This is a genomic window from Acinetobacter bereziniae LMG 1003 = CIP 70.12, assembly GCF_000368925.1.
GTDB classification, from domain to species: Bacteria; Pseudomonadota; Gammaproteobacteria; order Pseudomonadales; family Moraxellaceae; genus Acinetobacter; species Acinetobacter bereziniae.
Window position 1 is genome coordinate 633,429 of the sequence record NZ_KB849756.1, and the last position, 57,671, is coordinate 691,099.

A 57,671-nucleotide genomic window follows, 5' to 3' on the forward strand; every position below is an offset into this window, starting at 1 on the left:
CTGAGGGGATTAGACCAATTAATTGCATGGCGAGGTAAGCCAAAGCGTATCCGTAGTGATAATGGACCCGAGTATGTTAGTGATTTAATGCAAGCGTGGTGTACTCAACATGGAATTGAGCATGTGTTTACTCAACCAGGTCATCCACAACAGAATGCTTATGTTGAACGCTTCAACAGGACGGTTAGATATGAATGTTTGAATCAATATTTATTTCGAGAGCTTGAAGAAGTTGAAGACTATACAACGATATGGCAACACTTTTATAATCATGAACGACCACATATGTCAGTTGATGGTAAACCACCTAAATTTAAACAATGATAAGGACTTTGCCTTTCTACTTATAAAATCAATTAAAAATGGGAGTATTACCATATATTTTGTCCTTTTGAATCATTGATGGTCTTGCTATCGTGAGGCGACATGAATGTCGCCATGTTGAGCGGAGCTATATGAGCAAAAAACAAAGCATTGCTTTGTTTGCAGCACAAGACCCCTGTTAAACGGAAGATTTTTGTTACTTTTCATCTCTGAAAAGCAAAGTATCGCCTGCGCAAAACGGTTTAAACTTTGGAGGTAAAGCTTGGCAGTGCATGCTTTAGGTTATCAAACAATATCTCAATAGCATTCATTTTAGTGATCAAGAGAAATGATATTTTACTGTCTGAATTTTTCATCAAGTTGACCATATCTGTTAAATGCTTAGGAGAGAACAAGCTTTATTATGAGTTATTTACCTTTAAGTATGATAATCAGCATTAATATTTAACATCTTAGCACTGATAAGCATATTGTCTTGATGGTGTATTACCCTGCTTTAAAATAATTTTAATCTGCTCATTTTTAGTGACAACAATAAAATCTTGAGTGATATAGCCTTCTTTTGCCGCACATAAATGCCAATCGTAAAACTGCACACCATGAATCATTAGACTTTCAACTTTCCATTGCGCTTGCTTTTCAAAGTTTACGACGCCTATTTGGTTGCTATACTTTTCATCATATTGGTCATCTATTTTTGCTGGACGTACACTGGTCACTAAGACGACTTTTACTTTAGGAATAGCGACTCCCCGTTCATTTACAACATTTACAGTCAGTTGCGGCTTTTGTGTTTTATAAACAGGAAAACATCCTGTTAAAAAGATGAAAAAGGGAATTAAAAAAATATTTTTGTCCATACATTCATCTTCCTTAAAATCGAAATATCTATTAAAAGACTGTTTCTTTATTGACAATTACCTTTCTACTCGACGTATATGAGTTGGACACTTTTGATTTACTTCAAAGTCTTGCAATTTTTCTAAATGGATCTCAAGATTACTTTGGTCCTTAATCGTATGTGTTTGCAGTTTATAACCCTCTTTAGAGATACAAATCGACCAAAAATACTGTCTATTTGTTCCCATATTTAATGTCAACGATTTTCTAATATCAAAATATGCCATCCCATTTTCAGTATATTGGGACTTATATGTTTGAGTCATCTTTCCATCTTTTAATATTGTTGCTAAAACGACATGGGCTTGATCGACTAATCTCCCATCTGAATCTTTTACAATCAGATTAATTTTAGGCTCTGTCATCACTATATATGGAAAACAGCCAGTTAAAGCAATTATAAAAGTAATTAAAAATATAGCTCTATTCATGATTTAACTTGTATAACCACAACTTAATTTTGAATTTCCTTGAGGTGTTTCATCTATAGCATTTTCGATATTCCATTCATCACCTACAACCTTACGTAAATGATAAAGTACTGTGGTTGGCTCCCCTCGAAATACAAAATAATAGCCCTTGGATTGCGTATTTGCCAATTGATGTTTTTGTAATGCAATTTTGATTAGTCGAACCCCAAAAACATCAGTATCAACCGCAAAATCATCCTGTTCAGTATGTGCTGTTTTATAATACTGATGACCTTGTATTCCCACATAAGTATGCCCTCCAATCGTCATCATTTGTTTTGATTTATTTAATTTGACCTGCTTTGGTCCATTTGCGCTAAAGTCACGCAATAATACTGCAATTTTGCTTTCAGGCTTTTGAAAAATCATGTCGCAATTCAAAGCTTTGATGTCAATTAATGATCCAATTTGAACTTCTTGAGCATGCGTAAATTGCAATCCAAAAAGTATTGAAATCGCAAAGATTATTCTTGTCATATCGAAATCCTATTTTATTTACTCTCATTATTTCTTCAGCGCGATAAGCTTGTCTGATATTTAAAATAATATTATTTGTGAAAGTATAGCGTTAAATATTTTTTGAAATAAGATTAACTTTATAAATCATCATTTTTTTTATCATTTGCATATACTTAGCATCATTTATAAAAATTATATGCAAAAACCACAATCAAGTGGCTTTTGCGATTAAATGTGAATAAAAGCATTGTTTAAGCAATAAAATATGCGCTCAAAATAATCACTATTTGTAGCAGTAAAACTGCACCAAACCATTTCCATCCTTTTTGGCGAAGGATGACCTTTTCTGCTGTTGAATAATTTACTGTTCTTATCATTTTATCACCTCATTCTTGCTACATGTTGGAACACCTTTGGGGCAAAACATTGGTCTTTTAATAGACAATTTATAACAAGCAAGAAATAAACCAACTCAAAAAATGTAACAATTTATCAATGCAGGCATAAATTTTTTCGATACTTAGCAGTAAAGGTCTTATTGCTCGATGGATACCTCCCTAGCAATATTCCTTATTGAATCCATTTAATATGAAATCAACGATATCTATTCGAATTCAAAAAATCATCAATTAAAAAAGCCCCTTACGGGGCTTTTACAATTCGTTGGTATAGATCTAATTAACCAATAAACTTACGTGCATTACGGAACATACGTAACCATGCACCATCTTCAGTCCATTCTTCAGGTTTCCAAGAGTGTTGAACTGCACGGAAATTCCGTTCAGGGTGTGGCATCATAATGCTGGCACGACCATCTTTTGAGGTTACACCAGAAATTCCTTCAGGCGAGCCATTCGGGTTCAATGGATACTGTTGAGTTGCATTACCCAAGCTATCGACATAACGTAAAATAACTTGATTACCCGCATTGAGTGAAGCAAAGTTTTCCGCAGAAGTTTCTGCACGACCTTCACCATGTGCAACAGCAATTGGTAAAATAGAACCTTCCATACCTTCTAAAAGAATAGAAGGCGTTTTTTCAACTTTTACATTGACTACACGTGCTTCAAATACTTCTGAAGTATTACGACGGAAACGTGGCCAGTTGTCTGCACCTGGAATCAGTGGTGCAAGCTGTGCCAACATTTGGCAACCATTACAAATACCTACGGAGAAAGTATTGTCACGATTAAAGAATTTTTCAAATTGATCACGCAACTTCGTATTGAACAATACAGATTTAGCCCAACCACCACCTGCACCTAAAACGTCACCATAAGAGAAGCCACCGCAAGCAACCAAACCTTCAAAATCATCTAAATCAACACGACCTGAAAGTAAATCACTCATGTGGACATCAACAGTATTGAAGCCGACTTTATCAAATGCAGCAGCCATTTCCACATGACCGTTAACGCCCTGTTCACGTAGAATCATCATGTTTGGACGACGTTCGTTGATATATGGCGCTTCAACAGGTTCATTTAAATCAAATGTTGGTAATGCGATTAAGCCTTTATGCTCACGGTCGCCAATCAATGCAAACTCAGAGTCAGCAGTTTCTACATTATCACGCAAACGCTGGATTTGATGAGAAACTTCAGTCCAAGCTTGTTGTAATTCAGCACGCTCTAGCACTAGACCATTGACAGTAAGCTGATCAGAATCGTTGACTGTACCGACTACAGCAATCGCATCTCTTAAGCTTGAGACTGCAACCTCATCAGCCAAAGTTGCCCAATCTGCTTGAGAAATTTGCAATACTGCACCGATTTCTTCAGCAAATAAGCTTTCATTCGTTTGGTTTTCAAGTGACACACCTAAGCGTGAAGCAAACATCATTTCAGCAACAGTTGCCAATAGACCACCATCACCAATGTCATGATAAGCCTTGATTAAACCACGGTTATTCCAGTCTTGTACTAAAGCAAAGAATGCTTTGAAATCGTCAAAACTGTCAACATCTGGCGTTACAGAACCAATTGCTTTATATACCTGAGCAAGAATCGAACCGCCTAAACGGAACTGACCTTTAGATAAATCAATACGGACTAAAACGGAGTCTTCATTTTTCAATTCAGGGGTTAAAGTTTTACGTACATCTAATACAGGTGCAAATGCAGTGATGACACCTGACATTGGTGAAGTGACTGCTTTATCTTCACCTTGATCATTCCAAGTGGTACGCATAGACAGTGAGTCTTTACCAACAGGGATCGCAATACCCAAGGCAGGACACATTTCCATACCAATGGCTTTTACACCTTCAAATAATGCTTGATCTTCACCTTTTTGACCTGCTGCCGCCATCCAGTTTGCTGATAATTTAATATCGCTGATCTGTTCAATATTGGCACACATGATATTGCTGATTGCTTCGGCAACTGCTAAACGTGCAGAAGCGGCAGGATTTAACAATGCGACTGGTGGACGTTCTCCCATTGCCATTGCTTCACCGGTATAACCTTGCAAACTGGTTGTGGTTACTGCGGCATCGGCAACAGGAACTTGCCAGCGACCCACCATTTGATCACGTGCAACCATACCTGTGATCGAACGGTCACCGATGGTAATTAGAAAAGATTTAGACGCAACAGTTGGATTTTTCAATACACGGAAAATTGCATCTTTCAAGTCAACTTTAGAAGCATCGAATGCATTGCCTTTACGTTCAATTGTTTCATATGAACGGCTCATACGTGGTGTACCACCAAGCATGACTTGCATTGGCATATCCACTGCTTTGTTATCAAACAATGGATCATTCACAGTAAGTTGACGTGCTTCTGTTGCTTCCCCTAATACTGCAAATGGGCAACGTTCACGTGCACAGATTGATTCAAACAACTCTAATGATTCAGGTTTGATTGCCAACACATAGCGTTCTTGTGCTTCGTTTGACCAGATTTCCATTGGCGACATGCCTGGTTCTAATGATGGAATTTTACGAAGATCGAGAATTGCACCTAATTCATGGTCGTTGACCAATTCAGGCATTGCATTGGAAATACCGCCAGCACCAACATCATGCACAGATACGATCGGGTTAAAATCTTCCATTCTCCAACATGCATCGATCACTTCTTGACAACGACGTTCCATTTCTGGGTTTTCACGTTGAACCGAGGCAAAATCTAAATTTTCACCTAATTTACCACTGTCTACAGAAGATGCTGCACCACCGCCTAAGCCGATCAGCATTGCAGGACCGCCTAAGACGATCAGTAAATCACCAGGTTGAATCGCATCTTTTTCGACATGATCAGGGCGAATGTTACCATAACCGCCTGCAATCATGATCGGTTTATGGAAACCTTTTACTTCACCATTTACGTTTTGTTCAAAAGTACGGAAGTAACCATTAAGTGCGGGACGACCAAATTCATTATTGAATGCAGCACCACCCAATGGACCATCAATCATGATTTGAAGTGGTGAAGCCATACGTGATGGTTTACCGTAATTCTCTTCCCAAGGTTGTTCAAAACCCGGAATATTCAGGTTAGACACCGTAAAGCCTGTTAAACCAGCTTTTGGTTTACCACCACGACCAGTTGCACCTTCATCACGAATTTCACCACCTGAACCTGTTGCCGCGCCAGCAAATGGTGCGATTGCAGTTGGATGGTTATGGGTTTCCACTTTCATTAAGATGTGTGCAGCTTGGCTCTTATATTTATAAACATAGTGCCCAGTTGCTTCATCTTTTTTAGGATAAAAACGTTGCGTATCAAAACCAACAATCACCGATGCATTATCTTTATAGGCTGATAATACGTCTGTCGGAGATTCTTTATAGGTATTTTTAATCATTTGGAACAATGACAATGGTTGTTTTTCACCATCAATTGTCCATTCAGAACCAAAAATTTTGTGACGACAGTGTTCTGAGTTTGCTTGAGCAAACATCATCAACTCGATGTCGTGTGGGTTACGACCTAATTTATTAAATGCTGCTGTTAAATAATCAATTTCTTCATCTGATAATGCAAAACCGAATTCAGAGTTCGCTTTAACCAATGCATCTTTACCTTGACCTAAGATATCAATTGAGTTTAACGGCTTAGGTGCAGTTTCTGAGAACAATGCGGATGCATCATCAATTTTATTGAAAACGCTTTCTGTCATACGGTCATGTAAAACTTGTTTCACTTCTTCAGATACTTCAGAAATACCCTTTAAAGTAAACAAAACACCGCGTTCTAAGCGGTGTACAGGCGTATTACAATTGGCAAAAATATCGGTTGCCTTAGACGACCACGGCGAAATTGTACCGACACGTGGCGTGACTAAAATCTGTACTTCATCACTGGTTGCCTGATGTAGTTCAAACGATGCACCATCGTTTAAAAGCTGTAAAGCAGATTGCTGTTGTTGCTCGTTGAGCGCTTGGTCGAAAAGGTAAACCCATTGGCTTTCTATTGATTGAACAGAACTGATTGACGCAAGGCGTGTTAATAGTTGTGTTTGCTTAAAAGAAGAGTGTGCAGGTGCACCGGCAACGATAAACATGCTGTTTTTGGCTCCACGGGCAGGCTTTGGCAACCTACCTCAATGTGACTTGAAGAGAGCGCATATTCTACTGTGAAAGCAAGATTTCAGCTAGTCATATCCAACTTAAAAAATGCTGAAATCTTGCTTTTAAACATTCGATTTACTTTGACTTTCGTCTTTAAACATGATTCGTAACAATTGAATTATTGAGCACGATAACTAGACTCGCCTGTTTTCGGATCTTCTTTTGCGATGATTCCACTTTTTTGATAAAAAACTTTTCCACATGAAATATCTGGTTCAATTTCCCCATCAATTGCATAGGACAATTCAACATTTACATGTCTTAAATCGGGATTTTTGGGTACAGAATCTATAAAAAATACATCTAAACTTTCCATGTTATAGCAAACATAAATTTTTTCAGGATGTGCGTTTTTATTCAGATCAATTGTATAAAGGTGGTCTGCTGTTTCTGTCATCCTGTCTAATTTGAGGGCAACCGTATTCACTAGATCACCATCATGATCTATCGCATAAGCATATTTTGCTGTTTCATTTTGATAACCTTCATTGCAGTTTTTTATTGGTTGTCCAATTTTTACTTTGCTTGGCGTAATATCCTCTGCAGTAAATTTAGATTTTCCATTCAACATACTGCTCGGTATGACGCTCCAATACACTTTTCCTTGTGCATCTGGATCATCTGTCCAGATACAATTACTGGTCAGATGACCATCTGAGGTTTTCTGAAAAGCAAAAGTTGCTAAAGCTTGATCTGCTGGTTCAGGCTTCACAGGAATGCTTTCTTCGATTTCAAATTTACTCTCTTCGGTTTTTTTCTGAGTTTCGATTTGCTTATTTTGGCTGCTTAAGTTTTTATCAGTTTGATTACATCCTGACAAAAAAATTATGAATAGCAATATAAATTTATTATTCACTGAATACCCTTCATTATTATTTTGCGTTATTTTGACAACATACGTTGCATAGTCGGTGAATCATAGCTATAAATCCCTAAGGTTGGATCAAATTCTACTCTATTTATCTGATTTTTATCTTCCAGTTTATAGTTAGAAAAAATAAATTTATTACCTTTATATTGGATCTTTATTGGATAATATGATTGGCCTTTTACAGGAATAAAAGAAAGTTTTGAATCAAACTTGTGCGCTTTAGGTCTATAAAACATTTCTGTTGTGTCCTCACTCGCATTTGAGACTAAATAGCTTCGTAGAAACTCATCCTCTTTCAGACTTAAGACGTACCAATCTGAGTACTGTGCTCCATTATTTGTTATCGCATATAATCTGAAAAAACTTCCCTTCCTATCTGCGCCAATTAACCTAATATTTGAAGCAATTTCAGGTACACTCAACTTACTTAGGGAGATTTCAAATCCTTCATAAGAATCGATGCCTTCATAATTTATTGGTGTTCGAGTAACCAATTGATATTTTCCAGTTTTTAATTGCTTAAATAGATAAAGTTCCAATTTAGGATCTGTAATGCGTATTTCTCGTCCAGTACCGTTCATTTTAAATATTTCGACTGGAAGTAAAAAACGCTTTTCCTTTTTTATATTTCTGAATTTAATAACTTTATGGGGGAAAACGACGATATTTTTCTCAATGAGTTTTTTACCCTCAACACAATTACATTTTTCATAGTATTTATATTGAACAGCAGTAAATAACTTTGTATTTGAATGTGAAAATTGTGAATCATTCATTTGTACAATCTCAAATGGATACAAAGTTTTAACTATATTCTTGAGTTCAAAACTTTCTAATTCTATTTGTTTCATCTCATCTGCATTAAATACCTGATTTTGCCCAGTTTGCTTGTGAGGATAAAATGTGTAATCAATTATTGTACGTTCTTCAAATGAGCGTAGCCCCAATGCATTTTCGGTAGTAGAAATTTCTTTTGAAGGATCAATAATAGAATAGTCTTTAGCATGGGCATAAATGATTGCTAAACATAAAATAACCACAAAACTTATGAATTGATTTATTAAAGTCATTTACTAAACCTAATTATTTATCATTTATAAATCATAATTTTAGCATTTATTTTTTAAATTACTCAATCACTGTAAAATTAAAGTCAAATTGGTAATACTCTTATTTTTAGTTAATTTAATAAATAGAAAGCCAAAGCCCCTATAATTGTTTAAATTTAGGTGGTTTACCAGACATATAGGTCATTCTGATTGCATCCTGCTATGTTTCTCATATGAAAATAAATCAACAACATGACAACTTATGTCGCCCAGCTCTAGTACATCTTCCATAAATTTGGCATCATACAATTAACGAAAAAATGATAAATGATAAATGACTCAAATGCGTTGGTTAGAACTTCTCTCAACTGTTCGTTTAGGAAGTAAGAAACAAAGTACAGAACAAGCACGAAGCCCTTTTCATAAAGACTATGACCGCATTATATTTTCACAAAGTTTTAGACAACTGAATCGTAAAACTCAAGTCCATCCACTGACTCAACACGATGGTATCCATACACGACTCACGCACTCTCTAGAAGTTTCATGTATTGGTCGTTCATTGGGTATGCTGGCAGCCGAAAAAATACAAAAAGAACTTCCAATCTGGATTTCCCCAGCCGATGTTGGCGCAATCATACAAGCAGCATGTTTAGCACATGATATTGGCAATCCACCTTTTGGGCATGCTGGTGAATATGCCATTCGTGAATGGTTTGACGATGCAGCACATACTGATTTTTTAAAAGACTTAAGTTCTGAACAACAAGCAGATGTTCGTCAGTTTGAGGGTAATGCGCAAGGATTACGTTTGCTGACCAAAATTGACTACCATCCTCATGATGGAGGAATGCGCTTAACTTACGCAACGTTAGGAGCTTACTTAAAGTATCCGTGGTTATCCCAAACCATAGAATCTCAAGGTAATACACCTGCTAGTAAACGGGCAAAATTTGGCTGTTATCAAGCTGAGAAAGAAATCCTCAAACAAATTGCAGACCAACTTGGCTTAATTCAATTAGGTGAATATCGCTGGTGTCGCCATCCTTTAACCTATTTATTAGAAGCTGCAGATGATATTTGCTATGCCTTAATTGATTTAGAAGACGGGATTATTCTCAACATGCTTTCTTATGAAGAAGTTGAACCTATTTTTCTTGATTTATTAGGAGATTTTGGTATACCTGCTGAATTAAATATGCCCTACACCACTTGGCAACAAAAGATTGCAGCATTACGTGGTCGTGTGATGAAACGTTTGGTTGAAGAAGTCACGACTGCTTTTGTAAAGCAACATTTCCAAATTATATCAGGACAACTCAAAGGCTCTTTATTGCAATACTGTTCTGAAGATATTGAACTGGGAATAGATCGTGCCAAAAACCTCGCTCGTGAAAAGATCTTTGAACATCCACAAAAGTCAGGGTTGGAAATTATTGCACATCAAAGCCTGCAACATATCTTAGATGCATTTATTCCACTGACCACACCACATAAAACTTTAAGTTTTAAAGATGGCCGCTTGATGTCCATTTTAGAACGTTTTGGCGCTCGCTTTAGTGATAACCACTATGACAATATTATGCAAGTTCTTGATATTGTCAGTAAGTTCTCAGATCACCAAGCCTATAATTTGGCGCAAGAACTTCAAGGGAATAAGGTAGGGTTTTTCTGATGACATCACGCTATATTGATGATGGAGTGTATAAATCTCAGTTTATTTTTGCCGATCAATGGGTGCATTGCCCTGACTGCGAAACCCCAGGAGTCATCCATTATCAAAAGTTAGACAAAACAACGTTCAGTTGTGAATGCACGTCGCATTTTGTATTTACATGTCGTAAATGCAACCGTCACTTAGACAGTCATTCTAAAGAATACAATAAAGAATTTAATGGTCATTACTATGTTTATGTTACCGAACGCTGTCATTTTTGTGGTGGAACTCAACTCAGTGTAAACCAGAAAATATATCATCTTAAAAATCCAGTGACACATATAAAGGCAATTTGTCCTATATGCAATAAAACTTCTCAACTCAGCGTAAAACCACGAGATATCGACTATGCCAACGCAAATCGACTTAAGCATACGCAATTTGGGCTTAAACTGTATTTGACTGCGCATACCCGACTTGGCAATCTCTACATACACAATCCTGAGCATTTACAAGTACTCAAATCCTTTATTCTCGCTGATTTACGTGAAAGAACACAAAATACAGGAAATTCCAGTTATTTTTCTCGCTTACCTGCTTGGATAAAATCTGCACGAAATCGTAAAGAAATCCTCAAAGCAATTTTGCGTTTAGAGCAAATGGCATCTACTATTCAACCATGAACAAAATTAAGTGAACCAATGCAATGATCGGATGTCTTATCGGTGAAGTCTTCGCTTTAGAAGCACCAACAGTACTTTTAAATGTTAATGGAGTGGGCTATGAAATTGACACCCCACTTTCAACATTTTGCCAACTGCAAAAAGGACAACAGGTCACCTTATGGACGCATTTAGCTGTTCGTGAAGATGCTCAATTGTTATATGGCTTTTCAAACGCGCAAGAAAAAACCATTTTTCGTACCCTACTCAAAGTAAACGGTGTGGGTCCTAAAATGGCTTTGGGTATTCTTTCTACCTTAAGTGTAGAAATGTTAGTGCATACTGTTGAAAATGGTGACGTCAAAACTTTGGTTAAAGTTCCAGGTGTCGGTACCAAAACAGCGGAACGCTTAATGATTGAACTTCGTGATCGTTTTAAGGCATTTTCGACAGGCAGCACTTCAAATAACTCGACTACAGCTCAAATACAATTTACAGGTAATTCTGCTGTTGCTGAAGCTGAAGCAGCATTACAATCGTTAGGTTATAAACCTTTAGAAGCACAAAAACTGATTAATGCCGTGAAAGCAGACTATACTGAAGCAAGCGACATCATCCGTGCTGCACTCAAATCCATGAATAAATAAGACAGATCAAAATACTCATGCAAGACCGTTTAATTAGTGGGACTGAAAAACCTGAAGATCATTTTGATCGTGCCATACGCCCAACATCATTGGATGACTACATCGGTCAGCCTGTAGTCCGTGAGCAAATGGAAATCTTTATTGGCGCTGCACGTGGTCGTGGTGAAGCACTTGATCATACTTTGATATTTGGTCCACCGGGTTTAGGTAAAACCACTTTAGCCAATATCATCGCACGTGAAATGGGAGGTAATCTAAAATCAACCTCTGGTCCTGTTTTGGAGCGCGCAGGTGATTTGGCAGCCATGCTGACCAATCTTGAAGAAGGCGATGTGCTCTTTATTGATGAAATTCATCGCCTTTCGCCTGTAATTGAAGAAATCCTTTATCCTGCCATGGAAGATTATCAGCTTGATATTATGATCGGTGAAGGTCCAGCCGCACGTTCAATTAAGCTAGATTTGCCACCATTTACCTTGGTTGCCGCAACAACTCGTGCAGGTCTACTCACTTCTCCATTACGTGATCGTTTTGGGATTGTGCAACGTCTTGAGTTCTATTCCGTTGAAGATTTAACCCACATTGTGGCTCGTTCAGCACATTTAATGGATGTGCCTACTACACCTGATGGTGCAAAAGAGATCGCTCGAAGAGCACGTGGAACACCTCGTATTGCCAACCGTTTATTACGTCGTGTGCGAGACTATGCACAAGTCAAAGGAACAGGTGAAGTCACTCAAGAAATGGCGCAACGTGCCTTAGATATGCTGAATGTTGATAAAGATGGGTTAGATACACTCGATCGTCGTTATTTGTCGATGTTATTAGAACGCTTTGATGGTGGTCCAGCAGGTGTTGAAGCTTTAGCCGCTGCGATGGCTGAAGATTCTGGTACTTTAGAAGATGTGATTGAACCTTATTTGATTCAGCAAGGCTATGCGATGCGTACAGCACGCGGACGTATTGCGACTAATCAAGCTTATTTGCAATTTGGTATGACGCCCCCCGAATCCAAGTAAGTTAGATCGGGAATATTAAATATTCCCGATCCCTATTGATGGTTTTGTATCCATCAAGATAAAAATTCTTTGGATTAATTTTAAATACAAAAAATCAATGCTTTAATTTATAAAATATCGAAACTCTATCAGGATAAAGTTTCGATATAAGCTCATGCTAGAATTTAAAGGTAGTACTCAATTGAACTCGACGACCTTCTTGCGTGTTGCTGTACTGATTATAATAAAGTGAACCTACTTTTTGATAATCAATAAAGTTTTTATCAAATACATTGTATAAGCCTACTCCGATATCCAACTTCTCATTTACATTAAAGTTTGATCCTACGTGCATTAAAGCATAGGCTTTAAAATCACCGAGGGCATCATATACCCCCTTTTCGGTTGCTGTTAAATTATTATAGCTAGACGTATAACGCGCACGTTCACTTCGGTATTCACCCCTCGCCCATAATTGAATTTTATCATCGGCTTGCCATTTCATTGATGCATTCACAATATGTTTAGGCGTATCGTTTAAAGGTGGATTTCCCAGTGCTTTATCCTGAATTTCCGTTTCAGTCCATGTATAGTTCAATCCCAATTTCCAAGTCGGCACGAACTCCCAATTTAAACCAGTTTCAATACCATAAATATCAGCTTTTTGCGCATTGATTGGACGTCTAACGCTCCAAGTACGTGAACCTGTATCACCAGATTGCATTAACCATGATGTACCAATGCTTGCCATATATTTTTCACAATCAGCTTTTATTATAGCGTCCTTGGCATCACAGGTTCTCTCTGTAGGACCAGTAACAATCTTATCTTTTACCTGACTGTAAAATGCAGTGATATTGGCATCAAAATTGGATTGATTATTAAAATAAGTACCGAACTCAAGATTACGACTTGTTTCTGGTTTTAGATTAGGGTTACCAAAAAGTGGCGTTCGCCCTTGTCCACCAACATTATAAATCCCATTGGTCAAACGTTCTAAGCGAGGTGCTTTATATCCCTCACTATAACCACCTTTAAGGGTCCAATTATCATTTGCATTCCATACCAAATAGGTTCTAGGTGTCCAAAAGGAGCCAAAGGTATCATGATTATCAAAACGCAAACCCGTTGTGAGAGCCAAACTTGGAGTAAGTGCCCATGTATCTTCTGCAAAAACACCAATCTGTTTAAAAGAAACGTCTTTATTTACCCTTAATCCATCTTTAATACTGGCATCCCACCATTGTCCACCGAGGGTAATGTTGTGTGCATCAAAATATTGCGTCGCTAATTTAGTATCAAAAATCGTATCTTTACTCTCTAAAAGTCGAGGGTTAATTGCGTTTGAACCTGCTTGTGCACGGGATGGAATAAGTCGACCTATTGTTTCGGTCTGGGTATTACTAATACTCGAATCTAAAGTCCCTATCTTATTACGCCATGTATGCGCAAGTACGGTTCGATTTCGGTTAAATTCTTTTGCTTTGTCGTAGCCACCATTTGCACCAAGCGTACCCAGTTGCCCCTTACTGTTATCGTACCATTGATCTGTTTTTTCATACTCTAAAGAAAGATCATGCTGCTTGGTTGGTGTTAGTGTTAAACGAGCACCAATCGTATCAATATCCGATTTAGTCGGATTATTCCCCATTCCTAGCTCTACAACGTTATCATTCTGATCGAGATAGCCTACATTGGACTGGCTCCGTTCAGCTTTACGGGTGCGAAGTTGTATACCTAGTAAGTCTTTAATAATTGGACCAGTAATAAAAGAATCTACAGCACGTTGATTACCAAAGCTTGAACTATTTGGCAGTAAGGTTGCTTCTATGGTTGAACTACCTGTCCATTCATTGGATACTTTTTTAGTAATGATATTGACAACACCCCCCATTGCATCTGATCCATAAAGTGTTGAAGCAGGTCCTCGAATCACCTCAATCCGTTCAATTGCTGAAATCGGTGGGATAAAACTATTGTTGGATTCACCGAATCCATTGGGAGTAATATCTCCTGTACTGTTTTGACGGCGACCATCGATTAGCACCAAAGAATATTCAGCATCCATTCCTCGAATTCGAATATTCAGTCCCCCTGTTTTTCCAGCTTGAGGGCTAATATCAACACCTTCAATATCGACTAACGCGTCTGCAATAGAGTTTATACGTTTATCTTTTAAATCTTTTTCGGTAATCACCGTAATACTGGCTGGTGCATCTTTTAACTTTTGCTCGTAGCCTGCAGCTGAAACAACAATAGTGGCAAGTTGTTGAGCAGAATTCACTTCTGCATTGTTATTTGCATAGACTGTGCTTGTTGTAATACCTAAAAGCGCTATCGAAACAGGACGAAGATTAAACTTTCTCATACATAAAATTCCATGGGATGGACGAGATCAGATTTGAAAAATATGCAAACATAAATAATAAGTATTCTCATTTGCATCAAAAGCCGTACAAAACTTATCAGAAATAGTGAAGAATTAATACATTTAAAATTAAATATTACTTAAATGTAATTTTCAGAATCATAAATAGACTGCAATCAATGCTTATCTTTCTTATTATCTACAACAAATCATATTCCAAGTTATGACAGCTTGATGAGCAATAGCCTCATCACGCTTATAACAGCGATTTAATAATCAATGCCGCTTGATGAATTGCCAGACTTGCTCCATGGGATTCAATTCTGGGGAATAGGGAGTTAATTTTAATCAGATAACATTGTCTTAATTGAGTGAAGGTTGATGCTTGATGATCCACCAAAAAAATTTTTAACAGTCCATATTTAGGCTGGATATACTGTTAAATTTATGTTGTGCTTAAGTGTTAGGCTCGCTGTATTTTTTATGGAGATACCATAAAAAATCATTGCAGAAACTGAGCTATTATGCTCTTCTTCAATAATCATTAAGATTTTTTTTTCATTATTCACTTTTTCAAAACAGTGAAAAGCCTATCTATGCCCTAATTCAGGTTGCTCACGTTCAATCCATTTCTGATAGCTAATACTGATATTAAAAAAATTCATACCGACCGCAAGCCCTATAGATAACAAACTAATTGATATTGCTTTTGTGTTTCTGAGCAATAGTGATAATGCAAATAAAACAACCGATGAGCCTACAAAAAACATATCTATAGATATGGCATAGTGATTATTTCTTGTCATAAATGAAAGTATATAAACTAAAAATATACCAAACAGATTTAAAGTAGAAAGCCAAAATAATATTTTTAATTTCATGAAATTACTTCTTTTTCTCAACAATTAAGGCAGGGATTTTTTCAGCACCAAAGAAGTATTAAAACTTATACTTTTTCTTTAATAAAATTTCTATGATTAAAACTATGGGAGTCGTTATATAAAGCTTTAAAATTACAATTAAATATCCCATTACTAACGCATAATCAATAGGTCTTAACTCCATCTCAGGTTTATTAAATTTAAGAACAATCAAGGTAATAAAAAAACTAGAAATAAAAATTGATAAGAATGCTTTAACTGAGAAATATTTAATGAAATTACCCATAAAAAATAATATGTTTGAACAAATAAAAACAAGAAGTATATATATAAAAAAATTTTCTTTAATTAACGCCCTATCTATAAAATTGTATGAAAAAATAAAACCTATAAGTAGTTGAGTATTTAAAACAATATAACTTACATATTTATTCATAAGCAGACCCTAATTTCCTGTTATGATTTTTAAAGGTTTTGAAATTTTATCCATTTCCTTTTTTAAATTAGAAGGAAGAAAAATACCAGATGGTATATTCTTAAAAATACCAACTCCAGATATTGCACCAGAGGTACATTGAGTACAATTTAAAACTGGTCCACAGCCAACTTGATTTAGAATATTTTCTTCAATTTGATAGAACTCTTTTCTAGATACATAAAATGAATACAAATAAACTCTCTCACCATTAATTAACTGATATTCAAGATATTTTTTAAAAACGTCATGCTGTTTACCTAAGTCATCAACAGGGAATAATCCTAAAGATCCTCCCGAAATACCAGGATAATGAAAGCTACCATTAGGGTCATAAATTTCAAATGTATTTGGTCCTATCAATAACATCCCAGCATGTGTGCCAAGGATAACTGTATTGTCATTGACCATAATGGTTATTCTATAGTTTGTTTTAATCCCTATTTTAACTGGGGCTTTAGCTTCTGTTCCTGACATTGTAAGTGTTTTATTAAAAATGTTCATCTAAAAAATCATCTAAGTTAAAGAAATTATTAACAATCTCTATTTTAAGTTTTTCAGCACGATTAGTATTTTGTAGTGATGATATTAAACCATTCTCATCAGTAACCCCCTCTTCTATACGTCCGTTCTCTCTATGTATCTTGTAGGGCATATTTGCAATAATGCTACTTGTTTCCACATCAATCAGCATAAATTCATCAGAAAAAAGCTGTTCATTCATCAATTGTATTATTTTCATTATTGAACTATTTTGCAGACCTCTACAACGAACAGCCAAATCAGATATTTTTATGTATTTAGCCCCACAAGTTGAAGTATCACCAGCCACAATAAGATTGCGACCATTAACTTGTATAAATCCTCTTTGTGTTGCAATAGCCTTAGATAAAACTTTACATTTTGGGCAATAATGTGTCATCCCTTCAAGATGAACACCCTTGCCTTCAACGATCCAAGAATCATCACCTTCGAGAATTCGCCCACCATGGTCAGTAAAGCAATCTTTTGTTATAAATGCTTGCATCTTTGATTACCTCAAAATAAATAATTGAAATTACTAAATTTAAAACTTATTTTCTTTTTATAAAAATACCTAAAAGCGCAATTGTATTTGGTCAAAGATTAAAATTTGTCATACATAAAATTCCATGAGATTGACGAGATCAGATTTGAGAAATATGCAAAAAAAAATAATAAGAATTCTCGTTTGCATCAAAACCATACAAAAATTATCAGAGATAGTGAAGAATTAATACATTTAAAATTTAATATTACTTAAATGTAATTTAAGTAATGAACAAAAACTTCTTATTTATTTGAGAAATCAATCGACTTTACATAAATGATCTTTATTTATGGAACTTCAAGGATCAGATGGATATATGAACAGCTCCTATTGTTAATTTAAAGTATCTCAAATATAGTTCACGATATAATCAAGGCAGAATAATTAACATTTTATAAAGGGCTTAACATGAAATATTTATGTGTTTTATTAATAGTTATAGCTTCAAGTGCAATTGCAGCTAATTTTAAAAATGATATGTCCTATTTGGTCGGTAAGCACCCTTATATAGCCATTCAAAACAAACTTGCTTTACAAGCTCTTCCAAATAACATTCCCAAAAAAGACTTCCAAAAGCTTAAAGACAGACTGTCTGTAGGTGCAAAAGTTACAACAGCTGGTCAATATGTCGTATTACAAGGTTGTAAAGCACACCTATGTGATACTGATGCTGCAATTGTGGTTTTTGACAACTTAAATAAATATTCTTATGCCGCATACATAGAAAACATTGATGGAACATTGGGCACCCCAAATGTCCAAATTTATCAAAATACAAGATCAGACCCAAATACAATAGCACCCATTTATCAATTTATGACTGATCATAAAGTTTCAATGACTACAGAATTTGAAAAATAATAAAGAAATATTTATATTTCCACCTGACAAAAACTAACCCACTAGTAAGTGGGTTCAAGTTTAAAGAACTAAGAAAAATCAATATAGTGGTTTATACATTTCCATACACCCTAGATAATATTTAGATGAAAAGTTACTTAATTGTCTATTCTTATCTGCGCTTTCTGATTGAGTAAATGCATCTCTAATTATTAACTGAATCATCTCATACAAATATTGATTACTTTCAGATTCATTTGCATGATCATTTCTTTCAAGCATTTCTTTTAAAGACATTCCTTTTTGTTTTTCCTGCATAACTGTATGAGCTATCTCCATTAAATCACGACAATTTGATTCATGCTCCTTGTCACTTACAGGCTGTCGTGGTGCAGCATTGGAAAAAGATATTGAGGCAAAAAATACAAAAATTAGTGTTATTTTTTTCACTTTTATCTCAGTTATAAAAATTAGCTTTCTTACTTCATTTTTATAATTAAGAATATCTAAAGTCAACTCAATTTATAACATCTGGGGGCATTAACTTTGATTTTAACACCTCGAGATGTTGTAGCTCTATTGGCATGTACAGTGTTTTGTAAAGTTAGGTCTACTTGAGTTTGATATGTCGATCCTGATCATAATCTTTTAGCACTTTTGGTTTAGATGTCCTATTTTTCAGATATTTACTTTTTTAGGCAATTTCTAAAGTTCAATGTTGCATCAAAACCTTTAACTCATGTTCAATTCGCTAATACTCAGCCCTTTTCACTTTACTCGGAATGTAATCTTGTGCCATTTGAGAAAACATACCTTGTGCTAAAATTTGCGCCAAAGTCAGTGCTGAATTCTTGTGAAAATCTATAAGTGGACCGAATCAATTTTTTTCTGCAATATTAATTTTAAAGCCTATGTACAGATACTGTTCAAACAATCCGTCGTTGTTCATGTAGATACCTATGTCGCTCAAAAAACCACATAGCTGCTGAGGTACTATTGAGATGTTTCTTTATAGATCTTGTAAAATTCAATTCAGCTATTTGGTTCGTCATTTAAAGTTCTTCTTTTTTCCGATTAGATAATCTGAAATTGAATCAGCACAAGTAAGTACTGACAAACTATTGATAGATATGCAATAAACAACACAGGAATGCATAGCAACATGAGTAACAAATTCGAATTCCAAATCCGTGTATATATTGAAGATACAGATGCTGGCGGCATCGTCTATCACGCCAATCATATTCGCTTCATGGAACGTGCTCGTACTGAATGGCTACGTGCTTCTGGGATTGATCATTACTGGCATCAAAAAGATTACAATTTTGTCGTCCATAAAATTGCTTTGAAATACTCACGTCCTATACTGATGGACGACCTGATTACTGTTACAGCAAGTGTAGTTTCATGTAAAGCTTCGTCATTTGTGTTGCAACAAAATATATATCGTGGTGAAATCATGCTTGCTTCTGGCGAGGTAGAGTTGGCATGTTTAAGTACAGATATGAAACCTCGTAGAATTCCTGACGAAATCCGTGATTTAATTCTTCGAGAATTAGCCCACGAATAAAAAATATTTTTGGCACATGTAACTATGGCAACACAACTAGAATCTTCTCTGCACATCTCTGATTTAATCTTACAAGCGAGCCCTGTGGTTCAATTGGTCATGCTGGTCTTAGTACTTGCATCTGTTTTTAGTTGGTATCTGATTGCCAAGTTACATATGGGCTATAAGAAAGCACGCCAAGGCGACGACCATTTTCAAAAAATATTTTGGTCTGGCGCTGAACTTAATACCCTCTATAACAATGCGCAACTTAACTCTAAACGCGATGGTCTGGAAGACATCTTTTATCAGGGTTTAAGTGAATATTTGAAATTGAAAAAGCGCCAAGCTGATACTGTACCCATGATTGAAGGTACAGAACGTATTTTGCGAGTAGGCTTAAGTCGTGATCAAGGTCGTTTAGAACAAGGTTTGAGTGCCTTAGCCAGCATAGGCTCTGTCGCTCCTTATGTAGGTTTATTTGGTACTGTTTGGGGCATCATGAGTGCCTTCATCGGTTTGGCACAGGTTGAACAAGTAACTCTTGCCACTGTTGCACCAGGCATTGCCGAAGCACTGATTGCAACTGCGATTGGTTTATTTGCGGCAATTCCAGCAGTATTGGCATTTAACCATTACACTGCAAAAGGTGAAGAAATTTACTCAGATCGTGCATTATTTGCCGAAGAAATGGTGGCGCTGTTACAACGTCAGTCTGTGGGAACTACACAGGAAGCTGAATAATGGCAATCCAACGCTCAGGACGTTTTGACCGTGTCAAAAAGCCTTTAAAAAGTGATATGAACGTTGTTCCCTATATCGACGTTATGTTGGTTTTATTGGTCATTTTTATGGTTACAGCACCTATGATTACGACGGGTGTCAAAGTTGACTTGCCACAAGCCAATAACAATCCGATTCAATCTGAGGATCGACCTGCTATCGTGACGCTTAATGCGGATGGAAGCATCCAGCTCGAAGATAAAACACATAACAATGATGTGCTTACTTTAGAAGAGCTTAAAATTGTCCTTACAGAAAATCAAAAGCAAGCTCAAGCAAACAGCAAACAATTGAGTGTTTTGATTAATGGCAGTGAGTCACGCCCATATGGTGAAGTGATGAAACTTATGTCTGCATTACAAGATGCGGGTTTAAGCCAAGTTGGCTTACTGACAGAGTCTGTAAAGTAAGTTATGAAAAATACTCAAAAGCCACAATCTAAAGATAAAGCGATTGCACTTGGATTTACCCTTGGTATTCATGTGGTGGCGATTACAGGCTTACTCTTTTTAGGTCTTAGTCGACCACCAGAACCTCCGAAGCAAATTAAAACTGTTCTTATCAAACCTGAAGATTTACCTCCTCCAGAACCAAAACCATTGGTAGACAGTGATTCAACGGAAACAGCTGACTCAAAAATTTCAGAAAATATCCAACAAACTGCTGAACCAGACCAAACTGCGCCTGAAATTCCAGTCGAATCAAAGCCTGATACTAAAGCAGTGGATATAAAAAAAGCAGCTGATGAAGCTAAAGCCGCTTTAGAACAAAAAATGGCACTCGCTGCAGCGCGAGCTGATCAGGAAAAAGCCACAGAACAAGCAAAAGCGAAAGCTGAAGCCGCGGAGAAAGCGAAACAAGAAGCCGCTGAAAAAGTGAAACAGGCAAAAAATGCAGCTGAAAAAGCCAAAGCTGAAGCTGATGCAAAAATTAAAGCTGAAACGGCGGCTAAAGCGAAGCAAGAAGCCCTCCAAAAAGCTAAAGCCGATGCTGCTGAAAAAGCAAGATTAGCTCGTCTTGATGCTGAAGCTAAACGTAAAGCTGAAGCAGCAGAAAAAGTGAGAAAAGACGCTGCTGAAAAAGCTGCTCAAGCCAGAGCGGATGCAAAAGCCAAAGCTGATGCCGAAGCTAAACGCAAAGCGGAAGCTGAAGCCAAACGTAACGCCGATGCTAAAGCCAAAGCAGATGCTGAAGCTAAACGTAAAGCAGATACGAATGCAAAATCCAAGGCTGATGCCGAGGCAAAAGCAAAAGCCGAGGCAAAATCTAAGGCAGATGCTAAAGCCAAAGCTGATGCAGATGCTAAAGCCAAAGCAGATGCGAAAGCCAAGGCAGACGCAAAAGCCAAGGCTGATGCAGATGCTAAAGCCAAAGCAGATGCAAAACGCAAAGCAGATCTTGCTCGCGAATTAGAGGAAGAAAAGAACTCTGCTGCTGAGAAAGTAAAAGAAGCAGCTGCGAATAAAAAGGCAGAAGCCAGAACAATCGCCTCAAATGCAACCCGTGATTTTACAAACAAGGTAAGATCAGCATGGAATGTTCCGTCAGGAACAGCTGGAAAAAAAGTAAGTGTAAGATTTACTCTATCTGATTCAGGTCAAGTTCTCTCTGTAGTTCTCACAAATCCTAGTGGAGATGAACAATTGGATGCAAGTATTAAAGCAGCGATTAAAAATGCAGCTCCATATCCAATGCCATCTGATCCAACAGCTAGAAATCTTGCTAAATCTGTAACCTCTACATTTACAGCAAAATAAGATCTGTAATCTACCCTGCTTCAGCAGGGTTTTTATTTGATTCACGTTATGGATAAGGTATTTGTGAAATTTTTTTTATTTATATTTCTTGCATTGATCTATCAAAGCACGCTTGCAAATCAAAATAGCCAAATTACTGAAACTAATTTTGCATCAATCCATCCAATGGAATTGAATACAACTGCGTCAGCCCTTGAAAAGAAAAGTGATCTTGCCAACGAGCAAAAAGCGAAGGCTAAAAAACTGGCATTCAGCATAAAAAAAGAATTTGTCCATAAAATTCTAAGAGCTTGGCATATACCAACAGGTGCAACAGAACAAAAAGCCAACGCACGTATAAAGCTTACACAAAATGGCTCCATTGACTCAATCGTTGTCAGTTCAGCAGCTCCAGATGTCAAAACAAGTATAGAGCAAGCGATCTACGATGCAGCGCCATTCACATTGCCCACTCAACCAGAAGTTAGGAGAGATGTACAAAGTTTCTCAGTCAACTTTATTGTAGAATAGAATTTGCATTCTCTATAGTTAAAACAATATCTATTATCAACCAAGTCATATAGACACATTGGAAAAATAAAATGCAATTTAAAACATTGCTGATTAGCAGCTTTCTTATTTGTTTCTCAACATTTTCATTTGCTGAAAAAAATCAAATCAACCCGCCAATTGAGGTTAACAGGCAACAAATACCTTCTAACCCGTTTACACATGAAATGCCACCAACTGCTCCACCCCAGCAAAAAAATACACCTACACAAAATGAACAACTTAGACAAAATCAAATCACCAGTCAAATTTACAAAAGCAGAATGAATCGTATTACAAAATATTGGAAACGCCCTGCAACAGATTTAGCAGAGAAAGCCAATGTTCGGGTCTATCTAGATGAACAAGGAAATGTTGAAGATATTCTATTCGTGGGTGGACAGTTTAGTGATGAATTTGCGCTTTCAATCAAAACAGCGATTTATAAAGCTGCTCCCTTTGAAATGCCTAATGAACAATCGCTTAAAAAACAATTTCAAGAAATTCCTCTCCAATTCGCTGTCAGTGAATAATATCCTATGTTTCGTCAACGGTTATGATTTTAATCAATTTGTTTAGATAACTTATCAAGCTGTCATTCATCTGAGTCATACATTTAGATTTATTTTTTATCAACAAACAGCGAATTATCATCTTTTATTCATAATTACATGCTTTATATAGATTAAAATAATGTCTTTATGCTACAAAGCTAAGCATAGTTAAAAATTGATATTTGAGTACATGAAGTCCAATGAAAATCATGCCTAAACGTCTATTAGGATTAGCGATAATTGTTGCATTGAGCCCAGCATTGATCACCACATCGTATGCACAATTGCATTTAGAAATTGCTAAAGCTCCTGAGTCCGCACCTAAAATTGCCATTCTTCCTTTTAGCAATGATCAATCCATCTACCCGATCATCGAACAGGATTTAAATCGTTCTGGTCGCTTTACCAGTTCTTCTAAAAACTTACCTGCAACTGCCAGCGTAAATAATGTGAATGCAGAAGCTTGGAAAGCCGCTGGTGTTCCTTATGTCGTTCTAGGTGAGTCAAAAGTAAATGCTGATGGTTCATTGGCTGTACATTACCAACTGTATGATGTCGAAAAGCAAAAATTCTTGCTCAATGAATTGCTCACAGTTCCTGCTTCGCGTGTACGTACCGCAGCACATATGATCAGTGATGCTATCTATCAAGCATTAACAGGTATCCAAGGTGACTTTACTGGACGTATCGCCTATGTGCTACGCAATCCTGCAACACCTGATACACGTTATACTTTGCAAATCGCAGATACCGATGGTGAACAACCTAAAACTGTGTTGAGCTCAAGAGATCCTATTCTCTCTCCTGCTTGGACACCAGATGCTAAAAAGATCGCCTATGTATCATTTGAAACAAAACGTCCAGCCATTTATGTTCAAGATTTGGCTTCTGGCGCTCGTGAGAAATTAGCCTCATTCCGTGGTTTGAATGGTGCACCTAGTTTTTCTCCTGATGGAAAATCTATGTTGTTCACCGCATCTATGCACGGCAATCCTGAAATATATCAAATGGATTTAGACACTCGTCAAGTTAAACGAATGACCAATGACAGTGCAATTGATACAGAAGCACGCTATGCACCTGATGGGAAATCATTTATTTTTACCTCTGACCGCGGTGGTTCAGCGCAAATTTATCGCTATAGCTTTGATGACGGGTCAACAAAACGTTTAACTTTCCGTGGCGCATTCAATGCTCGTGGTACGCTCAGTGCAGATGGCAAATATGTTGCATTGGTACATCGCCCTTCTGGCAGCAATTACAAGGTCGCGATTCAAGAAATTTCTACTGGAATTACCAATATTCTCACTCCAACAAGTCTCGATGAATCACCTAGCTTCTCTCCAAACGGGCAAATGGTGGTATATGCAACGCGTGAAGGAAATCGTGGCTTATTGGCAATCATGTCAACAGATGGTCGTTTCCGTATGAATTTACCGAGTGAACAAGGTGAAGTACGTGAGCCTGCTTGGGCACCTAAATGATTTACCCATGTCGCATGACTTAATTTAAAAAGGAAGTATCGGAGATCAACATGAAAGCTATTCAATATTTAACGTTACCATTACTCGCAGCAAGCTTAGTCATGACTGGTTGTGCCAGCCGTAAACCTGCTGCAACAGTAGAGTCTGGAACAAATCCCAATAGTGCGACTACGGTAAACACGACGGGCTTAAGTGAAGATGCAGCTTTAAATGCACAAAATTTAGCAGGCGCTTCAGCCAAAGGTGTAACTGAAGCAAACAAAGCATTTTTAGCAAAGCGTGTTGTACATTTTGACTATGACAGTAGTGATCTTTCAAATGATGACTATCAGACACTTCAAGCGCATGCACAATTCCTAATCGCCAATGCAAATTCAAAAGTTGCTCTAACAGGTCACACGGATGAACGTGGTACCCGTGAATACAATATGGCTTTGGGTGAACGTCGTGCAAAAGCTGTAGAAAGCTACTTAATCACTAACGGTGTTAAGCCAAACCAATTAGAAGCGGTAAGTTATGGTAAAGAAATGCCAATCAATGCAGGACATGATGAATCTGCATGGAAAGAAAACCGTCGTGTCGAAATTAACTATGAAGCTGTTCCACCGTTATTAAAATAATTTTTAAAAACAATATAAAAATGCCCAATTCAATTGGGCATTTTTATTTTAGGCTAGCCGACCAATTGATGATTTTGACATTTATAGTCAATCTGTTGAAAAATTTATACAGAAGAATATTACTTCTCTCGATCAATAAAATGAATACAATCAATATATTGTTTGATGATCTAAAGCTTGCACTGCCACGCTTGACATCTATAGTTAAATTTTAAAAACGAGACTTTCAATTGATTAAAAATCAATACCGCCATTTTTGGAGCTTTTGATCACCGATGAGCTCAATCACCATATCTTCTACCCATTGCTCAACTTGATCAGGGGTAGCATCACCAAATAAATCCGACTGCAACAAGATTAAACAACATTTGAGATATTCATCGACATCATCAAAGATTTTTGCCAAATAAGGTCTATCATCATGATCAAAATAATAGACTTCTTTGCTTATGTCATGAAAACAAAACATATTGCCATTACCGAGATAGTCACTAAAAGTAATCAAATGCGGTAAAACCTCTAGATCTTTTGAAGTGAATTCAGGTGCATATTCTGGTGCGGCAGCCCATATATCTTTTAAATAGCCAATATCATCAAACTGTTGTAGCTCTTCACCAATATCCGCAATGCCAAATGTTTGATAGAAAATTTTTAGAGAAACTGGCAAAGTGGTTTTTAAGCGCAGTTCAAGTTGATCAATTTCATCAATATTTATTGGAGATGCAACTTCTTCATCATTTAAATCTGCAAATGATTGCAAAATGCGTTGGGTTTTTACCTCCCACTCTGGCTCTCCAATTTGATGAAATGGAAAGACGATATCTGCTTTATGATGAATTTCAATCATGATTGATGCGATAGTCTTCGAAATTTACTTGGATTATAAAATAAAAAAGCGCTTATCAAAGTGATAAACGCTTCTTATTGATTAAGCCTTTGACTCGTCTGGCTTGGGACTTTGCATGGATTCAATCATATCGTGCTTATTGAATTCTTTGAACTCAGGTTTAGCTTCGTAATTCTTCCATGCTTCTTTCACATTTTCAGCACTAATCTCTTTAAGATCAATACCTTCATTTTGAGTCGGAGTCGCTTCAAACTTTGCCGTTGTCATGTGAGTGCTCCTTTACGTTATTATCCGTATATCCAACATAACACTTTCTAAAATACTTGCAAGGGTAATTTCACGACAAATAACACAGGATAATTTTTATTTTGAGCTGAACTCATCTAAAATACCGTTATTGTTTAATGTGTCAAAATTTATCGCTTTTGGAGCACCTCTGATATGTCATATCGCACTCTATCCCAATATTTAGAACAACAACAAGGGAATTTAACACCTGAACTTGCCAATGTGATTGAAACGATTGCCAACACATGTAAAACCATTGATCAGGCGCTACAAAAAGGTGCGTTAGCAGGTGTACTGGGCAGTGCTCAACATGAAAATGTACAAGGTGAAGAACAAAAGAAACTTGATGTTATTTCAAATGATTATTTAATTGATGCACTCAAAGCTAACTCAAATGTGGGTGGCTTAGCATCAGAAGAATTAGATGAGTTTACCCCAGCGCAAGAAAACGGCAAATATCTTGTTTTATTTGACCCTTTGGATGGTTCAAGTAATATTGATATTAACATGTGTGTAGGTACAATTTTTTCGATCCTTCCTGCTCAAAATAGCATTACACAAGCTGAAGATTTCATGCAAGCAGGTTCACAACAAGCTGCTGCAGGTTATGTTCTTTATGGTCCATCAACCATGATGGCACTTACAGTTGGTGCAGGTGTTGTATTTTTTACCTTCGATCCAGAAACTCAACAATTTTTACTGACTTCTGAAAATGTTCAAGTGGCTGCGGATACTAAAGAATACGCAATCAATGCTTCAAATCAACGTCATTGGGAAGCGCCTGTAAAACGTTATATTGATGAGCTACAAGCAGGTAAAACTTCTGTACGCGAAAAAGACTTCAATATGCGTTGGGTAGCATGTATGGTGGGTGATATTCACCGTATTCTATGCCGCAGTGGTATCTTCCTATATCCATACGACACCAAAGACCCTCAAAAAGCAGGTCGCCTGCGTTTGATGTATGAAGCCAATCCAATGAGCATGTTAATGGAACAAGCCGGTGGTGCATCTACAACAGGTCGCGTGCGTATCCTAGATATTCAACCTACTGAGTTACATCAACGTGTTCCAGTCGTGATTGGCTCTAAGAATGAAGTTGAACTTGTTACAAGCTATCATCACTAATTCTTTCATTTTTACGTGCGCTTTAAGCGCGTAAAACCAGTAAAGGTCTGTTGTAAATTCATTTTGGAATGATCAACAGATCTTACTTATTTTTGGATCTACTCTCCCATGCCTACAATTTTCCTTGAATCAAAAGACAATCCTAAAATTAAACACCTAAGAGGTTTAATTGAACAAAATACTTATCGTAAGAAACAAGGACAAACTGTACTTGAAGGCACACACCTGAGTCTTGCATGGTTAGAAAAGGGACGCAAAATTAATTCGATTTTCACCACTGAGCATGCATTGGATCATGAGGATCTTGGTGAGATCATTGACCAATACCAAGGGATGGTGTTCGTGATCAGCGAAGCATTATATAAGGACCTAAGCACCTTAGGAACCACCCTTGCCTGCCTTGCAATCGTTGATTTGCCAAGCTCAACACAAGCATTGAATTTTAGCGAAGACACGTTAATTCTTGAAAATGTTCAAGACCCTGGTAATGTCGGAACGCTATTGCGTTCTGCCGCAGCTGCAGGCATTGAACAAATTGTCTGTACAAAAGGCTCTGCTTCATTATGGTCACCACGTGTTCTGCGTGCGGGTATGGGCGCACATTTCTCCTTACAAACCTATGAGAATGTTGTACTTGAGGATATTTTAAAGCAATTCAAAATTCCTGTTTATGTGACCAGCTCACATGAAGCAGAAAGTCTGTATTCCAAAAATTTACGTAAACAATGTGTGTGGATTTTGGGTAATGAAGGTCAAGGCGTTTCAGAATTTGCATTAAAACGTGCAGAAGCTGTATCTATTCCACAACCAGGCGGTCAAGAATCACTCAATGTCGCTGTTGCAGGCTCAATTTGTTTCTTTGAAATGGTTCGTCAACGACTATAAAGTTAAATTATTTTAAATATCGCCCGTTATTGAAGAAAATCATTTAAACTGAAAAAAATAATTGATTTACGTGTCAACCCAAACCATTTTTTAAACGTTATAGTGATATGAATTTAAAATAATGGTGGGTACCCAATGACGGGATTTTCCATCTCTATGGACTTAGCACCAAAGAAGTCACAGACTGAAACAGCCAGTGCTCAAACGAGTACCAGTGAACAGCGCCTGCGTTTTTTTATGCAGGATGTGACAGGTCGTGCCTTGGTCATGATGGAAAATGCAACACAAGGTCATAATGGGATTGCAATGGATTTGGTACAGGAAGCATTTATTTCCTTACATAAGTCTTATGCGGATAAGTCCACAGAAGAATGGTATCCATTGTTCTACACTATTTTAAATAACAAACTACAAGATTGGCGTCGTAAAGAAGCACGTAGAGCATCTCCTTTTTCCCTATTTCGAAAAATCGATTTAGATTCTGATGATGAAGAAGCGATGGAAATTGTTGATGAATCTACACCAAACCCGCTTCAGTTTTTAGATCAAGATGTCACTATTGAAGAAATTCAAGACGCGATTAGTGAATTACCTGTACGCCAACAACAAGCATTTATGCTACGTGCATGGGAAGGCTTTGATACACAGACAACGGCATCAATTATGAACTGTAGCGAAGGTAGTGTAAAAACCCATTACCATAGAGCAATTCAAGGATTGAGAACTGCGCTATCACATTTAAATCCGTATGGAGGTTCATCACATGAATAATGATGATTTCACCAAACAAGTGACGGCAAAACTGGATGAACTTGCACGTCATCACCGCAATAAAGCAGTGGTGATGAATAATGTGTTAGATCGTATCCAAGATCAGCCAACATCACGCTTTAGCAATTGGAAAATGACTGGCTTTGCACTTGCAGCAGCAATTACAGGCTTTGTTGTTGTACCAAATGCTTTCGATGTTTCCAATGAAGCTCATACACCGCAACAAGTGGTGATTAGCCCTAAACTTTCACCACAAATGATGGAAGATTTAGATATGTTATCTGTTTTTGGTGAGGATAAAAATTCTCATGGTAGCTAGAAAATTAGCATTGGCATTTTGTGCTTTTGGTTTTCTACAAACAAGTTTTGCTGGATTTGAACGTTTTTGGATTTTTTCCAAAGATGCGAATACGCAAGTCAATGAAACATGGGATGCGCTGTCTGAAGATGAACAAAAAGCATTAATCAAACGCTACCAAAATTTAAAAGAGCTCCCAACTGAACAAAGCGCTGCTTTACAACAACGTATGGACTGGTTTACTCAACTTCCTGAACAAGAAAAGCAAAAAATGCGTGAAGCATGGCAACAAATGAGCACATCTGAACGTAATGAAATGCGGAAAAAAATGCAAAAAGCATCTACATCAGATGAACGCAATGAAATTCGTGAAAAATATATTCAAAAATACCAACCAAGTAGTGTTGTATCGCATTAACATTATCTATCCATGTGTACTAAAGCCAGTCATGGTACTGGCTTTTTTTACTCAAATTTATTCTTTCAAAAATATAGTCAAACCTCTAAATCACTTTAAAAATTATTAAATTTCAATATTTTACAATAAAATAATGCACAACTTAGTACAAACTCTTATAGTCTTTTAGTAATTAATTTGTTTTGTACTTTTAAATCATAGATTGTCTTTCTATGTTGAGATATTGCCTTCATCAATCTATTTAAACTTTAGATGTAAAACATGACATTGATAGTTTTATATCTCAAACTACGTACTTTTAATATTCATTTTATTGATCAAAAGAAATTGTATTTTACTGTATGTATCTCTCACAGATTGACTGCGCTTTGAATCAATTACCCTTCCATCAATACCAAGCAATCAGTAAAATTAAAATATTGGAACTCAAGTCAATTATAGAGATTAATTTGAATGATTAATCAATAAAAAAACCTGCACAAGGCAGGTTTTTATCGCTTAAATTCAGATCTGAATTACAAGCTATAATACATATCAAATTCAACTGGGTGAGTCGTTGTATTTAAACGACGAACATCTTCAGTTTTAAGTTCGATATAGGCATCTAACATTTCTTTGGTGAACACGCCACCTTTAAGAAGGAAGTCATGGTCCGCTTTAAGTGCTTCAAGCGCCATATCAAGACTGTGAGCAACTGTTGGGATTTTTGCTTCTTCTTCAGGAGGAAGATCATATAAGTTTTTGTCAGCAGCTTCACCTGGATGAATCTTGTTTTGAATACCATCAAGACCAGCCATCAACAATGCCGCGAAACCTAAGTACGGGTTCATCATTGGATCTGGGAAACGAGCTTCAATACGTTTGCCTTTAGGGCTAGAAACGTAAGGAATACGGATAGACGCAGAACGGTTACGTGCTGAGTAAGCAAGCATGATCGGCGCTTCAAAGTGTGGTACTAAACGCTTGTACGAGTTTGTAGAAGGGTTAGTAATCGCATTCAACGCACGAGCATGTTTGATAATACCACCGATGAAGTACAATGCCATCTCTGAAAGACCTGCATATTCATCACCAGCAAACAAGTTTTTGCCATCTTTAGAGATCGACATATGAACGTGCATACCAGAACCGTTATCACCTACCATTGGTTTAGGCATAAAGGTTGCAGTTTTTGCATATTGATGAGCAACGTTCCACACTGCATATTTGAACTGTTGAACTTCGTCTGCTTTACGAACCATCGTGTTGAAACTCACACCAATTTCTAATTGGCATGATGCAACTTCATGGTGATGTACTTCTACACGACCAGGACCCATGATGTCTTCAATACGCGCGCACATTTCAGCACGCATATCTTGATGAGAATCAACAGGAGGAACTGGGAAGTAACCACCTTTCACACGTGGACGGTGACCAGAGTTACCAGATTCGTAAGAATTACCAGTAGACCATGCAGCTTCTTCAGCGATCAAAGTATGGCGAGCGCCAGACATGTCGATGTCCCATTTAACTTCGTCAAAAACAAAGAATTCTGGTTCTGGACCAAAGAATGCAGTATCACCAATACCTGTAGATTTTAAATACTCTTCAGCACGACGAGCAATTGAACGAGGGTCACGGTCATAACCTTGACCAGTTGAAGGCTCAATAACATCACAAGTCACGACAATTGTCGCTTCAGCAAAGAACGGATCAAGGAAAGCAGTTTCAGGATCTGGACGTAAAATCATGTCAGATGCTTCAATGCCTTTCCAACCAGCGATTGAAGAACCATCAAACATTTTACCATCTTCGAAAGTATCTTCATCGATAGTATCTGAAGGGTAACTTACATGTTGCTCTTTACCCTTAGTATCAGTAAAGCGAAAATCGACCCATTTTGCGCCACTTTCTTGTATGAGTTGAAGGACCTTGTTCGCCATGCTCATTTTGCTCCAATGAATTTTTGTTGCACTTGTGAAGTGCGTGTTAGTAGTTGGTATCTATAAAGCAATTAGCATACCAACTTTTAAAATAATTGCTAATTTATTGAATTTCTTATCAGAAAATAAGCTTAGCAACCATTATTTCGCTTCTATTATACTGAGTGCAAATAGAATTGCACCATATTCAGACACACTTCTTATTTTAAAATCATTCAGCACTATTTTAACGCACTATTTTTGTGCATATTCGTTAAAATGTTTTATCTTGGTGCTTACTTTCAAATTTTTCACGGTGATGATGACATTCAATCATTTCAAGCACATTAAAAAAGTGTATCCATAAAATGGCTACACTGTGTATTCAGACAGAATACGTTCATATTGAACGTATTCTTATAAAGAGCTGATGATTTTATCAAAATTCAACTTCTGCTCGAGCAATCAATGCTTCAACCATTAACAATACATCATCTTGCTTTCTCGCATCTACAGCGAAAATGGGCATATTGACCTGATTTAAACTCATCCAATCTTTATATTGTTTTAGCAGCTGCTGTGGGTTTTCGTCGACATGCGTTACTCCAACAACAATGTTGTTTACATATTCTTTGAAGCTTTGAAAGTAAAACTTCAAATCCTCAATTGCGTCTTTTTGAGAGTGATCAATCAATACTACAGCACCTATTGCACCTTTACAGATCACTGACCAGACAAAATCAAATCGGTCTTGTCCTGGTGTCCCATATAAACCTACAACAACACCATCTTCTAAACGGATTTCGCCGTAATCAATCCCAACAGTGGTCAACGCTTTACTGTGTGATTGTTCATCAGTATTTTGTGCTTCAGTAGATAAAACTGAAATTTCAGACAAAGACTTAATCGCTTCAGTTTTACCTGCCCCCATCTTGCCACCAAATACAATTTTATACTGTTGTAAAATCACATTATCACCTTTATTCAAGTTCTTATTGCTACACATTGATTAAGTTGTAGTACTTATTTTTCAACTTAAAAAAACCATGTTTATGCAATCAATTTTCAAGTTGAACAATCAGCTACCAAATCACAGCCCTAATTTTTTCCGTAATTTACCAAAGAAACCACGTAGAACACCTGCCGACTGTTTTTCCTCAACAATTAATTTTGCTTCTTCTTCAGGTATATTTTTGAGCATATTGCTCAATAAACCAATTGAGACAAATTTATAAATCTGATCTTTACTATAACCCGTTTTTTGCACCACTTGGGCAATAGTCGCTCCTTGCTCAAAACAAGCTGCTATTTTAAAAATCATTTGTCTTTCATTTTGATGATTAGGCTGTGGCCAATCAATAAGTTGATAATAGTCCCCTTTGTGGATTGTGGTATTAATATCATTGGAATACCACAATAGATTCCACAACCAAGACTTAAGTTCGATACCTTGATTTGAACTCACTGATTGCGCCATTTGCATGGTGGCATAAGTAAAATTTAAAGAAACATCAGTGCCTTGAATTTTACGTAATGCATCCACCCATACTTGCTGAGTTCGAATATTCACTAATGCAATATTACCCTTGGCATCAAAAACTTGTACATTACCGTTTCTTTCATTAAAAAACTCTGGAACAATTTTTGTGAGATCTAAAGTTTTTGAAATTTGATTTACAATATGCACTGTTTTATGGCTAACAGGCACATGGAAATAACGATCTTTAAACCATTTTCTAATTTCATCAGTGGCAGAAAAAGGTAAATACAGTTTATCCCCTTCGATTTGCCCTGATTTTTCATTTTTATTGATTAACCTTAGATAAGGTATTTTTTTTACACCCACCAAATTTTGAATTGTAGGAGAACTAAAAAACATATCATTCACAAGAAGAATATCTAAATGCGGATCAGCAATGTTTGCCCAACTTACTTGAAGTGAGTCATCATACATCAATCGTATTTTCTGCTTTATTGCATCAAGTACATTTAAGCTCAAGCCAAATATCGCAATTTTTACTTCTTCTTTCATTTAGCCCCCACGGCCTCGTATAGAGTGTGACCAGTTTATCATTTTTATCAAAAAATAAAACAAAAAACACTATCTTTAGTGTGAAAAAATTGTAGCAAAGTTAATATACAATTTAATGTTTCAAATACAAGAATATAATAACTGAGCTTTAAATAAAATATTTTCATTAAAATATATAAAATAAATTATTTATTATAAAATACATATAATTCAATAACTTAATCATAACATCTGAATTTCATTTACCCCAACTCCACCAAAGGTACATATTAATCAATTAAAAAATTTAATGAAACTTAATATTTTATTTAAAAATTTTAATAACATTTGTATATTAAATCATTTTCATGCTGAGCTTAAGTGAGATAATCTCTCATTCTCATATACTAAAAGATTCTATAAAATCGTTGTTTCTGATTTGCTGGTACAAATCACACTGCATCCTAGGATATATTATTGAGTCACAAGGCTTTTAAATAAGACCAGATTGAATTGTTCGAATGCGACTTGTGATTGCTTATTGAGATGTGAATGGCTTTGTTGCACAAACCTAGAGCCTATAAGGTTTATTCAGTCCTATAATTTCAAAATGAATAAACCTACTCCTAAAACTTATCGTACAACCAACTGGTCTTCCTATAATCGCGCTCTCATTAATCGGGGCAACATTTCCATTTGGTTTGATCCAAACACTCAGTGGTATGCACAACCACAAAACAAGCAAGGTCGAAATCAAACTTACTCCGATACGGCTATTCAATGCTGTTTAATGATCAAATCTTTATTTAGACTCTCTTTACGCATGGTCACAGGTTTTGTTCAAAGTCTGATTAAACTTTGTGGATTAAATTGGACCGCACCAGATTACAGTACGCTTTGTCGAAGACAAAAACATATTGATATTGCGATTAGCTATCAAAAAAGTAGTGATGGGCTACATCTACTCGTCGACTCAACTGGCTTAAAGTTTCTAGGTGAAGGTGAGTGGAAACGTAAGAAACATGGACCTGAATATCGTCGCCAATGGCGTAAGCTTCATATTGGCATCGATGCTGAAACCTTGCAAATACGTGCAGTACAGCTTACTACAAATAATGTGAGCGATTCGCAAGTACTCGGTGATTTACTTGCTCAAATTCCCTTAGATGAACGAATTGATTCGGTCTATACCGATGGTGCTTATGACACGAAGCACTGCAGACAAGTCATTCTAGATCGAGATGCACATGCGCTCATTCCGCCAAGAAAAAATGCAAAACCATGGAAAGATCAGAAATTGAGATCTTTAGAGCGGAATGAGTTACTGAAAACAGTTAAACGTTTAGGAAGAACGCTTTGGAAAAAATGGTCTGGTTATCATCGTCGAAGTTTAGTTGAAACCAAGATGCATTGCATCAAACTATTAGGTGATAAATTAACAGCAAGGAGTTTTTCTAGTCAGGTGAATGAGATTCATGCACGCATAGCCGTATTGAACAAATTTACAGAATTAGGTCGTCCTCATACCCAAGTTGTCACTTGAATTCTGTTCAAATGAGCAGAGTGTTATCTTTTAAATCTTTGTGCAACAAAGCCGATGTGAATTGTTAACTATTCTTATTTTGTACTGCCAAATCTTTCATCATATATGATATTGGTATAAAGCCTCGCAAAACGAGGCTAAATTCACCAAGAGTAACAACCTGTCAGTAATCCAATGTAATCTACTTTGTTTGTTAAAATGAGCAGTATGAAGATCTAACTGTCTTTATCTACCGAATGCGGTGTCGTGGTTTGATCTTGTTTTTGCGTATCCGAATCTCTTTTTTGACACGCAGTTAAGCCCAATAATAAAACTAAACTTACAATCGAAATGATTTTCATATCTAGCCCAATCTTGCTTAAAAATTAAACAATAGCAGAAAATAATAACCAAATTGTTGAATTCATGAAACTCACAATTTTTTTACTGTGCTGAAAAAAATAATCGCCTATCAGTTCCAGAAAACAGAAAATATTTTTTCTTTTCCTATCATTTTAAGCTTTACCTTGTATCCAGCTTTCTTAAATTCTTCACTTAATTTGTCTAGTTCATGAAGAGCGAAATCTTTTGCAAGACATTCGCTCACAAACAATTCGCCTTGATCTGCTTTTAATCTGATTTGCTTCTTCAAAAATCTTTTGAGTTGCTCAATTGAAAAATATTGTGATTGATTCTGGTGCATTCTCGTTTCAGTAATTGTAGGAGTAAACATGGTAAAAATCTCATATTAATAAGCACAATCAATGATTATGAGGGATGCAACACCTAATTCAGTATAAATAATGAAATTACAACAATCTTCAAAAATACATATTAAATCATTAATTTATATCAATTAATTATAAAAAACCATCAATCTTTTCATTTACTTTGTTTAAATTAAGTTATAAAAAATGCGACATTATTTGAAGATTTTTCCATTAAAAAATAAAAGAGATTACTTTCCTGCAAACAGGATGCATTCTAAATACTTAAATTTGATAGCACTTAATCTAGTTTAAAACTAGTCCCGCTTTTGATATGAGAATAGGCAGTTTAAATAAAGCCCAGCTTGAGGAGAATGCAAGCTGGGCGGTCTAGTATGTCCTGTTTTATTCTATTTAATTCTTGCTAGAGACTATACTATTGACTCAACATAAATGCAAATGATTATCATTTAAAGTGAATAATTTAGATCGACCACCTCAATTTTATAAACATAAGACATTGAATTAAATAAATATATCTCTATTGAATTGCTTTCATCATTTGTCTTTGTCTTCTAACCAATCCAAGAGTTTCTTTTCTTTTACGGATTTCTTCCTCGGTAAAAGGTAAATGATGAACTAAACTTTCTATAGGTAATACACTATTTTCAATCAAATAGCAGTCTTGATCCGTGGTCCAATTCGATAGAGGACTTTGGAGTTTTTTCTGTAATCTTTTCATGGTTCAATTTTAATATATATGACGGCTATAGAAAAGCTCATCATTTGATAATCTTTCTTGACCATCAGCGTGATATTGATTCAAATACCCCCTCTCGATTATGGTTCTTTTCTTTATCAAAAAATTATAAATTTTCCAAGTTAATCTTTAACTCAACAATGCAAAAATATTTGAATAATTAAGAAGCCAAAGCAAGCCATAAGATAATTTCAATCAAAACAAAGGTACATGGAACATTTTAGAGTGTTATTCGATAAAGCTTGTTTAATCCAATATAGAAAGATCGTCCATCGAGATTAAAATTACACTTCTGTCCTGTTTCGAGTTGAATTTGCTTGCCTACTTCAACCCAAGAAATGCCGCCAACATTATTTTGTTTACGCTTCAGTGGAATAATTCTGACTTGAATTTGATCTCCATTGACTGCTTTAGCAATCGTCCATCCATTTATTAATTTCATTTTTTACTCATTTCATTGAGGTTTTGTAAAACAGTTCAGTCATTCACTATTTGAGAGAGATATTTTAAAATCCAATTGTGAGAGGCAATTGCGCCTAAAATTAAACTTCCAATTTTTACATCAGCATATTTATAGGGAATACATATATGAGTTGGAACATAGCCAACCCTGATTTAAATTCTAATCAATAGAAAAATATATTTTTCAATACTTTAACCAAAATAACTTATCCGATATTCTAAACTAATTACTAATAAGTACGGCATTGAATAAAAAAAACCTAGAAAGCATAGAGCTAACTAGGCTATAAACTTTAAATTTTTCATTGGTAGCGGGAGCTGGATTTGAACCAACGACCTTCGGGTTATGAGCCCGACGAGCTACCAGACTGCTCCATCCCGCAGCAATGAGTGACAGTTATACGCTGAATAGAACAGTAACACAATGTTTATTTTTTAGTTATGTTAAAAAATATAATTTCCGCCTATCGGCTTTGTTACACAAACATAAAAAAGCCAATTTTTCTTAGGTTGACCGAATTTAAGATACAATCTGGGTATGTGGTTGACCTAATTCAGTAAGTTTATTGAATACGGCAATACATCCATGAACCTCATTGACCTGACTTTCGAAGTTCCTTGCATGCAATTTATCGCCTAATAATTTGATGCAGTGCATCTTGGTCTCAACCAAACTTCTGCAATAATACCCTGCCTATTTCTTCCATATTGTTCTGCCTAGACGTTTTACTGTATCAAATAGTGCATTACGTTCAATTGAACTCGCTCGTTTATCTTTCCAAGGCTTGGTATTTTTCCTGGGTGGAATTATCGAAGCTGCATCTGAATAGGTTGGAGTGCGCCATTGTTTGCCATTTTCCTTAGCGTACTATTAGGTATTTGGATCAAACCAAATGATGAAATCACCACGACTAATTAGAGCTTGGTTGTACGATGACCAATTCTTAGTACGATAGATTTTCGGGGATAGACTTCTTTATTCAAAAATTATATTAATAAAGAAGCCTTTAAGAACAAGTTTGTGCAACAAAGCCTTTTTTTAAGTATAAGAGCGTAAACAAATTAAGTGATATTCGTTTTCAAACTCTAATTCAGCCCTTTTCATACTCTCAGGTGTACTATATCGTGTCCTTCCATATGCTAGTTTGATCATATTCTCAATTAAACTTCTGATTTGAGGTTCTGAATTTGGTAATAATGCATCAAATTGATCACTCATTGAATGACCACGTTGTCTGTTATGCATTACCGTTCTTGCCGTCAATGATGCAGATCTACAAATATCTTTCCACTCTTGTTCACTATATCGATTTGGAATCGACTCGTTTTCAGTTTGTTTACTCATATCATGATAACTTTCATTTGAAGAGTACTGTTGAGTTTCATATATGTTGGCTTCTTGTCTTTCTTTCACCGATTTTTCAAGCGCTTTTGCTTTTATTCTCGCTTCTGATTCTCGTTGAGCTTGAACTTCATCTATCTTATTCTGCATAAGTCTTGTATTTTGCTGAATTTCAGCCATCTTTAATCGCACCATGTCTTCCTTGTTGTTTTTATTGATGAAATATCCGATTGACAACACGATAATAATGAGCGCACCTGCAATATATTTCACAATCTGTGCCCTCACATGGTCATAGAAAACGTACGATTCAACAATTGGTGACCTCGTCCCAAATCGGCAAATGAAACAAAGCTCAGCACAATAGTTAATTCAAATGTGATTTTTTTCATATCATGACCACTTATTATAAAGTGCGCTCAATGTAACAAAGTGTAAAGAAAAAATGAATATTTATTCGACTAAATATGTGTAAAACTATTAACACTTTATTTAAATGAGTTTTCATCTAAAGTACATCGGAAATTAAATTTTCATTAATTTAAATCTTTTAAAATAAAAACCATTTTGATTGAGTCAGTCATGTGATACGCCCATTTTTAATTGATTTAAAAAAATGATCTTAGAAAGTGTTTAGGGCAAATTGCTAATTTTTTCTTCATTGTAAGCTAAAACGACATTTGGCATTATTGATTCCATCTTTTAACAGTGAATTTGTATGCAAATTTCTAAAATAAGACACTTTATATTGATAATGTTGTGTACAACCGCAAGTAACTTTGTTTACGGCTGTGAACCTGCAACACCTGATTGGGCAATGCTTTTTCAAGCTGCTGATAAAAACAAAAATAAACTTCTTGAAAAAAATGAGTGGGTTGCACTAAATCTATTAAAAGAGCCAATGCCATGGGTAGATCCACCATCAAAAAAAGACCCCAATCGGTTAAGTATATTCGAGAAATTAGATGATGATAAAAATGGGAAACTCAGTAAAAATGAGTTTGCTGAAGGTGTCTATAGTTACTATTTTACAAATCCATGTGCGGAATTAGAATATCGAGAGCAAATTAAACCAGATTCTACATGGCAAAAATTTATGAATATTTTATTTAAAAACTAACCACTATTGAATAGTCTTCTTACGAGAGTATAAAAACTGGACTGTGATAACTCGGCTTTAATATTTGAATTTTTAAAAGTATATAAAATTATTCATTATTATTTGGGTTTTGTTGCATACATTCTTGCTCGATGTCATTCATAAAATTCGACGTGATAACCATTTTACCCATTACACTCGAATTAATCGGCTCTTTATAAGCTTTTTGAATTAGTTTGTTAATTTCATTTTTATTGTATTTTTCGTCTACAGAAAGGAGCTTATTTTGAAGATCACTTATCTTTCTTCCATCCTGTCTGAACCCCATAATTGAAAATGCTCTATTTGCTAGTACGAAGTAATGACCACCTTCATCGTTCTGAAGAATATCTTCGAGTTCATTCGTTTAATTTTCAGCAAATGCTTTGGATGAAACCAGGGTCTGTTGACATTTAGGGTTCATAATTTAACCTACAAGGGGAGCCATAAAAATATACAAGCTAATGCAACAGAACTTTCATAGTTCCGTTTTAACTTGTCGTATCGAGTGGCTATCCCTCTAAATTGCTTTAACCTACAAAACATATTTTCTACTAAGTGCCTGATTTTATATAAATACCAATCCATATGGTCATTGTTTGATTGGCTATTGGTTTTTTTAGGTATATTCGCTTTTGTTCCAGTTGCTCTAATCTGCTGTCTTAATGGCTCTGAATCGTAGCCTTTATCTGCACATACAATCTCTGCCTCATTTAAATCGAGTTTTGAAATTAAATCAGGTGCGACCTTAACATCATGTGTCGTTCCATCAGTAATAATGAAATCAATAGGATTCCCATTTGAATCTACAACTAAATGTATTTTGGAGGAGTTTCCTCCAGCACTTTTAGAGATTGCCTGATCAGCGATACCCGCTGAATGTTGATGAGCGCGAATATGAGAACCATCGATGAACAGCCATTCCATATCTGTATTCAGCGATAATAATTTAAATATAGTGAGTAACTTACCACTGCTAGACCAACGATTAAAACGTTTAAAAATAGAGTTCGGTTGTCCAAAGCAAGTGGGTATGTCACGCCAAGGACACCCAGTTCTAATCCTATAAAGAATCGCTTCAATAAAATTTCTTAAATTTGAGTTGAGATGAATGGATAAATTACGCAAAATAGCTTTCAACTTTTGCCAGTGTTGATCTGTTAACATGGTACGAGGCATAGCGAATAGTAGAATTGGGTTTGGCGATTTAATTTTACTACTTCGCTATTTTTTAATCTAAAAGTGTCAACACGCCCCAATATAAACAACAATAAAAGCAATCTCAATTAGTGGTGGAACAGCAGTGTCAGCAGTAGCCGTATTAATCCAATTTGGGCAAAGTTTGAGTTCAGTAATTTTAAGAGGCGAGGAATAACCACCTTGCGGAGTTGTAAGCCTGAGATTTGCACAGGCAATAAAAAAACCGCCTTTCAGCGGCATTCTGTAATTTGAGATTAAATGCATTTATTTTCTGGATTGTTTATTTTTTCATTTAAATATTTTAAATTGTCTAGCCACTCATCTTTACTAGCATTAATAAAAAATGATTTCTCTTTTGCAGATTCATACTCTTTAAAGTTGTTTAAAATATGTAAATCAAAATCCCTTTCTGCTTTCCATGTTAAACAGTCTCTAGCGGCTTGAATTTTAATTTTATCTTCAACCTTGGTAACCATGTTCCCGTCAGGATACCTGTAAACATCATTACTATTAGTTTGAGCCTCAATAAACTTAGTTTGCAACCTGTAGTATTCATCTTCAAATGGCTGAGCTACCCCCGCAAAACTGTTAGTCACAAATAAAAATCCTAAAAAATAAATTATTAATTTCATTTAAGTTTTTTCCATTATTTAAAAAATTAGCAACATTATACTGAAAACCCTAAATTCTTAAATGTCTTCTCATCAATTTCTTTTAACTGCTTCAGTGTATATTTCTAGTCAGTTAATGGATTAATCAATCTCTCAATTAGATATTTGTCAGTTTTATATAATTTATATCAAGTCTTGCCAATTCACCTGCAACTGGCAAAGTATATTCACCATTTTTCTACAAAAAAGAAAAAGAATTTCCAATCTAATATTACTAAAGTTCTACCTTGTAATTGAAGCTTTTCAGCTTCTTGGCAATAATCATAAAAATAGCCCGTCTAACCCTCAGCTGTTGATTCAAGTGTGATTTTTTCATCAACACTCACAGCTTCAAAAGCACCAGTGACAATTTCACGCGCATTATCTGGATTTTTTGCACAAATTTTACCAAACTCTGAAATAGGCAGGCGTTTTAAAGTACTGCCATGAAAGAGAAATCCTTACCAAGTGAACATGAATTTAAGTTTTGCTGCTTTTGTGATGGTGAATTGATAGAAGAAAAGGAGGAAGGTTGATGGAAATTGATCGTCATGTCCGAGCTAATGTTATTATGGATTACTTAGAATAAGGTAGCAAAAAGTTCTACTCTGAAATTAACAAAGGAAATATCAAACGGTCCAATCGAATTTTGGAAAAAAATGTGTTCTGGTATGAGTCCTATGTAAAGCAAAAAGTGGAAGAATTTAAACAAGAATCTGATATTATAGCCTGCACCTAGCAGGCTTTTTTTATTTTGTGCTGTGACTAGGTACTTTTGCCAAAACGGGTAACCTAACGGGTATCCAAAATCACCAAACAAAATAAATTGATAAATTTCTATAGGTTAGTATCAATATGCTTCTAATGATCGATAATTACGATAGCTTTACGTATAACATTGTCCAGTACTTTGGCGAGTTAAACCAAGACGTAAAAGTTGTTCGCAATGATGCCGTGACTTTAGAGGATATTGAACGATGGCAACCAAAGTATCTGGTCATTGGTCCTGGTCCTTGCTCTCCAACTGAGGCAGGGATTTCTATTCCAGCAATTCAACATTTTGCTGGAAAAATTCCTACACTTGGCGTTTGTTTAGGGCACCAAGCGATTGGTCAAGCTTTTGGTGGCGATATTATTCGTGCCAAAACCGTAATGCATGGTCGCTTATCTGACATGTATCACAGCGATCAAGGGATTTTCAGCAATTTACCTTCACCTTTTTCAGCGACACGCTATCACTCCCTCGTGATTGATCAAGCCACAGTTCCTGAATGCCTTGAAGTTACCTGCTGGACCAATGAAACAGATGGCTCAATGGAAGAAATTATGGGTGTAAAACATAAGACACTACCTATAGAAGGTGTGCAGTTCCATCCTGAATCAATTCTGAGCCAGCATGGTCATCAAATCTTTAAAAACTTTTTAGAAATTTATGCGAAATGAGTGTAGTAGCAAATCATGAATATTCAACAAGCTTTAAATAATATCACCAAAAATATTGAACTCACTCAACCACAAATGGAAGAAGTGATGCGCACCATTATGCAAGGTGAAGCGACTGATGCCCAAATAGGCGCACTCATGATGGGTTTACGTTTAAAGGGTGAAAGTATTGACGAGATTACGGCTGCCGCGCGTGTCATGCGTGAGTTTGCGATTAAGCTTGAAGTCAGTGACATTCCTCATTTAGTCGATATTGTGGGTACAGGTGGTGACGGACAAAATCTATTTAATGTATCGACAGCATCCTCATTCGTCATTGCTGCTGCTGGTGCAACGATAGCAAAACATGGCAATCGAGGTGTGTCATCAAAGTCTGGTTCATCTGATCTTTTGGAACAAGCAGGCATCAATCTTGATTTGAATATGCAACAAACTGAACGTTGTATTCGAGAAATGGGGGTTGGTTTTTTATTTGCCCCTAATCATCACAAAGCAATGAAATATGCAGCGGGTCCTCGTAAAGAACTCGGTTTCCGCAGTATTTTCAACCTCCTCGGCCCGCTTACGAATCCGGCTGGGGTAAAACGCTATGTAATTGGTGTCTTTTCGACAGAACTATGCCGTCCTTTGGCTGAAGTGCTCAAGCAACTAGGTGCTGAACATGCGATGGTGGTCCATTCTAAAGATGGTCTAGATGAAATCAGTCTAGCTTCCTCAACCTATGTGGCTGAGTTGAAAGATGGTGAAGTGACAGAGTGGACAATTCAACCAGAAGAAGTCGATATTGAATCGCAAACCTTAACAGGGCTTTCAGTCGAAAGTTCAGCTGAGAGCCTTGCATTAATAAAAGATGCGCTGGGCAAGAAAAAATCAGCAAAAGGTGAAAAAGCAGCAAGTATGATTGCTTTAAATGCTGGTGCAGGCATCTACGTTTCAGGTTTAACCAATACCTATAAACAGGGCGTCGCTTTAGCACATGATATTATCTACGGTGGACAAGCTTTGGAAAAAATGAGCATTTTGTCTGAATTTACCAAAACGCTTAAAGAATATGAAGCTTAAGGATAGAAGGATTTGACCATGCTAGATATTGCCAATACGATTTTAGGTAAAATTGTTGATCGTAAACATGAAGAATTTACAACTCGTTTAAAACAACGTAGTTTAAAGGATGTTGAGGAGCTTGCTCATGCAGCAAACCCTGTTCGGCATTTTGCACAAGCGTTACATAGTAAACGCCCAGGTGTGATTGCAGAAATTAAGAAAGCTTCGCCATCAAAAGGCATTATTCGTGAAAATTTTGATCCTGCCGAAATCGCTCAACAATATGAACAAGCAGGCGCTGCATGTTTGTCCGTTTTAACAGATGTTGATTTCTTTCAGGGTGCTGATGAAAATATTCAAATTGCACGAAATCACTGTAATTTACCCGCCCTTCGTAAAGATTTTTTAATTGATCCATATGGCGTGATTGAAGCGCGTGCCCTACATGCAGATTGCATCTTGTTAATTGTGGCTTGCTTGTCTGACCAGCAACTTGAAGAAATGTCAAAAACGGCATTTGAACACAATCTTGATGTTTTAGTTGAAGTCCATGATGAAGCTGAACTTGAGCGCGCATTAAAACTTTCAGATCGTTGTATATTAGGGGTGAACAACCGTAATTTAAAAACCTTTGATGTTGATTTAAATACGTCACTGCGTTTGAAAAAATTACTTGAACCTACACGTTTGTTGGTTACGGAAAGTGGTATTGCAACACCAAGTGATGTTCAAATGATGCAAGAACATGATATTCATTCATTTTTGGTGGGTGAAAGCTTTATGAAACAACCTCGACCTGATCATGCTTTTACAGCGCTCTTTGGCACACCTGAAAACATATAACTCTTGAATAAAGGGTGAGTCTGCTCACCCTTTATACCTGTATAGCTAGCCTCTATTGATAGAATTTTTTTAATGATTGAAAAGTATTTTATTTAACTTTCATCTTTTATTGATTGTTGCATTATGGTTTTACATTTTAAATATAAGTAATATTTACATAGATTGTTCTCACAAATACCAACAATATAATTTATTTTAAGTCTGCTTTTAATTGAGAATTGAGAATAATGAAATCTAAATCTATAACTCGCAGTTTTGTTTTTTTATTGTTAGTGCTGTTGTATTCGTTACAGCAAATGAGTTGGGCAAAGGAAATACCCATTTACACTGGTTCACCCTATTATATTGATTCAAAACGGATACTCTATTTTAATATCCCCCAACCATCTGAAGGTATCATTGCTGCTCAACTTGATCTTGATCAAATTTTTCCAAATATAGATATGGAATTTCTTGAGCAAAAAAACTACCTGTTTAAAAACAACCAAATTCAAATTATCAGTTATCAAGCCCCCCCCATCCATATTGACTTTACTATCGACACCGAAAATAAAGAAGTTCAAAAATCAACATACCATCTTGTTTATAAAGGACAGGAACGTAGATTGCACAAAGCAATCAACATTCAATCTCAACCGATTTCATTCGAAATACTAAATCAGTTTGAACAAAATTTTAATGTCAAATCTCAAGATTGGCTGGGTAAAAATTTGTCAGCAGAACCTTATATGCTGAATACATTAATGTTTTATGCGGCGATCAATCGTTTCGATGATATGAATGAATTTATGCAAAATCTAATTAAAAATCTCACTCAAAGTCAGGACGTCAATGATTATAAAAAAGCCAAAGCTTTATATCTTCAATATTTAATCGAAAATACTGAGTTTAATGATATTGATTTAATTATGGCGACCATCGAACATCATGATCTGGATTTTTTAAATAATATGAGACTTAGACAGCTCAACCAAATCGTGATAGATGAAATCGAACCCTACACATATTATTTCACGATGTGTTCACCACTGGGTAAAGCAATACGCCTCAATCAATTTCAAACTGTTGCCCTTTTACTCAACAAAGGCGCTTCAATAGAAAAAGTCTGTATTTCAAAATTTAATGAGCAACAATCAGCATTAGAAGTTGCAAAGAAATATAAAAATAAACGTGTACTAAAATTAATCGAATCATATCTCAATAAACCATAAACTTCTTGGCACTCTTAAATTTCACACCATCCTGTGAATGCAATTCAGTTCAAATTTAATCACTTTCAGACTATAATTAGCATCAAATATCGCCGTCCATTGTTTTTTGCAATTATGAGTAAGTCTGATTCTACATTTTCCAAGTCTCAACTGGATTTATTAAAGCAGTTCAAAAAACAAATCACTCATCCACACACTTCAAAAGTTGCAGCACAACCCGAAACCAAACATGTGCTTTCATCCCATGAAGATGACGTTAACGATGCCGATTTGTTTAAAACTGCTTTAACAGGTGTGACTAAACTGGATAACAGCAATATTGCTAAAATTGAGCGTAATGATGTCAGAAAAAAGCCAGATGCAAAAACGCTCGCAAAACGTGCTGCCGCTGAAGGTGCATTTGAAGCTGATGATGCTGAATTATCAGATACTCAAGCAATGCTCAACCCTGTTGCCAGTCAAGCTGCATTAAGTTATCGCATTGCAACACTGCAACATAAGGTTTTTGAAGATTTAAAGGCTGGAAATCTTCGTTGGTTTGAGGCCGTTGATTTACACGGTTGTACTGTTGAAGAAGCGCGTTCCGCAGTTTTACAAATCATTCAAATGGCAAAAGATGAAAATCAAAATGTCATTAAAATTGTGCATGGCAAAGGTCCTGAAGCAATTCTTAAAACTTATGTTAATGGGTGGCTTCGTCAGCACCGCGATGTTTTAGCATTTGTGAGTGCTCCTGAAAAACAAGGCGGTACTGGTGCTGTTTTGGTGCTACTTAAACGTGCTGAAAAAAACCCAAAGTTTAATCGTAACTCATAATCCTTTATTTGATTCAATCCCAAAATCTCCCACAGTGGCGGTTTATCTTGTAATTGAAAAAATTTATCGATTTTTCTGCTACAATGCCGTCCTTGTTCAAACCGTATAAGTGAACACGTTTTATGTCTATGCAGCAATCCTACGCAAATATTTTAACTGCCGTTGGCGAGGACTTAGACCGTCCTGGTCTGAAAGATACGCCTATGCGTGCGGCTAAAGCTTTTTCGTACTTGACGTCTGGTTATAGCAAAACGCTTGAAGAAGTGACCAATAATGCGGTCTTCCCTTCTGATAATGACGAAATGGTCTTGGTTAAAAATATTGAATTTTATTCTTTATGTGAACACCATTTACTTCCATTTCATGGTCGTGTACATATTGCCTATCTTCCGTCTGGTAATGTACTCGGTTTATCCAAATTTGCACGAATTACTGAAATGTTTGCACGTCGCTTGCAGATTCAAGAACAACTGACCAAACAAATCGCGGATGCTGTTGCTGAAGTGACTCAAGCACGTGGTGTTGCTGTGGTGATTGATTCAGCGCATATGTGTATGATGATGCGTGGAGTGAGCAAACAAGAGTCAACCACACGTACAGTCTCATTTGTCGGCGACTTTAAAACAGATAAAGAAGCACGCCGTGAGTTTCTTTCTGCTGTTCCAGAAGCACATTAAGACGTTTATTTGATTGCTTCAAATATAATTCTTAAAGCCTCATTCTACTGAGGCTTTATTTTACTTAGGATTTTATCATGTCTTCAATTTGGCTTGCTGGTTATGGATTAACACAAAGTGAAACGAGTGTAGACCATCCTCGTGCAGACCGTTTGGTACAGGGAAATCCAAAACGCCTTACAGAAAGCTTATATGAACATCCCAATATGAACTGTGGTATTTGGCGATGTGAAGTTGGTGCTTGGCATATTCAATTTGCAGACAATAAACAAGAATTTTTCCAAATGATTGAAGGCGTTGTTCGTCTACATGATCAACTAACCCAAACATTTATAGAAATCCAAGCCGGCGAAGCAGGTATTATTCCTCCCGGATTTAAAGGAACATTTGAAGTTGTAGAAGCTGTAAAAAAATATTTTGTAGTGGTTGAAGTTTAATTACAGCAATCTAAAAAATATGTTTTGTTTAACAGGGTTTTTGCGCTGCAAACAAAGCAGTGCTTTGTTTGCAGCGCAAAAACCCCAGCTCAACATGGCAACATCCGTGTCGACTCACGATAGAAAGACCATCGATGATTCAAAAGTACAAAATAAATGGATCACCAAATCTTCTTAAAAATTTTATACAAACCATAAAGTCTATTGGATAAGAATGATTGAAATCAAATCACTAGTCTAAATAGTCAAAAGGTTTGACTCTATTTTCAGTTCAGATGTATGCTTTAGAAAAACAAAATTGAGTTCTTTTTATAAATGAAAAATTTATTATTTTTTATCACAATATTAAGCTCCTCTACGGCATTTGCTGACAACTTAAATAGTCATCAACTCAAAGATGTTCAGCTTGTAATTGCGTTGTTTAAACAAAAAAATATCTCAGCGATTTCAAATCATATTGTTTATCCCTTAGCACGTGAAGAACCACTTCCAAGTATCCAAAACCCCACTGAAATGAAACAACGCTTTAACCAAGTGTTTGACGCTAAACTGATTCAAAATATCGCCAATTCCAAGCCATCACAGTGGCAAAGTGTGGGTTGGCGTGGTGTCATGTTGGATAGCGGTACAGTTTGGTTAGAAGGTCATCAGATTAAAGCCATCAACTATAGTAGTGATGCAGAACAAAAATTAAAGGCACAACTTATATCCCAACAAAAACAGAAACTACATCCGTCACTGAGAAATTTCAGCAAACCAGATTTACAGTTCAAAACAACCAAATTTCAAATACGTATCGATGAAATGCCAAATGGTCAATATCGTTATGCTGCATGGGGAGTGAACCAATCACAAACTGAAAAACCTGATTTAATCTTAAATCAGGGTAAAGTTGTGATGGATGGTTCTGGGGGAGATCATCACTATATTTTTAACAGTGCTGGTTATCAATATATAATTTATCGAAATCTGTTGGGTACAAGTGAAACGCCTGACGTGCAACTAGAAGTCACTTTAAAAGCTAAAACAATACTTAGTCAAAATGGCTATTTATTTTAATAATATTCAGTTGTGCCTAGCCAGTCAGGATTCTGTAAGATGATCCCAAAATACAGGTTTGGGTGGTGGTGAGCTCACATTCACTTTAGCCTGTAAATGGTTGGCTAAAATAGATGTCCATAATTGTAAATAACGGTTAAAAAATTCATCAGCTTGTTGAATATTTTGACTTAGATGTCGATCTTCCGCCATTCCCCTTAAAAACCATAGTGTAATAATCATTAAATCACCAACATGATCTTGCTCAGTAATCGGTTCAAGATAGTGTGCTGCAGCACTATGCACAGTATGGTACGAAGCCATCCATAGTTTCTGTAATTTCTCAGCAAGTTCGGGTTCTTGACGACTCGCCACCAATAATTCCAATAATGCTGTGATCTCAGGTGTTTTAAGTAAATTTGCGCCTGCTGAAACAAGATCATGTAAACGATCATCCGATTGTTGCATATTCTTAATTAGTTTCCCTAAGGCAATGTATATGCGACGTACCAATTGCTCTGCTGTCGACTCCATCAGTGCAGCTTTGGATGGGAAATGATGAACTGGCGAACCTCTTGAGACTTGTGCAATTTGGATAATTTTACTAATTGTAGTTTTCGCATAGCCTTCTTGAATCAAACTTTGTAATGTCGCTTCGATCAAACGTGCTCGCATTGCTTCACTACGTTCATTTTGACTGCGTCGAATAGCATTTGAATGAGATATATTCATCAATATTCTGCAACCTTATTTTATGAGTAATTTGAGCCGAATAAGACCTGATTTGTTGTTATTGATAGATGTCGGCAATTCATAGCTTGGTTCAATGTCATGTGCCTTACTCTATATTTATAAATCAATATTTACAACACAGTCCAATATTTCGATAAAGCACAATGGATTGAGCAACTCATCAAAGTTTGCTGATCTCATCAAACGCATTGTGCTTGATCTAGGTCTGCTGATATTTCATAAATGGCTTGGCTGTAGGTTAAAATTGAGCATAAAACCTATACATCGTAAGCATTAAACCAAGAAAATAGTGCGACTATTTTCTTGGTTTAATCGCGTAGGATCGGCTAAAAATACACCTAGTCGCAAACATAGACAAATGGTCAACAGACTCTGATATTCCTTATTGCTTTTTTTCTGACAATTGATAAATCAATTGTTCCATTTGTTGCATATACTCACGGTTATCGTGATCCCAAGGATGGAAATTAGGACGAAAATAATCAATATAATTTCCCAATTGTTTTCTCAGTGCACCTATATCACCAAAAGTATAACGATAGGCTTTTTTCCAACTTGAAATATCGCTGAGCTTTCCTTCTCCTTTGACGATATTAAGAAACACAGGAATCACCAATCCCCAGAATACAATGGTTGCGATTACCAAACCAAAGCTACGGATTGTATATGCATAAGGACCCTGTCCCATTGCGGTGTTCCATACATCAAAAGCCACTGCTTTATGTTCTGTTTCTTCATAGGCATGCCAGCGCCAAATATTGGCATAATGTTGTTCTGCACCATCAAATAATTCAGGTGTACGCAACACTGAATCGGCCAATAACGCCGTAAAATGTTCTAACGCTATCGTCCCACTCAACCAAAAATAAGCGGGTAAATGCTGTTTTATCAGCCCAAAAATATCCAGTACGAGCGCTTCGAATTTTGGCGCAATGGGTGATCGAGCAAATAAAGCATTGTTGTACTCTTCATGTTCTCGACCATGCATCGCCTCTTGTCCAATAAATGCGGTGACTGCTTTTTGCAATTCAGGATCCTGAACTAAATCACGGTGTGCTCGAACAGCATCAATAAAGAAACGCTCTCCAATAGGCAATACAATGGAAAATGTATTTAATAATGCCGTAAAAATTGGACCTGCTGGTGTATGCCAATCTGCAATTCGCTCTGCGGGCAAGTTAAATCTTACATCACGGCGAATCGGTAATGGTTCATGATATACCGCAGATTTAATAAATTTCGTTAATATTCCCATGGTTCATCCTGCCTCTGGCTGATTATCATTTTTTTAATTTAGCTGGTGCTGTATTTAGAATTTTACCCAATTGAATGTAATTCCATAGGTCATTTCGACTCATTTATATGTCATTGCATCCCTTTTATGGCTTTTATTAGAAAAAATTAATCTCGCCGATACATGGTAATGACACATGCTCCGCCTAATCCCAAATTATGCTGTAATGCAATACGAGCATGATTGACCTGACGCTGATCTGCTGTTCCTCTCAATTGCCAAACCAATTCGGTACATTGAGCCAAACCTGTTGCCCCAAGTGGATGTCCCTTTGACAGCAGTCCACCAGAAGGATTGGTGACAAATTTTCCTCCGTAGCTATTCTCCGCATCCCAAATGAATTTTTCAGCCTCACCTTCGGGGCATAGACCGAGAGCTTCATAGGTCAATAATTCGTTCGCAGTAAAACAATCATGCAATTCAATGACATCAATATCATCCACACCGATACCTGCAGCCTCATATACCTGTTGAGCGGCTTGTTTCGTCATGTCATATCCCACCATTTTGATCATACTCTTTTCGTCAAAACTTGATGCATAATCCGTGGTCATTGATTGTGCCGCTATATAGACTGGATTAGAAATCTGATGTTTTTTTGCGAACTCATCTGAGCAAAGAATAGCGGCACCTGCACCACAAGTCGGTGGGCAACATTGAAAACGTGTGAGCGGATCAAACACCTCTTCTGAAGCCATGATTTCCTCTAAGGAAAGTGTTTGACCAAATAAAGCATAAGGATTGTGGCTGGCATGGCGGCGTGCTTTTTCAGCAACTTTTCCAAAGGTTTCTTTTTTTGTACCATACTTCCAACGATACTCTCGTCCTGCTCCACCAAACATTTGTGCCGCTGGTGGTGATGAATTAAACCCTTGAAGATCCAACATGACTTGTGCATGTTGCCCCATAGGTGGTTCACGATCATTAAACTTTGCACCTAAGGCACCTTTTTCCATTTTTTCAAAACCCAAAACCAACACACACTCAGCCAGTCCTCCCGCTATAGCTTGTCTTGCCAGGTACAAAGCACTTGAACCTGTTGAACAGTTATTATTGACATTTAAAATTGGAATTCCTGTTAAACCCAATGTATAAGCAGCCCGTTGCCCACATGTCGAATCACCATAAACATAACCTGCAAAAACTTGCTCAATCTCTTGATAGCCAATTCCTGCATCTTTTAAAGCTTTCTCTCCTGCTTCTTTTGCCATGACATAATATTCTTCACTCGCACCCGGTTTGGTAAACTTGGTCATACCCACACCAATCACATTAACGCGTCTTAGCATTCCTTAATCCTCATTGTTTTTTAAATTCAATCAGCAATTTTCCTGTGCTGATTGCGATTATTTGGATATCTCTAGTTGTATCTATTCAACGCTTATTTATTTTTAACTTCATATACGATCTGCTGTAGCCGCAAAACTGTCTCTCAGGATTTGCAAAAATGCAGGATGCTGAATATATCGAATAGCACCCTCTATCATCAGCTCACCATGCTGATATAAATCACGTAAATCTCGTTGCTTTGAAACCAGCACATAAAAATGCTGATCCGTTAATGTTAAAATCACATCAGCATTGGGATCATCACCTTGTTGCACAGTGCCATTGGCAAAGTCTATCTTCCAAGATTGCTGCGGTTCAGTAATATGAAACTGATAAACATAAGGTACTTCAGCATGTATTTGAAAACAGGTTTGCAACTTACTCAAAAATTCAGATGCTTTGGCTTGCTGTTTAGTTGTCGTCTGCTGATGAGAAGAAATCGAAGCTTGTATTGGCGCTTGACCTGCTGCTACTCGTTGATCTCTTGCCTGAGCAATCAGTTTTTTATCCATATCCTGTAATATGACCAGTTTATTGGATGCCATCACATTTCCTGAAATTTTGAGCTGTCCGCTAAAAAATAACTTTTGCACATCAGCAAGCGAGCCATTAAATATAGTCTCTACATGTTGCTCATCCATTTCTAAGGTCACATCAGGGACAGCAATCTCCCCAGCACCTGCACCGCCCAAGTCATGTTTTAGGTCGATAAACCATGACGATTCAGGATGTTTAATCTTGAACTGAAATGTTGTATTCGTGCGTTCGACCATGTTTGGATGCGTATTGATATATTCATTTACAGCTGTAAAAACATCTGCAAGCGTAATCTCAAGATGCATAGCAGTTAAAGTATCTGAATCAGAAGCGGTTGATAAATGCTCTTTTGCCGTAGCTAAACGCTGCTTTTTAGCCGTTTCAAAACTTGAAGGATCAATTTTCTGTAATATCATGAGCTTATTCGATGCCATGACATTGCCAGAAATTTTTAATTGCCCCCCAAAAAAAAGTTTCTGTACATCAGCTAAAGTGCTTGTCACCACTGTTTGTAAATGCACTTCGTCCATTTCCAAGATGACATCTGGATGGGCAGTTTCACTTTGTATACATGAAGCAGGCGTATTCTTTAAATCCAACGTCCATATTGAATCTGGATTTTTGAGTTTGAATAAAAATTGGGTTTTAGTTTTATCCACCCACTCAGGATGTTGTGCGATTTGTTCTGCAATGACGTTAAATACATCTTCAGCGATTAATCGTGTTGGCTCAGATGAACTTTCTTGAGGGGTATCCGCTATTTTCTCTGAAGACTGTGCCATATCTGGAGCACGAACTTTGGCTTGTGGAATTTCGCTATACAATTCAACCGCTGCATTTTTGATGACGATCTCATTTCGCTCTTTGACCCATGTTTCAAAAATAATTTTAGTGTCAGAAATTTTCCACATCTTGGTCAATAGTGTATCTCCAGGATAAACACTTTTCGCAAAACGTACTTTAATACTTTTAAAATAGCGACCATCATTGTTGCTAAATGCTTTTATCACATGTCTTCCACTGAAACCAAAAGTACACAAACCATGCAAAATTGGACGATCAAAGCCAAAAGCTTTGGCAAAAGCTGGATCTGCATGCAATGGATTCCAGTCTCCTGACAAACGATACAATAGGGTCTGGTTGATATCCGTTTTTTCTTCTATGACAGCATCTGGTTCACGATCAGGGGCAATATTGGTCTCTAAGGAGTCACCGCGATCACCTCCCCATCCCCCAGCGCCGCGGACAAATGCTGTCATTTCGTTATAAATTAATTCTTCACCACTTTCATCTTTAGAAGAAATCGCAAAAGTAATCACTGCATTCGGATTTTTATCATAGGCAGTTTTTAACTTAAAGGTATGTGTTAATTTTGCATGCGGTGGCAGTGGTCGTTTGATCTCAGTATATTGTTCACCATGTAAGACCCGATCAAAACCATAATTCATGCCTGGCAAGGTAATACCCTGTTTAGCCATATTCAGCATGGCATTCATTTGGGGCATCACACCATAAGTCGGGAAAGCTTGAAATTCACTCCCCAACTCATAGACATAGGCAAGTTCTGAATGATCCAAAGGATTTTGAGCTGCCCCAATCCCTAGTGCATACAAAGATAAATCACGTTCATCATAACTTGACTCAATTTCGAGTTGGGCTTTAGATGCGACATCTAAGTCAATAAATTCATTCCCCCCTAAGTTAGGATGTTGAATACCTTCAAGAATTGGAGTAAATGATTCTGTGGTTGAACTTGGGTGGGTGGATGTCGTGAAATCAGTAATTTTGTCCCACTGTCGGGCAACATCATCAACGCTCAATACATGCTGATTTGGAAAGACATAACCTTCACTGCGTTCCCAGCGTAGTTTTGCCATAAAACCTGCACCCACCTCAAATAAACCCTTCGTTTCTTTGCAGTTTTCATGAGCGAGCCAAGCAACCAAAGGACTCACAGCTTCTGGTTGAAGTAAGGCAAGCAAATCTGCTGGCATCACAGTTTCTGTCAAACGGGATGCTGCCAAAGGCGCAATTGTATTAACTAAAATATTTTTATTGCGTCCCTCTTCTGCCAAGCAATTGGCTAAACCCAGTATCCCCAGTTTGGCAGCACAATAATTTGCCTGACCAAAATTACCATAAATTCCTGCGGCAGATGTGGTCATGATGATTCGTCCATAACCTTTTTCACGCATAATTGACCATGCAGCATGAGATACACTTTTTGATCCATTTAAGTGTACCTGCATGATTAAATCCCAATCCTGTTCGGTCATTTTGGCAAAACTGACATCCCTTAAAATACCAGCATTATTAATCACAATATCCACTGTTCCAAAATGTGTTAAAGCTGTTTGCACAATCGCTTCACCATTTTCAACAGAATCATAATTTGCGACAGCCTCGCCACCGATTGCCCGGATTTCCTCGACCACTTTGTCTGCTGCAGTTGACGATTGACCAGAACCATGTGCACCACCACCAAGATCATTGACAACCACTTTGCAGCCTCGGGCAGCAAGTGTAAGCGCATGTTGGCGTCCTAAGCCGCCACCTGCCCCTGTAACAATGGCAACACGACCATCAAAGCGTAATTCTGACATTTCGATTCCTTGACTGATATCTTATTATTTTGAACAATGACTGTAGTTGTAATGCTAAATCGTACGTGAAATCAGTTCTTTCATGATTTCATTGGTACCACCATAAATTCGATTTGGTCGAATATCTAAATAGGCACGGGCAATAGGATATTCCAGCATATAACCATACCCACCATGAAGTTGCAGACACTCGTCTACCACTTTGCAAGCAAGATCGGAAACCCAGTATTTAGCGGTACAGGCTGCCTCTATAGACAATTCATTTTTTAAGACCAATTGCATACATTGATCAATATAGGTCCGTGCAATCTGTATCTCTGCGCGCATTTCGGCTAATTTAAACCGTGTATTTTGAAATACGGAAATCGGTTTGCCAAAAGCTTTGCGCTGCTTGGTGTATTCAACAGTACTTGCCAAGGCAAACTCTGCGCCTGCAGCACAAATGATTCCGATCATCATCCGCTCCCAAGCCAATTCTTTCATTAACATGATAAAACCCAAACCTTCCATACCGAGAAGATTCGATTTCGGAACACGAACTTGATCAAAAAAGAGTTCACAAGTATCTTGTCCATGCAAACCAATTTTCTTCAGTGGTTTACCTTTGGTAAATCCAGTACGACTTGCTTCGATAATCAGCAATGAAACATTTTGTGCTTCACTTTCCCCTTTGCCCGTTTTGACTGCGACAATAGTGATATCGCATAGGTAGCCATTGGTAATAAAAATCTTAGATCCATTGACGATATAATCGTCTCCATCTTCTATTGCAGTGGTCCGAATCGCTTGTAAGTCTGAACCTGTTCCTGGTTCTGTCATTGCAATCGCTCCAATGACCTCACCCGTTGCCATAAGTGGCAACCATTGTTGCTTCTGCTGTTCATTTCCAAAATTATTAAGATAATTCGCAACAATATCCGAGTGCAAAGCAAAACCCGAAGCTGAGTCACCTACTCTGGCTTGTTCTTCCATTAAAATCATTGAATATAATCGATCAACACCCGACCCTCCATATTGTTCTGGCATCGTGCAACACAACAAACCTAATTCTCCAGCTCTCTGCCATAAATGACGGTCAAGATGTTGCTGTGCTTCCCACTGTTCCCGATAAGGTGCAATTTCTGTTTCAAAGAAACGACGGGCTGTTTGACGAAATTGTTCATGTTCCGAATCAAACAATGTACGTGGAATCATGGCAGTCATCGGTTGGGGTATATTTAAAGCAGACATTTCAACTCCTTGTATTTATTTTTCTTAACAATTAGCAGTGAGTAGCTCATTTGATATTTACAATACGGACGTACAACTTGTTTTATTGTTTTATACTGCGCTCAGAGATTGTTCAATTGTATAAAGTTTCACCAAAGTATTGCACAGTGACGTTTTATGCCAAGATGCCCCCTAAGGCTTTGCCAGAGAAGAAAAAAAGCAATACCCAATAAGATTCAGGTATTGCTTGGTACTTAAAATTGTAATGAAAAAGTAATATTGACAATTAAAATAACAATTTGGAAGGCTGTTGATTATTTTGCAAAGGCACCACATGATCATCTTTTAAATCAACACCTGAAAGTTGTAATTTAAATGAGTTTCGCATGAGTGCCATTAAACGCTGAGTTGCAATTTGAATGCTTAATCCCGCAGGTCGTACATTGGAAATGCAGTTTCGACCTGAGTCCAAACAGCCTTTCCGAGCTTTCCAAGTATAATAAATCCCCATACTATCAGGTGAACTTAAACCCGGACGTTCGCCAATCAACATAATTAGCATTGGGGCATTGAACGTTTGAG

61 protein-coding genes, 1 tRNA gene and 2 pseudogenes (1 of these 64 only partly in view) are annotated in these 57,671 nt (G+C 36.8%); 29 read left to right on the top strand and 35 right to left on the bottom strand.

All coding sequences use genetic code 11. The features are described from left to right. On the top strand, positions 1–324 hold a 324-nt coding region (locus F938_RS24725; RefSeq protein ID WP_228129516.1), incomplete at its 5' end, for an integrase core domain-containing protein. A 452-nt stretch (positions 325–776) separates the two neighbouring features. Here the strand turns inward: F938_RS24725 and F938_RS13025 are convergent. From F938_RS13025 to F938_RS13050, 7 genes are all read right to left on the bottom strand, one after another. Beyond that, positions 777–1,184 (bottom strand): hypothetical protein, encoded by a 408-nt coding sequence (locus F938_RS13025; RefSeq protein WP_005032347.1) that lies wholly within the window; start codon positions 1,182–1,184, stop codon positions 777–779. Between the two features lie 57 nt (positions 1,185–1,241). Beyond that, positions 1,242–1,655, bottom strand: coding sequence for a hypothetical protein (locus F938_RS13030; protein ID WP_005032348.1), 414 nt, complete (start codon positions 1,653–1,655; stop codon positions 1,242–1,244). A gap of 3 nt (positions 1,656–1,658) precedes the next feature. Then, positions 1,659–2,171 carry a hypothetical protein gene (locus tag F938_RS13035; RefSeq protein WP_005032350.1) on the bottom strand — a complete coding sequence of 171 codons (513 nt, stop codon included), beginning with the start codon at positions 2,169–2,171 and terminating at the stop codon, positions 1,659–1,661. Positions 2,172–2,404: 233 nt separating this feature from the next. Continuing rightward, complete coding sequence (locus F938_RS24880; protein ID WP_009584508.1) at positions 2,405–2,530, bottom strand: KGW motif small protein; 126 nt, start codon at positions 2,528–2,530, stop codon at positions 2,405–2,407. 301 nt (positions 2,531–2,831) lie between these two features. After that, on the bottom strand, positions 2,832–6,665 hold the full coding sequence (gene purL / locus F938_RS13040; protein WP_010591239.1) for a phosphoribosylformylglycinamidine synthase: 3,834 nt from the start codon (positions 6,663–6,665) through the stop codon (positions 2,832–2,834). A 185-nt stretch (positions 6,666–6,850) separates the two neighbouring features. Beyond that, positions 6,851–7,588 (bottom strand): hypothetical protein, encoded by a 738-nt coding sequence (locus F938_RS13045; protein WP_005032355.1) that lies wholly within the window; start codon positions 7,586–7,588, stop codon positions 6,851–6,853. A gap of 26 nt (positions 7,589–7,614) precedes the next feature. Next, positions 7,615–8,673 carry a hypothetical protein gene (locus tag F938_RS13050; RefSeq protein WP_005032358.1) on the bottom strand — a complete coding sequence of 353 codons (1,059 nt, stop codon included), beginning with the start codon at positions 8,671–8,673 and terminating at the stop codon, positions 7,615–7,617. Positions 8,674–8,986: 313 nt separating this feature from the next. On the opposite strand from F938_RS13050, the gene F938_RS13055 reads away from it, so the two are divergent. The 4 genes from F938_RS13055 to ruvB are packed head-to-tail and all read left to right on the top strand — an operon-like array spanning position 8,987 to position 12,637. Beyond that, the gene (locus F938_RS13055) at positions 8,987–10,327 is read left to right on the top strand and encodes a deoxyguanosinetriphosphate triphosphohydrolase (protein ID WP_005032360.1); all 1,341 of its coding nucleotides are present in this window, start codon (positions 8,987–8,989) and stop codon (positions 10,325–10,327) included. Next, a complete protein-coding gene (locus F938_RS13060; RefSeq protein ID WP_005032362.1) occupies positions 10,327–10,992 on the top strand; it encodes a hypothetical protein in 666 nt (221 codons plus the stop codon). The genes F938_RS13055 and F938_RS13060 overlap by 1 nt, the downstream gene beginning before the upstream one ends. A gap of 23 nt (positions 10,993–11,015) precedes the next feature. Continuing rightward, positions 11,016–11,618, top strand: a complete 603-nt coding sequence (ruvA, locus tag F938_RS13065) for a Holliday junction branch migration protein RuvA (RefSeq protein WP_005032363.1) — start codon at positions 11,016–11,018, stop codon at positions 11,616–11,618. Between the two features lie 17 nt (positions 11,619–11,635). After that, complete coding sequence (gene ruvB / locus F938_RS13070; protein WP_004824631.1) at positions 11,636–12,637, top strand: Holliday junction branch migration DNA helicase RuvB; 1,002 nt, start codon at positions 11,636–11,638, stop codon at positions 12,635–12,637. 157 nt (positions 12,638–12,794) lie between these two features. Here ruvB and F938_RS13075 read toward each other — a convergent pair whose 3' ends face one another. From F938_RS13075 to F938_RS13095, 5 genes are all read right to left on the bottom strand, one after another. Then, a complete protein-coding gene (locus F938_RS13075; protein ID WP_005032365.1) occupies positions 12,795–14,984 on the bottom strand; it encodes a TonB-dependent receptor domain-containing protein in 2,190 nt (729 codons plus the stop codon). A gap of 590 nt (positions 14,985–15,574) precedes the next feature. After that, entirely contained in the window at positions 15,575–15,865 is a 291-nt protein-coding gene (locus F938_RS13080) for a hypothetical protein (RefSeq protein WP_004824633.1), read from the bottom strand. A gap of 58 nt (positions 15,866–15,923) precedes the next feature. Beyond that, a complete protein-coding gene (locus F938_RS13085; RefSeq protein WP_005032367.1) occupies positions 15,924–16,301 on the bottom strand; it encodes a hypothetical protein in 378 nt (125 codons plus the stop codon). 9 nt (positions 16,302–16,310) lie between these two features. Further along, positions 16,311–16,844: a hypothetical protein gene (locus F938_RS13090; RefSeq protein WP_005032368.1), complete on the bottom strand. Its 534-nt coding sequence runs from the start codon at positions 16,842–16,844 to the stop codon at positions 16,311–16,313. Beyond that, the gene (locus F938_RS13095; RefSeq protein ID WP_005032370.1) at positions 16,831–17,367 is read right to left on the bottom strand and encodes a PAAR domain-containing protein; all 537 of its coding nucleotides are present in this window, start codon (positions 17,365–17,367) and stop codon (positions 16,831–16,833) included. The genes F938_RS13090 and F938_RS13095 overlap by 14 nt, the downstream gene beginning before the upstream one ends. A 450-nt stretch (positions 17,368–17,817) precedes the next feature. On the opposite strand from F938_RS13095, the gene F938_RS13100 reads away from it, so the two are divergent. Beyond that, positions 17,818–18,270: a hypothetical protein gene (locus F938_RS13100; RefSeq protein ID WP_005032374.1), complete on the top strand. Its 453-nt coding sequence runs from the start codon at positions 17,818–17,820 to the stop codon at positions 18,268–18,270. Between the two features lie 78 nt (positions 18,271–18,348). Here F938_RS13100 and F938_RS13105 read toward each other — a convergent pair whose 3' ends face one another. After that, positions 18,349–18,765 carry a hypothetical protein gene (locus F938_RS13105; protein WP_051084257.1) on the bottom strand — a complete coding sequence of 139 codons (417 nt, stop codon included), beginning with the start codon at positions 18,763–18,765 and terminating at the stop codon, positions 18,349–18,351. Positions 18,766–19,411: 646 nt separating this feature from the next. On the opposite strand from F938_RS13105, the gene ybgC reads away from it, so the two are divergent. The 8 genes from ybgC (at position 19,412) to pal (ending at position 25,524) form a co-directional block, all read left to right on the top strand. Then, positions 19,412–19,819 carry a tol-pal system-associated acyl-CoA thioesterase gene (gene ybgC, locus F938_RS13110; protein ID WP_004724526.1) on the top strand — a complete coding sequence of 136 codons (408 nt, stop codon included), beginning with the start codon at positions 19,412–19,414 and terminating at the stop codon, positions 19,817–19,819. 24 nt (positions 19,820–19,843) lie between these two features. Next, on the top strand, positions 19,844–20,542 hold the full coding sequence (tolQ, locus tag F938_RS13115) for a protein TolQ (RefSeq protein ID WP_004824635.1): 699 nt from the start codon (positions 19,844–19,846) through the stop codon (positions 20,540–20,542). Next, positions 20,542–20,991 carry a protein TolR gene (gene tolR / locus F938_RS13120; protein ID WP_004824636.1) on the top strand — a complete coding sequence of 150 codons (450 nt, stop codon included), beginning with the start codon at positions 20,542–20,544 and terminating at the stop codon, positions 20,989–20,991. Before tolQ ends, tolR begins: the two co-directional genes overlap by 1 nt. 3 nt (positions 20,992–20,994) lie before the next feature. Beyond that, positions 20,995–22,338, top strand: a complete 1,344-nt coding sequence (tolA, locus tag F938_RS13125; protein WP_005032379.1) for a cell envelope integrity protein TolA — start codon at positions 20,995–20,997, stop codon at positions 22,336–22,338. Positions 22,339–22,401: 63 nt separating this feature from the next. Further along, complete coding sequence (locus F938_RS13130; protein ID WP_228129517.1) at positions 22,402–22,848, top strand: cell envelope integrity TolA family protein; 447 nt, start codon at positions 22,402–22,404, stop codon at positions 22,846–22,848. Between the two features lie 71 nt (positions 22,849–22,919). After that, entirely contained in the window at positions 22,920–23,399 is a 480-nt protein-coding gene (locus F938_RS13135; protein ID WP_005032384.1) for a cell envelope integrity TolA family protein, read from the top strand. 221 nt (positions 23,400–23,620) lie between these two features. Further along, a complete protein-coding gene (tolB, locus tag F938_RS13140) occupies positions 23,621–24,904 on the top strand; it encodes a Tol-Pal system beta propeller repeat protein TolB (RefSeq protein ID WP_005032388.1) in 1,284 nt (427 codons plus the stop codon). A gap of 50 nt (positions 24,905–24,954) precedes the next feature. Then, positions 24,955–25,524: a peptidoglycan-associated lipoprotein Pal gene (gene pal, locus F938_RS13145; RefSeq protein WP_004824646.1), complete on the top strand. Its 570-nt coding sequence runs from the start codon at positions 24,955–24,957 to the stop codon at positions 25,522–25,524. A gap of 241 nt (positions 25,525–25,765) precedes the next feature. On the opposite strand, the gene F938_RS13150 is transcribed toward pal, so the two are convergent. Both F938_RS13150 and F938_RS13155 read right to left on the bottom strand, forming a co-directional pair. Next, positions 25,766–26,371 (bottom strand): SMI1/KNR4 family protein, encoded by a 606-nt coding sequence (locus F938_RS13150; protein WP_005032391.1) that lies wholly within the window; start codon positions 26,369–26,371, stop codon positions 25,766–25,768. An 81-nt stretch (positions 26,372–26,452) separates the two neighbouring features. Beyond that, positions 26,453–26,638 carry an NF038105 family protein gene (locus F938_RS13155; protein WP_004824653.1) on the bottom strand — a complete coding sequence of 62 codons (186 nt, stop codon included), beginning with the start codon at positions 26,636–26,638 and terminating at the stop codon, positions 26,453–26,455. A 174-nt stretch (positions 26,639–26,812) separates the two neighbouring features. Between F938_RS13155 and F938_RS13160 the strand changes: the two genes are divergently transcribed. From F938_RS13160 to F938_RS13180, 5 genes are all read left to right on the top strand, one after another. Further along, positions 26,813–27,787 (top strand): class 1 fructose-bisphosphatase, encoded by a 975-nt coding sequence (locus F938_RS13160; RefSeq protein ID WP_004824655.1) that lies wholly within the window; start codon positions 26,813–26,815, stop codon positions 27,785–27,787. A 108-nt stretch (positions 27,788–27,895) separates the two neighbouring features. After that, positions 27,896–28,672 (top strand): TrmH family RNA methyltransferase, encoded by a 777-nt coding sequence (locus F938_RS13165; RefSeq protein ID WP_004824658.1) that lies wholly within the window; start codon positions 27,896–27,898, stop codon positions 28,670–28,672. Positions 28,673–28,828: 156 nt separating this feature from the next. Continuing rightward, positions 28,829–29,443: an RNA polymerase sigma factor gene (locus tag F938_RS13170; protein WP_010591608.1), complete on the top strand. Its 615-nt coding sequence runs from the start codon at positions 28,829–28,831 to the stop codon at positions 29,441–29,443. Beyond that, a complete protein-coding gene (locus F938_RS13175) occupies positions 29,436–29,762 on the top strand; it encodes a hypothetical protein (protein WP_004824662.1) in 327 nt (108 codons plus the stop codon). Before F938_RS13170 ends, F938_RS13175 begins: the two co-directional genes overlap by 8 nt. Next, on the top strand, positions 29,752–30,159 hold the full coding sequence (locus F938_RS13180) for a DUF3106 domain-containing protein (protein WP_004824664.1): 408 nt from the start codon (positions 29,752–29,754) through the stop codon (positions 30,157–30,159). Before F938_RS13175 ends, F938_RS13180 begins: the two co-directional genes overlap by 11 nt. 515 nt (positions 30,160–30,674) lie before the next feature. Here the strand turns inward: F938_RS13180 and glnA are convergent. The 3 genes from glnA to F938_RS13195 all read right to left on the bottom strand — a co-directional run bounded on the left by glnA (position 30,675) and on the right by F938_RS13195 (position 34,095). Then, positions 30,675–32,090 (bottom strand): type I glutamate--ammonia ligase, encoded by a 1,416-nt coding sequence (gene glnA / locus F938_RS13185; RefSeq protein ID WP_009586679.1) that lies wholly within the window; start codon positions 32,088–32,090, stop codon positions 30,675–30,677. A 412-nt stretch (positions 32,091–32,502) separates the two neighbouring features. Beyond that, on the bottom strand, positions 32,503–33,033 hold the full coding sequence (locus tag F938_RS13190; protein WP_026040421.1) for a GTP-binding protein: 531 nt from the start codon (positions 33,031–33,033) through the stop codon (positions 32,503–32,505). A gap of 120 nt (positions 33,034–33,153) precedes the next feature. Continuing rightward, positions 33,154–34,095, bottom strand: coding sequence for a hypothetical protein (locus F938_RS13195; protein ID WP_005032399.1), 942 nt, complete (start codon positions 34,093–34,095; stop codon positions 33,154–33,156). 589 nt (positions 34,096–34,684) lie between these two features. On the opposite strand from F938_RS13195, the gene F938_RS13200 reads away from it, so the two are divergent. Next, positions 34,685–35,617 (top strand): IS5-like element ISAha2 family transposase, encoded by a 933-nt coding sequence (locus tag F938_RS13200; protein WP_001040037.1) that lies wholly within the window; start codon positions 34,685–34,687, stop codon positions 35,615–35,617. A gap of 215 nt (positions 35,618–35,832) precedes the next feature. Here F938_RS13200 and F938_RS24730 read toward each other — a convergent pair whose 3' ends face one another. From F938_RS24730 to F938_RS13225, 7 genes and pseudogenes are all read right to left on the bottom strand, one after another. Next, a complete protein-coding gene (locus tag F938_RS24730) occupies positions 35,833–35,958 on the bottom strand; it encodes a hypothetical protein (RefSeq protein WP_009586673.1) in 126 nt (41 codons plus the stop codon). Between the two features lie 110 nt (positions 35,959–36,068). After that, the gene (locus F938_RS13205) at positions 36,069–36,329 is read right to left on the bottom strand and encodes a hypothetical protein (protein WP_005032401.1); all 261 of its coding nucleotides are present in this window, start codon (positions 36,327–36,329) and stop codon (positions 36,069–36,071) included. Between the two features lie 515 nt (positions 36,330–36,844). Continuing rightward, on the bottom strand, positions 36,845–37,045 hold the full coding sequence (locus F938_RS24735) for a hypothetical protein (RefSeq protein WP_004824680.1): 201 nt from the start codon (positions 37,043–37,045) through the stop codon (positions 36,845–36,847). 238 nt (positions 37,046–37,283) lie between these two features. Next, entirely contained in the window at positions 37,284–37,505 is a 222-nt protein-coding gene (locus F938_RS13215) for a hypothetical protein (RefSeq protein ID WP_005032403.1), read from the bottom strand. Between the two features lie 326 nt (positions 37,506–37,831). After that, positions 37,832–37,908 (bottom strand) — tRNA-Met (locus F938_RS13220). Between the two features lie 137 nt (positions 37,909–38,045). Then, positions 38,046–38,345: pseudogene (locus F938_RS24740) on the bottom strand (transposase); the annotation flags it as partial. A gap of 219 nt (positions 38,346–38,564) precedes the next feature. Continuing rightward, positions 38,565–39,140 (bottom strand): hypothetical protein, encoded by a 576-nt coding sequence (locus F938_RS13225; protein ID WP_005032405.1) that lies wholly within the window; start codon positions 39,138–39,140, stop codon positions 38,565–38,567. A 445-nt stretch (positions 39,141–39,585) separates the two neighbouring features. Here F938_RS13225 and F938_RS13230 point away from each other — a divergent pair, with 445 nt between their 5' ends. Beyond that, positions 39,586–39,987: an EF-hand domain-containing protein gene (locus F938_RS13230; protein WP_227510921.1), complete on the top strand. Its 402-nt coding sequence runs from the start codon at positions 39,586–39,588 to the stop codon at positions 39,985–39,987. Between the two features lie 450 nt (positions 39,988–40,437). Here the strand turns inward: F938_RS13230 and F938_RS13240 are convergent, their stop codons facing one another. From F938_RS13240 to F938_RS24945, 4 genes and pseudogenes are all read right to left on the bottom strand, one after another. Further along, positions 40,438–41,184: an IS5-like element ISAbe13 family transposase gene (locus F938_RS13240; RefSeq protein WP_005032411.1), complete on the bottom strand. Its 747-nt coding sequence runs from the start codon at positions 41,182–41,184 to the stop codon at positions 40,438–40,440. A gap of 66 nt (positions 41,185–41,250) precedes the next feature. After that, positions 41,251–41,469 carry a hypothetical protein gene (locus F938_RS13245; protein ID WP_005032413.1) on the bottom strand — a complete coding sequence of 73 codons (219 nt, stop codon included), beginning with the start codon at positions 41,467–41,469 and terminating at the stop codon, positions 41,251–41,253. Beyond that, positions 41,460–41,837 (bottom strand): hypothetical protein, encoded by a 378-nt coding sequence (locus F938_RS13250; RefSeq protein ID WP_005032415.1) that lies wholly within the window; start codon positions 41,835–41,837, stop codon positions 41,460–41,462. The genes F938_RS13245 and F938_RS13250 overlap by 10 nt, the downstream gene beginning before the upstream one ends. 178 nt (positions 41,838–42,015) lie before the next feature. Continuing rightward, positions 42,016–42,307, bottom strand: a pseudogene (locus tag F938_RS24945) (terminase); the annotation flags it as partial. 403 nt (positions 42,308–42,710) lie between these two features. On the opposite strand from F938_RS24945, the gene F938_RS13255 reads away from it, so the two are divergent. The 8 genes from F938_RS13255 (at position 42,711) to F938_RS13290 (ending at position 49,385) form a co-directional block, all read left to right on the top strand. Beyond that, complete coding sequence (locus F938_RS13255; RefSeq protein ID WP_005032417.1) at positions 42,711–43,298, top strand: anthranilate synthase component II; 588 nt, start codon at positions 42,711–42,713, stop codon at positions 43,296–43,298. A 15-nt stretch (positions 43,299–43,313) separates the two neighbouring features. Beyond that, positions 43,314–44,360: an anthranilate phosphoribosyltransferase gene (trpD, locus tag F938_RS13260; protein WP_004828881.1), complete on the top strand. Its 1,047-nt coding sequence runs from the start codon at positions 43,314–43,316 to the stop codon at positions 44,358–44,360. Positions 44,361–44,378: 18 nt separating this feature from the next. Then, positions 44,379–45,185 (top strand): indole-3-glycerol phosphate synthase TrpC, encoded by an 807-nt coding sequence (trpC, locus tag F938_RS13265; RefSeq protein ID WP_005032420.1) that lies wholly within the window; start codon positions 44,379–44,381, stop codon positions 45,183–45,185. A 227-nt stretch (positions 45,186–45,412) separates the two neighbouring features. Beyond that, the gene (locus F938_RS13270; protein WP_005032422.1) at positions 45,413–46,396 is read left to right on the top strand and encodes a hypothetical protein; all 984 of its coding nucleotides are present in this window, start codon (positions 45,413–45,415) and stop codon (positions 46,394–46,396) included. Positions 46,397–46,510: 114 nt separating this feature from the next. After that, positions 46,511–47,212, top strand: a complete 702-nt coding sequence (locus tag F938_RS13275; protein ID WP_005032424.1) for a Smr/MutS family protein — start codon at positions 46,511–46,513, stop codon at positions 47,210–47,212. A gap of 128 nt (positions 47,213–47,340) precedes the next feature. Further along, on the top strand, positions 47,341–47,889 hold the full coding sequence (gene folE / locus F938_RS13280; protein WP_171064926.1) for a GTP cyclohydrolase I FolE: 549 nt from the start codon (positions 47,341–47,343) through the stop codon (positions 47,887–47,889). A gap of 77 nt (positions 47,890–47,966) precedes the next feature. Further along, entirely contained in the window at positions 47,967–48,326 is a 360-nt protein-coding gene (locus tag F938_RS13285; protein WP_004828890.1) for a cupin domain-containing protein, read from the top strand. A 315-nt stretch (positions 48,327–48,641) separates the two neighbouring features. Next, positions 48,642–49,385, top strand: coding sequence for a hypothetical protein (locus F938_RS13290; RefSeq protein WP_005032426.1), 744 nt, complete (start codon positions 48,642–48,644; stop codon positions 49,383–49,385). A 24-nt stretch (positions 49,386–49,409) separates the two neighbouring features. Here the strand turns inward: F938_RS13290 and F938_RS13295 are convergent, their stop codons facing one another. The 6 genes from F938_RS13295 to eutC form a co-directional block, all read right to left on the bottom strand. Further along, positions 49,410–50,096 carry a TetR/AcrR family transcriptional regulator gene (locus F938_RS13295; RefSeq protein ID WP_005032428.1) on the bottom strand — a complete coding sequence of 229 codons (687 nt, stop codon included), beginning with the start codon at positions 50,094–50,096 and terminating at the stop codon, positions 49,410–49,412. 403 nt (positions 50,097–50,499) lie between these two features. Next, a complete protein-coding gene (locus tag F938_RS13300; protein WP_005032431.1) occupies positions 50,500–51,372 on the bottom strand; it encodes a metal-dependent hydrolase in 873 nt (290 codons plus the stop codon). Between the two features lie 146 nt (positions 51,373–51,518). Next, on the bottom strand, positions 51,519–52,700 hold the full coding sequence (locus F938_RS13305) for a lipid-transfer protein (RefSeq protein WP_005032433.1): 1,182 nt from the start codon (positions 52,698–52,700) through the stop codon (positions 51,519–51,521). Between the two features lie 108 nt (positions 52,701–52,808). Continuing rightward, on the bottom strand, positions 52,809–55,880 hold the full coding sequence (locus tag F938_RS13310) for a peroxisomal multifunctional enzyme type 2 (RefSeq protein WP_005032435.1): 3,072 nt from the start codon (positions 55,878–55,880) through the stop codon (positions 52,809–52,811). Between the two features lie 54 nt (positions 55,881–55,934). Continuing rightward, positions 55,935–57,110 (bottom strand): acyl-CoA dehydrogenase family protein, encoded by a 1,176-nt coding sequence (locus tag F938_RS13315; protein ID WP_005032438.1) that lies wholly within the window; start codon positions 57,108–57,110, stop codon positions 55,935–55,937. Positions 57,111–57,375: 265 nt separating this feature from the next. After that, positions 57,376–57,671 carry the final stretch of an ethanolamine ammonia-lyase subunit EutC gene (gene eutC, locus F938_RS13320; RefSeq protein ID WP_005032440.1) on the bottom strand. Its footprint extends 520 nt past the window's final position, so only the last 296 of its 816 coding nucleotides appear in the window; the start codon falls outside the window, past its right edge — the gene reads right to left on this strand; its stop codon occupies positions 57,376–57,378.

Excerpts from the sequence above, each read along its gene's own strand:
- F938_RS13025 (WP_005032347.1), bottom strand. The coding sequence starts at position 1,184 with ATGGACAAAAATATTTTTTTAATTCCCTTTTTCATCTTTTTAACAGGA.
- F938_RS13030 (WP_005032348.1), bottom strand. The coding sequence starts at position 1,655 with ATGAATAGAGCTATATTTTTAATTACTTTTATAATTGCTTTAACTGGC.
- F938_RS13035 (WP_005032350.1), bottom strand. The coding sequence starts at position 2,171 with ATGACAAGAATAATCTTTGCGATTTCAATACTTTTTGGATTGCAATTT.
- F938_RS24880 (WP_009584508.1), bottom strand. The coding sequence starts at position 2,530 with ATGATAAGAACAGTAAATTATTCAACAGCAGAAAAGGTCATCCTTCGC.
- purL (WP_010591239.1), bottom strand. The coding sequence starts at position 6,665 with ATGTTTATCGTTGCCGGTGCACCTGCACACTCTTCTTTTAAGCAAACA.
- F938_RS13050 (WP_005032358.1), bottom strand. The coding sequence starts at position 8,673 with ATGACTTTAATAAATCAATTCATAAGTTTTGTGGTTATTTTATGTTTA.
- F938_RS13055 (WP_005032360.1), top strand. The coding sequence starts at position 8,987 with ATGACTCAAATGCGTTGGTTAGAACTTCTCTCAACTGTTCGTTTAGGA.
- F938_RS13060 (WP_005032362.1), top strand. The coding sequence starts at position 10,327 with ATGACATCACGCTATATTGATGATGGAGTGTATAAATCTCAGTTTATT.
- ruvA (WP_005032363.1), top strand. The coding sequence starts at position 11,016 with ATGATCGGATGTCTTATCGGTGAAGTCTTCGCTTTAGAAGCACCAACA.
- ruvB (WP_004824631.1), top strand. The coding sequence starts at position 11,636 with ATGCAAGACCGTTTAATTAGTGGGACTGAAAAACCTGAAGATCATTTT.
- F938_RS13075 (WP_005032365.1), bottom strand. The coding sequence starts at position 14,984 with ATGAGAAAGTTTAATCTTCGTCCTGTTTCGATAGCGCTTTTAGGTATT.
- F938_RS13080 (WP_004824633.1), bottom strand. The coding sequence starts at position 15,865 with ATGAAATTAAAAATATTATTTTGGCTTTCTACTTTAAATCTGTTTGGT.
- F938_RS13085 (WP_005032367.1), bottom strand. The coding sequence starts at position 16,301 with ATGAATAAATATGTAAGTTATATTGTTTTAAATACTCAACTACTTATA.
- F938_RS13090 (WP_005032368.1), bottom strand. The coding sequence starts at position 16,844 with ATGAACATTTTTAATAAAACACTTACAATGTCAGGAACAGAAGCTAAA.
- F938_RS13095 (WP_005032370.1), bottom strand. The coding sequence starts at position 17,367 with ATGCAAGCATTTATAACAAAAGATTGCTTTACTGACCATGGTGGGCGA.
- F938_RS13100 (WP_005032374.1), top strand. The coding sequence starts at position 17,818 with ATGAAATATTTATGTGTTTTATTAATAGTTATAGCTTCAAGTGCAATT.
- ybgC (WP_004724526.1), top strand. The coding sequence starts at position 19,412 with ATGAGTAACAAATTCGAATTCCAAATCCGTGTATATATTGAAGATACA.
- tolQ (WP_004824635.1), top strand. The coding sequence starts at position 19,844 with ATGGCAACACAACTAGAATCTTCTCTGCACATCTCTGATTTAATCTTA.
- tolR (WP_004824636.1), top strand. The coding sequence starts at position 20,542 with ATGGCAATCCAACGCTCAGGACGTTTTGACCGTGTCAAAAAGCCTTTA.
- tolA (WP_005032379.1), top strand. The coding sequence starts at position 20,995 with ATGAAAAATACTCAAAAGCCACAATCTAAAGATAAAGCGATTGCACTT.
- F938_RS13135 (WP_005032384.1), top strand. The coding sequence starts at position 22,920 with ATGCAATTTAAAACATTGCTGATTAGCAGCTTTCTTATTTGTTTCTCA.
- tolB (WP_005032388.1), top strand. The coding sequence starts at position 23,621 with ATGAAAATCATGCCTAAACGTCTATTAGGATTAGCGATAATTGTTGCA.
- pal (WP_004824646.1), top strand. The coding sequence starts at position 24,955 with ATGAAAGCTATTCAATATTTAACGTTACCATTACTCGCAGCAAGCTTA.
- F938_RS13150 (WP_005032391.1), bottom strand. The coding sequence starts at position 26,371 with ATGATTGAAATTCATCATAAAGCAGATATCGTCTTTCCATTTCATCAA.
- F938_RS13155 (WP_004824653.1), bottom strand. The coding sequence starts at position 26,638 with ATGACAACGGCAAAGTTTGAAGCGACTCCGACTCAAAATGAAGGTATT.
- F938_RS13160 (WP_004824655.1), top strand. The coding sequence starts at position 26,813 with ATGTCATATCGCACTCTATCCCAATATTTAGAACAACAACAAGGGAAT.
- F938_RS13165 (WP_004824658.1), top strand. The coding sequence starts at position 27,896 with ATGCCTACAATTTTCCTTGAATCAAAAGACAATCCTAAAATTAAACAC.
- F938_RS13170 (WP_010591608.1), top strand. The coding sequence starts at position 28,829 with ATGGACTTAGCACCAAAGAAGTCACAGACTGAAACAGCCAGTGCTCAA.
- F938_RS13175 (WP_004824662.1), top strand. The coding sequence starts at position 29,436 with ATGAATAATGATGATTTCACCAAACAAGTGACGGCAAAACTGGATGAA.
- F938_RS13180 (WP_004824664.1), top strand. The coding sequence starts at position 29,752 with ATGGTAGCTAGAAAATTAGCATTGGCATTTTGTGCTTTTGGTTTTCTA.
- glnA (WP_009586679.1), bottom strand. The coding sequence starts at position 32,090 with ATGAGCATGGCGAACAAGGTCCTTCAACTCATACAAGAAAGTGGCGCA.
- F938_RS13195 (WP_005032399.1), bottom strand. The coding sequence starts at position 34,095 with ATGAAAGAAGAAGTAAAAATTGCGATATTTGGCTTGAGCTTAAATGTA.
- F938_RS13200 (WP_001040037.1), top strand. The coding sequence starts at position 34,685 with ATGAATAAACCTACTCCTAAAACTTATCGTACAACCAACTGGTCTTCC.
- F938_RS24730 (WP_009586673.1), bottom strand. The coding sequence starts at position 35,958 with ATGAAAATCATTTCGATTGTAAGTTTAGTTTTATTATTGGGCTTAACT.
- F938_RS13205 (WP_005032401.1), bottom strand. The coding sequence starts at position 36,329 with ATGTTTACTCCTACAATTACTGAAACGAGAATGCACCAGAATCAATCA.
- F938_RS24735 (WP_004824680.1), bottom strand. The coding sequence starts at position 37,045 with ATGAAAAGATTACAGAAAAAACTCCAAAGTCCTCTATCGAATTGGACC.
- F938_RS13215 (WP_005032403.1), bottom strand. The coding sequence starts at position 37,505 with ATGAAATTAATAAATGGATGGACGATTGCTAAAGCAGTCAATGGAGAT.
- F938_RS13230 (WP_227510921.1), top strand. The coding sequence starts at position 39,586 with ATGCAAATTTCTAAAATAAGACACTTTATATTGATAATGTTGTGTACA.
- F938_RS13240 (WP_005032411.1), bottom strand. The coding sequence starts at position 41,184 with ATGCCTCGTACCATGTTAACAGATCAACACTGGCAAAAGTTGAAAGCT.
- F938_RS13245 (WP_005032413.1), bottom strand. The coding sequence starts at position 41,469 with ATGCATTTAATCTCAAATTACAGAATGCCGCTGAAAGGCGGTTTTTTT.
- F938_RS13250 (WP_005032415.1), bottom strand. The coding sequence starts at position 41,837 with ATGAAATTAATAATTTATTTTTTAGGATTTTTATTTGTGACTAACAGT.
- F938_RS13255 (WP_005032417.1), top strand. The coding sequence starts at position 42,711 with ATGCTTCTAATGATCGATAATTACGATAGCTTTACGTATAACATTGTC.
- trpD (WP_004828881.1), top strand. The coding sequence starts at position 43,314 with ATGAATATTCAACAAGCTTTAAATAATATCACCAAAAATATTGAACTC.
- trpC (WP_005032420.1), top strand. The coding sequence starts at position 44,379 with ATGCTAGATATTGCCAATACGATTTTAGGTAAAATTGTTGATCGTAAA.
- F938_RS13270 (WP_005032422.1), top strand. The coding sequence starts at position 45,413 with ATGAAATCTAAATCTATAACTCGCAGTTTTGTTTTTTTATTGTTAGTG.
- F938_RS13275 (WP_005032424.1), top strand. The coding sequence starts at position 46,511 with ATGAGTAAGTCTGATTCTACATTTTCCAAGTCTCAACTGGATTTATTA.
- folE (WP_171064926.1), top strand. The coding sequence starts at position 47,341 with ATGCAGCAATCCTACGCAAATATTTTAACTGCCGTTGGCGAGGACTTA.
- F938_RS13285 (WP_004828890.1), top strand. The coding sequence starts at position 47,967 with ATGTCTTCAATTTGGCTTGCTGGTTATGGATTAACACAAAGTGAAACG.
- F938_RS13290 (WP_005032426.1), top strand. The coding sequence starts at position 48,642 with ATGAAAAATTTATTATTTTTTATCACAATATTAAGCTCCTCTACGGCA.
- F938_RS13295 (WP_005032428.1), bottom strand. The coding sequence starts at position 50,096 with ATGAATATATCTCATTCAAATGCTATTCGACGCAGTCAAAATGAACGT.
- F938_RS13300 (WP_005032431.1), bottom strand. The coding sequence starts at position 51,372 with ATGGGAATATTAACGAAATTTATTAAATCTGCGGTATATCATGAACCA.
- F938_RS13305 (WP_005032433.1), bottom strand. The coding sequence starts at position 52,700 with ATGCTAAGACGCGTTAATGTGATTGGTGTGGGTATGACCAAGTTTACC.
- F938_RS13310 (WP_005032435.1), bottom strand. The coding sequence starts at position 55,880 with ATGTCAGAATTACGCTTTGATGGTCGTGTTGCCATTGTTACAGGGGCA.
- F938_RS13315 (WP_005032438.1), bottom strand. The coding sequence starts at position 57,110 with ATGTCTGCTTTAAATATACCCCAACCGATGACTGCCATGATTCCACGT.